The sequence below is a fragment of the bacterium Scap17 genome (genome assembly GCA_013376735.1).
Lineage (GTDB): Bacteria > Pseudomonadota > Gammaproteobacteria > Pseudomonadales > Halomonadaceae > Cobetia.
Window position 1 is genome coordinate 3,510,756 of the sequence record VINJ01000001.1, and the last position, 57,671, is coordinate 3,568,426.

The following is a 57,671-nucleotide window of genomic DNA, read 5'->3' on the forward strand; positions in this document are numbered from 1 at the left end:
GTCTTCTTGAGCAGGTCATGCGAGATGGCCGACGAGATGACCAGCAACAGACCGGCCGCCGTCGAGAGTGCTGCCGCCACCCCACCCGCCGCTACCAGTGCGATGACCCATGCCGGCAGGTTGCCGATCTCCGGGTTGGCCAGCACGATGATGTCGCGGTCGATGTAGACCTCGCTCTCGTTGTCGGTGGGCGTGTTGCTCACCAGACGCTGACCGTGCTCACCGCGTGCTGCCTGGCTGTCAGCGCTGCCTTCATAGCTCGGCTTGCCCGCGAAGGGATCACCGCCACGCATCTGGATGATGCCGTCGCCATTCTTGTCGACCCAGCCGATCAACCCTGTGTTCTCCCAGTTGTAGAACCAGCCCGGCAGCTCCTCATAGGCGGTGTCATTGACGGTCTCGACCAGGTTCACTCGCGCGAAGGCGCCCACGGCCGGCGCAGTGGTGTAGAGCAAGGCGATGAAGAACAGCGCCCAACCGGCGGAGATACGCGCATCCTTGACCGTCGGCACCGTGAAGAAGCGCACGATGACGTGGGGCAGGCCAGCGGTACCGCACATCAGCGCGGCGGTGATGAAGAAGACATCGATAGTGGATTTGGAACCCTCGGTGTACTCACGGAAGCCGAGATCGGTCACCACCTGATCAAGCTTGTGCAACAGATAGACACCAGTATCGTTGCCTTGTGCGTCCACCAGGGTGCCGCCGAAGCCGGTCTGCGGCAGCACATGGCCCGTCATCATGATCGACAGGAAGACGGCCGGTACCAGGAAAGCGAAGATCAACACGCAGTACTGCGCCACCTGGGTGTAGGTGATGCCCTTCATGCCCCCCAGAACGGCATAGAAGAAGACGATTGCCATGCCGATGACGACACCGACATTCACGTCCACCTCGAGGAAACGCGCGAAGACGATACCGGTACCGCGCATCTGGCCGGCGACATAGGTGAAGGAAATGAAGATGACGCAGATCACCGCCACGGTGCGTGCGACACTGGAGTAGTAACGGTCACCGACGAAGTCCGGCACCGTGAACTTGCCGAACTTGCGCAGATACGGCGCCAGCAGCATGGCCAGCAACACGTAGCCGCCGGTCCAGCCCATCAGGTAGACGGAGGCGTCATAGCCGACATAGGCGATGATGCCCGCCATCGAGATGAACGAGGCCGCCGACATCCAGTCAGCGGCGGTCGCTGCCCCGTTGGCGATGGGGTGAACGCCACCCCCGGCGACATAGAATTCCTTGGTGGAACCGGCTCGCGACCACACCGCGATCCCGATATAGAGCGCAAATGATGCGCCCACGAAGAGATAGGTCAGCAGTTGAACATCCATTGGCAGTGTCCTTGGCGATATCGATCATATTGTTCTTATTCACACTACGATGCGTCACGACGAGCGGCCTGTGCCCGGCGTGTCACTGACTCATTGCTCGTGAACATCGAAACGCTCATCGAGCTTGTTCATCGAACGGGCATACAGAATGATCAGCGCGAGGAAGAAGTAGATCGCTCCCTGTTGCGCAAACCAGAAGCCCAGTTTGAAACCGAAGAACTGGATGTTGTTCAGCACGTCCACCAGCAATATCCCGCATCCATAGGACACCACGAACCAGACCACGAGATAGCCCATGATCAGTTTGATATTGGCGGACCAATACGCCTTGGCATTCGCTTCCTTCATGATGGTGTTCTCGCATTGTTATTGTGATTGGCGAAGTGGAGTGATTGGTGATCCAGAGATCGATGACCACCCATCAGTGGATGATCCTTTCTCAGCGGTTGATGGGTATTTCCTGCGCTTTTCAAGCCATAACAGGAAACTTGACGACTCGAATCTGACAGTAGACAAGGCCCTGCAACGTTGCAGGCTGACTTTAGTCGAGAATGTCAGCCACCCCTGATGGAGCAAGATTGAGAACGATGCAATTCATTTCAAATCAACAAGTTGATTCATATCCTAAAGATGCAATCCCTTGGTCTATTGGCCAAATGGGCGAAGGATGAACGACGAAATCTTCCGCGCGTTGCGCGCATGACATTGGCCGATACCGAAAAAACAGGCTCGTTGTGCAGACGCCATTTACGGCTTCTTGACGCCGATCATCGAAGCGTCTGCGTATCAATGGATGACGGAGCATCTCCCTCACGACTCTCAAGACGCCGAGTCTGTCATGCACAGTGCTTGGGACTCGTGGCGGGGCTGCGTAGAATGGCGCTTCCAGAGAGGAGAGCGACATGTTCCAGGGTTGGTGGCTGATCGCAGTGGCACTCGCATATATCGCGGTGCTGTTCACGATTGCATGGCGGGGTGATCGCAACGCCAAGAAACACGGGTCGCCGAATCGGCGCCCAGCGGTCTACAGTCTGGGGCTTGCGGTCTACTGCACCAGCTGGACCTTCTACGGCAGCGTCGGACAGGCCGCGACCAGCGGCTGGAGTTATCTGAGCATCTTCATCGGGCCGATTCTGGCCTGTCTGCTGTTCTGGCCGATCCTGCTCAAGATGATTCGGGTCGCCAAGCGCCAGAACATCACCTCGATCGCCGACTTCATCGCCTCGCGCTACGGCAAGACACAGTCGCTGGCGGTGTTCGCCTCGCTGGTGGCCCTGGTCGGCACCCTGCCCTACATCGCCCTGCAGTTGAAGGCCGTCTCGAGCGCCTATCAGGTACTCACCGACACCAGCGACGTCACGCGAACCGCCTGGCTGGGCGATACCGCCTTCTATGTCGCGGCGATCATGGCGCTGTTCGCCATCCTGTTCGGCACCCGCCACACCGACGCCACCGAGCACCATGTCGGCCTGTTGCAGGCGATCGCCTTCGAATCGCTGGTCAAGCTGGTCGCCTTCCTGACCCTGGGCGTCTATGTCACCTGGGGCATGTTCAATGGCCTGGGCGATCTGTTCACCAAGGCCGACACCTATCTGGAGCTGCAACAGCAGCTGGAGACTCAGACCTTCGGCACCGGCTTCTGGGCCCAGACGCTGCTGGCGATGCTGGCGATCTTCTGCCTGCCGCGTCAGTTCCACGTCGCGGTGGTCGAGAACACCCACCACGATGACGCCCGCCGTGCGCGCTGGATGTTCCCGATCTACCTGGTCGCCATCTCCTTCTTCGTGCTGCCGATCGCCGCCGCCGGCCTGACCATGTTCCCCGATGGTTCGGTGTCACCGGACAGCTTCGTGCTGGCGCTGCCGATGGCAGCCGACCAGACCTGGCTGACCCTGCTGACCTTCATCGGCGGCTTCTCCGCCGCCACCGGCATGGTGATCGTCGCCGCCGTCGCGGTCTCGATCATGATCTCCAACGAGATCGTGATTCCGCTATTGTTCCGCCTGCGCTGGTTCGATACCGAAGCACGCGACTACAGCCATATCGTGTTGCTGGCGCGCCGCCTGACCATCGTGATGATCCTGGCGCTGGCCTACGGCTTCTATCTGCTGATCGCCGAATACAGCACCCTCTCGGCCATCGGCCTGCTGTCGTTTGCCGCCGTCGCCCAGTTCGCGCCCTCGCTGATGGGCGGCCTCTACTGGAAGCGTGGCAACCGTCTTGGTGTCATCGTCGGCCTTAATGTCGGCTTCGCGGTCTGGGCCTGGACCCTGCTCATCCCGGCACTGGCACAGGCGGGTCTAATGCCGGCCGAGATCGTCAATCAAGGCCCGTTGGGCATCGACTGGCTGTCGCCGCATGGCCTGTTCGGCTTCCGCTTCAACGACCCGTTGACCCACGGCGTGATGCTGTCACTCGGCCTGAACCTGTTCTGCTACATCTTCGTCTCGCAGATGACGCCGCAGCGCGTGGTCGAGCGCATCCAGGCCTCACTGTTCGTCGACAGCGTCGAGACCCGTCAGACCAGCGTCTCGCGCCCCTGGACCGGTTCCACCTCCGTCTCGGACCTGCGCGTCCTGTGTGAGCGCTTCCTGAGCCACGAGCAGGTCGAGCGCGCCTTCGAGGACTACGCGCGCCGCAGTGGCCAGCCGCTGGAGCTGCATGCACGCGCCTCCATCGACCTGATCCAGTTCACCGAACGCTTCCTGGCCTCGGTGCTCGGGGCCTCCTCGGCACGCATCGTCGTCAACTCGGCGCTGCAGGGTCGCGGCATCGGCATCTCGGATGTCATCTCCATCGTCGATGAAGCCTCGCAGGTGCTCGAATTCAACCGCGCCCTGCTGCAGGCAACCATCGAGAACATCCACCAGGGCATCAGCGTGGTCGACCAGCACATGCGCCTGGTGGTGTGGAATCAGCGTTACCTGGACATGTTCCGCTTCCCCGACAACCTGATCCGGGTCGGCGCGCCCATCGATCGCATCTTCCGCTACAACGCCCACAACGGCGAATACGGACCGGGCGACCCCGAAGAGCACGTCGACCAGCTACTGGATGCCATCCGCAACGGCGAGCCGCACCGCTACGTGCGCTATCGCCAGGATGACAGCGTGATGGAGATCCAGGGCAATCCGATGCCCGGTGGCGGCTTCGTCTACACCTATCAGGACATCACCCAGCAGAAGCGCACCGAAGAGGCGCTGATCCGCTCGGAAAACAACATCCGCATCTACACCGACAACGTGCCGGCGCTGATCGCCTACTTCGACAAGGAGTGCCGCTACCTCTTCACCAACCGTGCCTATGAAGCGGTGATGGGCATCGACCGTACCGCCGTGATCGGCGAGCCCGCCGAAGAGGCGATGCCGGAAGACATCTATCGCCAGCGTGCACCGTGGATGACGCGCGCGCTGTCCGGTGAGCGCGTCTCCTTCGAGATCTCGCTGGAAGCCTCGGAAGGCGGCGTGCGTTACATGCTGGTCACCTATACGCCGCACTTCAGTACCAAGGGCAACATCCTCGGCTTCTTCGCGCTCTATCAGGACATCACCGAGCGACGTCTGGCGGAGATCGCCCTCAAGGAGACCAACGAGAACCTGGAAGAGCGCGTGCGCGTGCGTACCCAGGAGCTGTCACAGGTCAACGAGGCCCTGCGCACCGAGAACCGCGTGCGCGCCGAGGCCGAGCAGGCACTGCGTCAGGCCAAGCAGCTGGCCGAGGATGCCAATGCCTCCAAGACACGCTTTCTGGCCGCGGCCAGCCACGACCTGCTGCAGCCACTGAATGCGGCGCGTCTGTTCACCTCCGCCCTCGCCCAGCAGGTCGAAGGCGAGATGAAGACCACCACCAATCACATCGACAACTCATTGCAGGCCGCCGAGGAGCTGCTCAGCACCCTGCTCGACATTTCCAAGCTGGACGCAGGCGCCCTGGCACCGCGGCGCAGCGTGTTCCGCCTCTCCGACATCCTCAAGCCGCTCAAGGCCGAGTTCGAGGTGATGGCGGAAGATCGCGGACTTGACCTGAAGGTGGTGATGACCCAGCTGGCAGTGGATTCCGATGGCCAGATGCTCAGACGCATCGTGCAGAACTTCCTCTCCAACGCGGTGCGCTATACCCGCCAGGGCCATGTGCTGCTGGGCTGCCGCCGTCTGGGCGATCGCATTCGCATCGAGGTCTGGGACACCGGCCCCGGCATTCCCGAGTCGAAGCTGACCGAGATCTTCCAGGAATTCCGGCGTCTCGATCAGACCGAGCGTCACAAGGAGAGCGAGAAGGGCCTCGGCCTGGGGCTGTCGATCGCCGAACGCATGAGCCGGGTGCTCGACCACCCGATCACGGTGCGCAGCTGGGTCGGCATCGGCACCGTCTTCGCCGTCAGCGTGCCGATCAGCAAGGAGCTGCCGGCAGCCGAGCTGCCGGATGCCGTGCCGGCTCGCAAGCGCGCCGGCAACAAGCTGACCGGTACTCGCGTCCTGTGCATCGACAACGAGAGCCTGATTCTCGAAGGCATGAAGGCGATGCTGTCCGGCTGGGGCTGCGAGGTGTTCACGGCGACCTCGATCGGCGGCGCCAAGTCGGTGATCCGCAACCTGGATGGTGATCCGGATGCCATCCTCGCCGACTACCACCTCGACAACGAGGTGACTGGCCTGATGGCACTGGATGCGCTGGATGAGCGTCTGGCGGGCTCGGTACCGGGCATCGTGATCACCGCCGACCGCACCGATGAAGTCGCCGAGGAAGTGCGCCGTGCGGGCTATCACCTGCTGCTCAAGCCGGTGCGACCCGCCGCGCTGCGTGCGCTGCTGACGCGCACCCTGCAGGCCAATCGCGCCGAGAAGCACACCAGTGGCGCGAGTGATGCCTCCGACGCCGCGACGGATGACCCAGCCCCCTGATCAGTCGGGCTGGCCTGTCGATCTTTAGACTTGGTAGAAGCAAAAAGCCCGCCCTGTCAGCGACAGGGCGGGCTTTTTGTGGCGTGAAGATGCGACTCTCGAGGAGAGCCTCAGCTCAAGCGCTGACGCGGGATCAGGAGCGGACTTTCGGCGGCTCGACTTCCAGACGCTGGGCCGCGATGACAGCCTGGGTGCGCGAATGCACGCCCAGCTTGCGCAGAATGGCGGTCACGTGAGCCTTGATGGTGGCCTCGGACACATTCAGCTCATAGGCGATCTGCTTGTTGAGCAGACCTTCCGTCAGCATGTTGAGCACGCGGAACTGCTGCGGCGTCAGTGACGCGATCGCCTCGGCGAAGCGCGATTCATCCTCGGAAGACTCGCCCATGGCCTCGGCGATATCTGCCGGCAGCCAGACCTCGCCTTCGAGGATCTCGCCGATGGCTTCGGCGATGACGTCGAGACTGGCGGACTTGGGAATGAAGCCGGAGGCCCCATAATCGATGGCGCGGCGCACCACGTAGGGCTCCTCGCTACCGGACACGACCGCCACCGGGATGTCCGGTGTCTGGCCACGCAACTGGATCAGACCGGAGAAGCCGTGGGCTCCCGGCATGTGCAGGTCCAACAGGATCAGGTCGGCATCGGGATGGCGGGCAACGACTTCGTTGGTCGCTTCCATGCTGTCAGCCTCGACGATCTCTGCCTGAGAGGCGACTTGTCTAAGCGCCTGGGTCAGTGCGGCACGAAAGAGCGGGTGATCGTCTGCAACGATGAACTTCTGGGCAAAGGCCATTGAGTCTCCTCCAAAACCCCGATGGTGATGATCACCGACCTTCCTGGCCGGTCAACAATCGCCGTTATTTTCTGGCATGTTACCCCATAAAACGCGCGTTTAACAAAGCAGCCCACCATCGGAAGATGTACTGATGTTTCGCTCGGGGAACACGAGTATCGCACGGATTGATGCCCGGCGAGCGAACAATCCGTGCGCTGATTCTGACAGCATCCTGGGGATGGTGAGTCAGACAACCCTACCCGCAACGCGACTGGCATGCCAGCCGATCAATGCGACACCGGCAATCAGCACGAAGCCGATCAGACTGGCGATATCCGGCACCTCGCCCCAGATGGCCCAGCCCGCCAGTGCCGAAAACACGATGGTCAGATAGGAATAGATCGATACTTCCCCCGCCGGTGCGAGACGATAGGCCGTGGTCATCAGAATCTGACCGCCGGCCGCAAAGACGCCGATGCCCAGCAAGGCCAGCGCCTGAGGGCCGCTCGGCATCACCGGATTCATCAACATCGGCACCAATGTCACCACACTGGAGACCAGCGAGAAATGCAGCACGATGGTCGCCGAGGCCTCGCGCCCTCTCATCGCACGGATGAGCGTATAGGCCGCCCCCGCCAGCATTGCCGAACCCAGCCCGACCATGGCGGGCAACAATGCCTCCACCCCGCCTTCGGCAAATGCCAGTTGCGGCTTGATGACCAGCGCCGCGCCAGAGAAGGCGACGAGCATGCCGACCAGCCGCCAGCCGCCGAGACGCTCGGCCAGGAAGAGGCCGGCGAACAGGCTGACGAAGAACGGCGATAGCTTATTCAGAATAGTCGCATCTGCCAGCAGAAGATGATCGATGGCGTAGAAGAAGCTCATCACGCCGCCAAGCCCGATCAGTGACCGCGCCATCAGCATCGGCTGGTGATGCCAGTGGCCCAGCAGACGCGCGCCCGCCATGCGCACCATCACCACCGCCACGCCGAGACTGACCAGGTTGCGCACGAAGACCTTCTCGAACAACGGCAGGTCGCCGCTCAGCTTGACCATCGCTCCCATCAGCGCGAACGAGATCGCCGACAAGCACATCAGGATGACGGCGCGAGGACGATTCTCGCCCTCATTGGACGACCCGGCGGCGGGAGAACTGGCGAGAGAACTGGCTGGCTGAGAGGCGGGGCAGGATGCATCCGACTTGCCTGCTGACATGGGGGCGGCCTTGATCATGAAATGAATGGGGATATGCGCAGAGGTGCCTGCATGGACTCCGCTGTCACCTGGACTGCCCCATCATTATCAAGCCAGCAACACCTGGATGGCCAACCTTTCACGTCTCGCACAGCGCAAAAGCGCGGGCCAGGAATACGAACAGACAGATGCTAGCGGACAGGCGCACAAAAAAGCGCGGGAGCGAGGCTCCCGCGCTTTTTTGTCGCTGCGTGTCTTGTCAGGCCTCGCCGGGCGTCGTCCGGTGCCCTCAGCGGTTGGCGCGCTGCTCGATAAGATCATCCACCACCGACGGGTCCGCCAGCGTCGAGGTATCGCCCAGACCATCGGTCTCGTTGGCGGCGATCTTGCGCAGGATGCGCCGCATGATCTTGCCGGAGCGCGTCTTGGGCAGCCCCGGCGCCCACTGGATGACATCCGGTGAGGCGATCGGGCCGATGTCCTTGCGTACCCACTGGGTCAGCGTCCTCTTGAGTTCATCACTAGCTTCGATGCCGTCGTTGAGCGTCACGTAGATGTAGATACCCTGGCCCTTGATGTCATGGGGATAGCCAACCACGGCGGCCTCGGCGACCGCTTCATGCGCGACCAGCGAGGACTCGATCTCGGCGGTGCCCATGCGGTGGCCAGAAACGTTGAGCACATCATCGACGCGCCCGGTGATCCAGTAGTAGCCATCCTCGTCACGACGACAGCCATCACCGGTGAAGTACATGCCCGCATAGGTGGAGAAGTAGGTCTGCACGTAGCGTTCGTGATTGCCCCAAATCGAACGTGCCTGCCCCGGCCAGCTGTCGAGAATCACCAGATTGCCTTCGGTCGCGCCCTCGAGGATGTTGCCCTCGTTGTCGACCAGCGCCGGCTGCACACCGAAGAACGGCAGCGTGGCGGAGCCCGGCTTGAGGTCGATCGCGCCCGGCAGCGGCGCGATCATGATGCCACCGGTCTCGGTCTGCCACCAGGTGTCCACCAGCGGGCAATTGCCATTGCCGATCACGCGGTGGAACCACTCCCAGGCCTCGGGGTTGATCGGCTCGCCCACCGAGCCGAGCAGCCGCAGGCTCGTGCGCGAGCTTGAGTCCATCACGCTGTCACCGTGTGCCATCAGCGCACGCACGGCAGTCGGGGCGGTATAGAGAATGTTGACCTGGTGCTTGTCGACGATCTCGCCGATGCGCCCGTGGGTCGGATAGCTGGGCACACCCTCGAACATCAGCGTGGTCGCGCCATTGGCCAGCGGTCCGTAGACGATGTAGCTGTGGCCTGTCACCCAGCCGACATCCGCCGTGCACCAGTAGATATCACCGTCGTGGTAATCGAACACGTAGCGATGGGTCATCGCGGCATAGAGTAGATAACCGCCCGTGGTATGCTTCAGGCCCTTGGGTGTGCCGGTGGAACCGGAGGTGTAGAGGATAAACAGCGGGTCTTCGGCGCCCATCGCCTCGGCCGGACAGTCACTGGACTGACGGTCCACCAGCTCATGGAACCAGGCATCGCGGCTGCCCCAGTTCACCTCACCGCCGGTACGCCGCACCACCAGCACGTGGTCGACACAGTCGGTGCCATCACGCTCCAGCGCCTCATCGACGTTCTCCTTGAGCGGCACGCGCTTGCCACCCCGCAGTGACTCATCGGCGGTGATCACGATGCGCGAGCTGGAATCGACGATACGCCCCGCCAGCGCGTCCGGCGAGAAGCCACCGAATACCACCGAGTGCACGGCACCAATACGTGTACAGGCCAGCATCGCCATCGCGGCTTCGGGAATCATCGGCATGTATAGCGTGACCACATCGCCCCGCTTGACGCCCAACTCCTTGAGGCCATTGGCAAACTGGCTGACACGCGCGTGCAGCTCGCGATAGGTGATCGACTGGGACTCGTTCGGGTCATCCCCTTCCCAGATGATGGCGACCTGATCTCCACGCTCGGCGAGGTGGCGATCGAGGCAGTTGTGCGCCACGTTGAGCTTGCCGTCCTCGAACCAGCGCACATCGACGTCACCGGGACCGAAGTTGGTATTGCGGATCATCGAGGGCGCATCGAACCAGTCCAGTGACTGGGCCTGCTCGACCCAGAATGTCTCCGGTGCCTCGACGGACTGCTGATACATGGCCTGATAGCGCTCGCGGTCTGCCCAGGCGTGGGCGGCGGCATCGGGAGTGACCGGATGAACCTTGGCATGTTCGCTCATGTGGCGTGACCTCTGACGGATTGGCTGGCGACTCGCTGTCCCACGCGGCATGCGTGAAGCGCAGGCGAGCCGAGGCAAGTCCATTTCAGCTTAAACCCAAGCATGGGGGGGCCACACACTAGACCTTGGTAGATAAATTTTTACTAATTATTTCAACTGTTTATCAACAAATTACACCAAGGTCACAGCGACGTTCGGAGGACAGAAACCGCCTGAAAAGACACCTTCTGACACGACTCGCACTTTGCAACGACATGCTGGCGAGCGAAAAGCGCCTCAATGTGCAATCGACGCATTACGCGCCGGGTCATTCAAGGGCCCGCTCAACTCCTGGCCACAGCGCCGACAGCGATAGCGATGTCCGCGCTGGGCATTGGCGTGGCGTCGCGAGCTGAAGTAGTGCGCGGTATCGCAGCCACAGCCATAGGCCCAAGGCGCCGGGCTGGCAGTCGAGACATCCATGCGATGCGTCACCTCCGGCGGGACGCCGTAGAGATTGGTCATCACCTGCTGCCACTCGGGGCCATGGGGTTTGACGCGCGTCTTGCCGGCGCGCTCGACCACCTCCATCACTACCCAGTGAGCGACCTCGTGGGGGACGGTCTGGCTGAGGAAGTGATGGCGGTTCTCGCTGAGCAGTTGCCAATTGAAGCGCAGCCGCTGGCGCGCCGAATCCGCCGTGCCCGCCGTGCGTCCCTTGAGGCGGCAAGAGACCGACGGCACCCGCAGCTCTGGGAACAGGGCACGCGCGCGTGCCAGACATGCCAGCACCTGCGCCTCCAGCGTCGCGTGCAGGGCAGGCGCCGTCAGCGCCTCGAGCGCGGCGGCATCGGCCAGCGGCAGCGGCGTGGCGGGGGCCTCCCCCAGGCAGGCCAGAGCATGATCGGGCGCAAAGCGGTGACGACTGACGACACGATGAGTGGATGATGACATGACACGAAGACCAGACAGCAGAGCGAATGAACGGATGAGCTGATGACGAGCGAGCGTACCACTCCTCGGGGCGTGAAATGATACACTAGCGCCATTCACGCCTGCCCGGTTCCCCTTGGTTCACCCTGGTAGCCAGGCGGCACTGTTCGACTTCTCCCCTTATCGCACGCGAGACTCCCCCATGGCCGAGCCTGTCCAGACCCAGCCGCTGCTGGATGATGAATCCCTCGACATCCTCGACGAATTCCTCGAGTCCGACATCGTCGGCCCGGAAGCTCTCGATATCATCAGTGCGCATGGCTTCATGCTGGCACTGGCCATCGCGCCGCGCGAAGTGCCCTCCAGCCTGTGGCTGCCGGAACTCTTCCAGGGGCAGCCAAGCTACGAAAGCCCGCAACAGGAAGCGGAAGTCGTCTCCCTGTTCGAGCAGATGCGTGCCAACGCCATCGATGCCCTCGAGCACGGCGTGCTGCCGGAACTGCTGTTCGAGCTGGAGCTGGGCGGTGCCGACCCGGTCGAGACACCGATCGGCGACTGGTGTGCCGGCTTCATGGAAGGCGTGTTCATGGACGAGGAGGCCTGGTTCGGTGCCCAGGAAGAGACTGCCGCCGAACTGCTGCTGCCGTTCATGGCCATCTCCGGCGTCTTCGAGGATGAAGACCCGGAGATCGGTGAGCTGATCGCCGACCCAATCGGTGCCCAGCGCTTCGTCAACCAGCTGCCGGAACTGCTGCTGGATCTCTACCTGCTCTACCGTGTCCCGCCGGAAAGCCCCAAGCCGTCGCCGCGTCGAAAGGGTTCCGCCGCACCGGGCGCAGCCGGCATTCCGCGCAGCAAGCATGCCGGCAACAAGGGCAGTGGCAAGGGTGGCAACAAGAGCGGTGGCAAGGGCGGCGGCAAGAAGCGCTGAGCTCGCCATGGCGCTCTGTACGCCATGTAGCCTTGAAAACGACAACGCCGGGCGACCTCATGGGTCGTCCGGCGTTTTGGTTCCACGCAGCCGCGTCTGTTCAGGCAATGCCAGTTGAAGCAATGTCTGAGAGCTGCGAGCCGCTTAGCGTAGCCTCGTCACCAGGCTATCCAGGGTGCCATAACCCCACTCGCGACAGCGCTGCATCAATGGCCGACGCTGCCAGGCGGCCTGGGTGATCTCGACGCTGTGGGCGAAATGATGCTCGAACAGCGTGGCGACCTCGGCGGCGAAGCGATGGTCCTGCACCTCCTGATTGGCCTCCAGATTCCACTGCAGGCTCCAATGATCGAAGTTGCACGATCCCAGCGTCACCCAGTCATCCGCCAGCGAGAACTTGGCGTGCAGAAAGCGGGGCTGGAATTCATGGATACGCACGCCCGCCTTGAGCAGCCCGGCGTAGAAGCGCTGCCCCGCCGAGCGCACGCCCGGGTGATCATGATGCTGGCCGGCGATCAGCAAACGGACATCGACACCCCGGCGCGCCGCGCGCTTGAGACGCCGCCGCATGCTGAAGGTCGGCACGAAGTATGGCGTGCAGACCCACAGCCGCTTGCGTGAGCTGCTGGCCTGATGCTGCAGGGAATGACGGATGGCCTGATAGCGGAAACCATGCCCCCAGACCACCCGCCCACGCATGCCCAGATAGCCCTCGACCCGGCCCGCACGCACATTGATGCTGCGTACCGCCAGTCGACTGCCATGACCACGACTGGCCGCGGAGTCCCACACGCGTGCGAACAGGCGCACCCAGTCACTGATGCACGGCCCCTCGATGCGTATCGCGACTTCCGACCAGGCCTCGGCGAAGACATCCACCGCCCCGAAGCCGCCGGTAAAGCCCACCTCTCCATCGACCACCAAAAGCTTGCGATGGTCCCGTGTCAGGTTGCGCCCCAGTCGCCACCAGGCAAGCGGGTTGTAGATCCGCAGCTGGATATCCGCCTCGATCATGCGCTGGCGGTCAGCCTCCTCGAGGCCCAGCGAGCCGAAGCCATCCAGCAGCACCAGCACCGTCACGCCGCGGCGGCGCGCGCCACACAGCGCATCGATCAGTACGCGACTGAGGTGGCCGCTCTCGGCCAGATACAGCTCCAACAGGATGGAATGGCGTGCGGTTTCCACCGCCTCCAGCATGCTGGGCAGAAACCGCGCACCTTCCGGCAGCAAGGTGAATCGATTGCCTGATCGCCACATTCCCAGCATGCCTTGCCTCCCGTCATTTCCCTGCACGGCACGATACCGATGGCGATGCCCATGACGGTGCACCACCAGATGCTGCCACTGTGCGCTTCGTCACTACGCACTCAGTCACCAAGTACCCTGCCACGGCGTCTGCAGGCAGAATGCGTATAATGTTCAATATCATGCTCGCGCTGAGCGCTACCAGCCAGACCATGAAAACGTTGCCATCAACCCTGATTCATCGACCCGATGCTTTATTCGTGAACGCCGACAGATTGTCGTTTCCGGTAGTCCGTCCTTGTCCACACCTGCGAGAGCCTCACCATGTCGCCAGTCACCTTAGTCCTGCGCCCGTTGCGCAATATCAGTCGCCGTCTGCTGGACAAGTGGGTGGAACTGCGCGCGGTGGAGCCCGACATCAATGCGTTGGACCACAGCGCCTTGAACCTCGACCCGGCGCTGCCAGTGGTCTACGTCTTCCCGTACCAGGCGCTGTCCGACGAGCTGGTGGTCGAGCAGCTGTGCGAGGCACGTGGCCTGCCCTCACCGACCCTGTCCCTGAGCATAGGAGACCTGCGCCTGAGACACTCCCGTCTTCGTCTGCTGCGCCGCTCGCGCAGCGACAGGCGCCTGCTGTCCCGTCGGCTCGAGAAGTTGATCGCCGCACTCGAGGACGCCCCGGCCGACGTCGAGGTCCAGCTGGTACCGGTCAGCGTGTTCTGGGGACGTGCACCGGGCAAGGAGTTCGGCTTCTGGAAGCTCATTTCCGCCGACAGCTGGCGCGTGACGGGCGTGCTGCGCCGCGCCATCGCGATCCTGGCGCATGGTCGCTCGGTGGATGTGCATTTCGGCCAGCCGCTCAGACTCAATGAGGCGCTCAGGGAGGGGCCGCAGGACTCGGCACTGGCGCACCGTCGCATCTCGCGCCTGTTGCGCGTGCACTTCCGCCGCGTGCGTACCCGACTGCTGGGGCCGGACCTCTCCCATCGCCACACCATGATCCGCAACCTGCAGAAGGCGCCCGCAGTGCAGGACGTGATCAGCGAGCTGGCCCGCGAGCAGGATCAGCCACCGGCACGCCTTGAGAAGCGTGCCCTGCAATATGGCCGCGAGATCGCCTCCAACATGGGCTATCCGGTGCAGCGCTTTCTGGCGCATGCCCTCAAGCGGCTGTGGCACAAGCTCTACGACGGTGTCGAGGTACGTGGCATGTCGCAGGTCAAGGCCATTGCCGGCGACTGCGAGCTGATCTACGTGCCCTGTCATCGCAGCCATATCGACTACCTGCTGCTGTCCTACGTGCTGTTCCACGAGGGCCTGATGACGCCCCACGTCGCCGCGGGCAAGAATCTCGACATGCCGATCATCGGCCCGATCCTGCGCCGTGGCGGCGCCTTCTTCCTGCGCAGAAGCTTCCGCGGCAATCGCCTGTACGCCACCGTCTTCGACGAGTACGTGCACCAGCTGATCACCCGCGGCCACCCGCTGGAGTACTTCATCGAGGGGGGCCGTTCACGCACCGGCCGCATGCTGCCCCCGCGCCCGGGCATGCTGGCGATGACCCTGCGCTCCTTCCTGCGTGATACGCGCCGCGAAGTGGCCTTCGTGCCGGTCTACATCGGCTACGAGAAGGTCTTCGAGAGCCTGAGCTATCAGCGCGAACTGTCGGGAGTCAGCAAGAAGAAGGAATCACCGCTGGACCTCATCCGCGTGCTCGGCCAGCTCAAGCAGCCCTTCGGCAAGGTCTACCTGAACATCGGCGAGCCGCTCAAGCTGGGCGAATGGCTGGATGAGACCGCGCCGGACTGGAAGGCCAGCCGCCATCAGCGCCGCCCACAATGGCTGACCCGGGCGGTGCCGCAACTCGGGCATGAAATCGCCACTCGCATCAATGCCGCCGCCGCGCTCAATCCGGTCTCGCTGACGGCGCTGGTGCTGCTGTCCACCGCCCACCACGCCATCGAGGCCAGCCTGCTGCAACGCCAGCTGGCGATGCTGGTGCGTATCGCCGACAAGCTGCCGGGCCGTCATGACCACAGCCTGCCCGAGGGCACGCCGGACGAGTGGGTCGCACACTGCGCGCATCTGGGGCTCATCACCCTGCGTCCACAGAGTCTTGGCGAGCTGGTGATCGCCACTCCGGAGCAGGCCAGTCTGCTGACCTGGTATCGCAACAACGTGCTGCACCTGCTGGCGCTGCCCGCGCTGATCGCCTTCGCCTTCCGCAATACGGCCCAGTACACCCTCGAGGCACTGGAAGATCAGATCAGTCCCGCCTGGCCGTTGCTGGTGCGCGAGCTGTTCGTCCCCGAGGCCCCTGAGCTGAAGGCGGATATCGCCGCCACGCTGGCTCTGATGAGCGAGGAAGGCCTGCTGGAGCATCAAGCGGCGACTGGCGACACTCCGGAGCGCTGGTCACGTCCGATGGCCAGCCAAAAGCCTTCCGAGCAGCTACATCTGCTGGCTCAGCCGGTACAACCGACGCTGGAACGCGGCTATCTGTTGATCGCCGCCCTGTTGCAGCACGGCAGCGGCACGCTGGACCGCGAGTCCCTCGAGAGCCATTCCGGCGCCCTGGCCGAACGCCTGACCCTGCTGTCGGGCCTCAATGCACCGGAGTTCTTCGACAAGCGTCTGTTCAGCGGCCTGCTTGATACCCTGCTGGAACTGGATTTCATCTGGCTGGAGAGCGGCCAGCTATGCTTCGGCGAAGCGCTGGAAGACCTGCAGGTACATGGCCGCGATCTGTTCGACCCCGCCCTGCGCCACCGCCTGCAGCATGTACGCCTGCGCGACAGCGAGGCCGCTGACGGAGCCGTGCCAGCAGGCCACAAGCCGTCCGACGCCTCTTCTCAGCGCGAATGAGATGATGGGCCGAGGCCCCTGGCGCAAAAGCCCCCGCCGCGATCAGATCGCGAGCGGGGGCTTTTGCGTTTGGCGGAGACTGATAGTGCTGACGCCATCGTCAGGCGTCAGCGCAGCGCCTGCTTCACATAGACGTCGTAGCGGCTGGTCTTCTCCTCCACCACATGACTCGGCGCGAGCCCGCCGATCGGTTCAGCCTTGCGTGGCCGCTTGACCACCACACGATGCGTCGCGACCTCCAGCGCCGCCTCGAGCAGCGCCGGGGCATCCGCATCATCACCGGCCAGGGCGCGGAAGACGCGCATCTCCTTCTTGACCAGGGCCGACTTGTCACGGTGCGGGTACATCGGGTCGAGATGCACCACCTGAGGCGGCTGGTCCCACTGCGTCACCAGATCCCCGAGCTCCCGCGTGGCATCACCGTGCAGCGCCTGCATGCGCAGCGCGATCGCGCGAATCTCGTCATCCGCACAGCCCTGTGCCCGGGTCAGCCCATCGACCAGGATCGCCGCCGTGGCCGCCACGCGTTCGATCATCAATACCGGTGCCCCGAGACTCGCCAACACGAAGGCATCACGCCCGAGCCCTGCGGTGGCATCGACGATGCTCGGCAGTGCGCCTCGATTCAGACCACAGGCCCGTGCGATCAGCTGATTGCGCCCCCCGCCGAAGCGTCGACGATGATCGGCACGACCGGCGACGAAATCGACGCACAGCGGCTTGCCGTATTCGCGCTCATCTCCGGCGATCACCAGCCGCGGCGCGCCCTGCTCGTCCAGCGCCACCTCAAGCTTGAGCGCCGGCATCTCGTCATCTTCCCGCAGTGCGATACCGAAATGTGCCGCCAGCATGGCGAGTTCCGGGCGCGTCTGCAGCCGTGAACGGGCAATGGCGATCACGGGAGCGGCATCGGCGGCTGCATCATGGGCAGCAAGGGAGTCTTCGGGTGGCAGCATGGATGGGCTCTATGAGAAACGGTGAAGCGAAACAGTGAACGCAGGAAAAGGGAAACTCGCATGGCATGCGATCAGGCTGACAAACGCCGACGGCGCCGCAGGAGCGACGCCGCCAGAGGACAAGCTTACGTCATCGCGCGCATGGCTTACAGCAATGGCAGGGCTTACAGGAACGCCAGCATGCCGAACAGCATCATACCCAGCAGCAGACGGTAGATGACGAAGGGCAGCATGCCGATGCTGTCGATGGCCTTGAGGAACAGCTTGATGCACACCAGGGCGGAGACGAAGGACAGCACCGCGCCGAGAGCGACATCGAACAACTGCGCCTCACTGCCGGTCTCGATCAGCTCCATACCCTTGAGCAGGCCGGCCGCGACGATCAGCGGAATCGACAGCAGGAAGGAGAAGCGCGCGGCGCTCTGACGCTCGAAGCCCAGCAGCAGCGCGGCGGTGATGGTGATGCCCGAACGCGAGGTACCGGGAATCAGGGCCAGTGCCTGGAACAGGCCGATGATCAGCGCCCCCTTGAGCGTCAGCGTCGCCAGGTCACGCGTGCGTGCGCCCTTGACGTCCGCCCACCACAGCAGCAGACCGAAGACGATGGTGGTGGTACCGATCACCGCGATCGAGCGCCCGGCCGTTTCCACCACATCGCCCAGCAGGCCGCCGAAGACCACGGCCGGCAGCGTCGCCAGCAGCACTGCCCAGCCCAGACGGCTGTCTTCGGTCTGGCGCGCCGCCAGCGTGCCGCCGCCACTGAACTGGCCAAACCAGCCAGCGAGAATATTGGCGACATCCTTGCGAAAGGCCATCACCACGGCCAACAAGGTACCGACGTGTACCGCGACATCAAACGCCAGCCCCTGGTCCGGCCAGCCGAACACCTGGGAGGGCAGAATCAGGTGGGCGGAGGAGGAAATCGGCAGAAATTCCGTCAGACCTTGAATGACGGCCAACGCCACCACATGCATGAGTTCCATGAAACATCCTTTTAAGAGAGACGGGCCTCAGTGGCCCACACGGACGACAGACATCGTCTGTGGCACTGCACGTGCCGTAGTGACATAACAACGCTTTGCGTCAAGCCGCGCCGCGAGTGTCGGGCGCAACATGATGATGCGCGAACCTTATGTCAGCCTTGGCTGAACCCAACGATGACGCAACGAGATGGCAATCCCTGGCGCCATCAGCGCCATGCCACCTCGTTGCGCAGATAGACCGGCTGGGCCTCGACCGCCGACACCGCTTCACCGCGCGCATACGCCTGGGCGGCCAGCATCACCATGGCCTCGGCATCCGGTTGCGGCTCGGGCAGTTGCAATGCCAGGCTGGCACGCACGCTCTGGGGCAGCTCGTCGTGCATCACCAGCCCCGAACCGACTGCAAGCCAGTCATGCTCACGCAGCGCCGCAGGCAGCTCCAGCAGGCCCGGCGCGCAGACCTGCTCGGGTAGCACCTGCTCGACCGCGATCTCGCCGTCAGCGCGCGTCACGACGCGATAGGCGCCGGTGTAGAGCTCGCCCATGCGTGCATCCAGCATCGGCAGCACGAAACGCGCGTGATGCAGGCGGTGGGCCTGCAGTGACAGGGCCGCCAGCGTCGAGACGCCGATCACCGGCACATCGAGACCGAAGGCTAGCCCCTGGATGGTGCCGGCGGCGATGCGCAATCCGGTGAACGAACCCGGTCCGTGGCCATAGGCCAGGGCATCAAGGTCATTGAGGGTCAGATCGGCGGCACTCAGCAGCGTCTCGATCATCGGCATCATGCGCTTGGTGTGCTGACGGGGAGCCTCACAGCGCTCGGCAGTAACAACGCCGTCTTGCCACAGGGCAACGGAACAGGCGGAAGAGGATGCATCGATGGCCAGAAGCGTGGTCATGGGCGGTTCGTCGTCAGAAAAATGTGACGCGATTCTACCCGTCCCCCGCGGGCAGCAAAAGACGCAGGCTGCCCACGGCTGGTGTCGGCCGCGGGCGTCACTCCTGCTGCAACCCCCGCTCCAACGCCGTCGAGCGGCCTGCCGCAACGCCTCATTCCTGATTCGCGCCAGTATGCGAAGAACAAAAAACGCCCGCAGACAATGTCTACGGGCGTTTCTCGTCAGGCGGCCGGCTTCACCAGCGCGATCCGAGCTGTTCCAGCTGAGCCACCTGAGGCGTGCCGGGCAATCAGTGCTCCAGCGCGCTGACCAGCTGGGCACGAATGTCGTCGACGGAGCCGACGCCTTCGATGCGGTGGTAGGCCGGTGCCTGGGCATCGCCAGTGGCAGACCAGCTGGAGTAGTACTCGACCAGCGGTTCCGTCTGCTCGTGATAGACGGACAGACGATTGCGCACGGTGGCTTCGCGGTCGTCTTCACGCTGGATCAGGGCTTCGCCGGTGACGTCGTCCTTACCTTCTTCGCGCGGCGGGTTGTACTCGATGTGGTAGACACGACCGGAGTCCGGGTGCACACGACGACCGGACAGACGCTTGACGATCTCTTCGTCAGCGACGGCGATCTCGACCACGTGGTCCAGCTTCACGCCCGCTTCCTTCATGGCGTCAGCCTGCGGAATGGTGCGAGGGAAGCCGTCGAACAGGAAGCCATTCTCGCAATCGGGCTGGCTGATGCGCTCCTTGACCAGGGCGATGATGATCTCGTCGGACACCAGTCCGCCGGTATTCATGATCTCCTTGACCTTGAGTCCCAGCTCGCTGCCGGCCTTGACCGCGGCGCGCAGCATATCTCCGGTAGAGATCTGCGGGATGTTGAAACGCTCGCAGATGAACTGGGCCTGGGTGCCCTTGCCGGCGCCGGGGGCGCCCAACAGGATCAAACGCATCGGTACTGCTCCTTGAGTGTGCAAATGAAAAGCATCAAACGGGTGTAAAGGGTCATCTGGCGCTGGTGCACCTTGCCCTCGGCGGCAGATAGCCATCCAAGGCGCTCTGGTCGTCGACATGATCGAGGTGAAGCGGCGAAACTCGCGGCGTCGAGACGCTCGACTACCTCATGAGGGCCGAACGCATCGAGCGTATCGATGACCAGGATGAATATGGGCAGCGGATCAATATATGCTGCGCGAAACGACGGCGCGCACGGATGATCTCATTATGTCATCGCCATGCAATGTAGAGCTGACGATACCGTTCACACGACGCCGGCACAAGCACACCAAAGGCGCGTATGCCGCCCTTTGGCACTGTCTTGGCGCGCAGGAGGGCCTGTCGCCCTCCTCGCCGGTTGCCGACCTGCCATACACGGCTGTCATGACACGAAAACGCCCCCTGCGGCACGCGGTCGCAGAGGGCGTCTTTCCACTCACGCCGGGCTACCTTGCTCGGTTGCCATGGCGTGATCAGGCTGAGTCATGTCAGTCGTTGGCGTGCCAATGTCTCACTCGGTCACGTCTTCCGCCTGGCTGCTGCGACGCAGGCGCACGGCCTTGGCGCGCTTGCTGCGCAGACGGATGTTGAGCATTTCCACCGCCAGCGAGAAGGCCATCGCCACGTAGATGTAGCCCTTGGGCACGTGAACACCGAAGCCTTCGACCATCAGCATCATGCCGACCATGATCAGGAAGGACAGCGCCAGCATCTTGATGGTCGGGTGACGATCAACGAAATCGCCGATGGGCTTGGCAGCCACCATCATGATGCCCACCGAGATGACGATGGCGATGACCATCACCATCAGGTGATCGACCATGCCCACCGCCGTGATCACCGAATCCAGCGAGAAGACGATATCGATCAAGGCGATCTGGACCATGATCGCCATGAAGCTGGCGCTGCCCTTCTTCGCGCCCTCTTCGGCGGGGTCTTCGCCTTCCAGGTTGGCGTGGATCTCGTGGGTGCTCTTGCCGAGCAGGAACAGGCCCCCGAAGATCAGAATCAGATCACGTCCCGAGAAGCTGAAGTCGGCCACGCTGAACAGGGGCGCGGTCAGCGACATCAGCCACGACAGCGACATCAACAGCACGATGCGCATGCCCATCGCCAGGCCCAGGCCGATCATGCGCCCGCGCTGACGCTGGGACTCGGGCAACCGCGCGACCAGAATCGACAGGAAGATGATGTTGTCGATGCCCAGCACGATCTCAAGCGCGGTCAGGGTCGCCAGAGCCACCCATGCCGAAGGGTCCATCAACCATTCCATTGTCTTGCTCCTTGTGTGTTGCGAGAACCGGCCTTCCCGGGTCGTGCCAGCACGATGCGGCAGATCGCGGCAGGTTGGCGTGAAGCATCGCATGTTGTGCAGGGCAGCAACAGCGATCGCCGCCCTGCCACGCCAACGGACATGCACAAAAAACGGCCTCCCGAAGGAGGCCGTTATTTCAGCCAGACCTGTCAGCCAGGCCTGTCAGCGACGGATGCCGAAACCTTCCAGGAAGGTCACGGCACCCGCGCTTCATGCCACAGGCATCATCAGAGCAGCATGCGACGCACGTCGGTCAGCACCTGAGCCAGATACGCCGTGAAGCGTGCTGCATCCGCCCCGTTCACCGCACGGTGATCGTAGGACAGTGACAGCGGCATCATCAGACGCGGCTGGAAGGCTGCGCCGTCCCACACCGGCTTCATCTGCGCCTTGGAGACGCCCAGGATGGCGACTTCCGGCGTGTTGACGATCGGGGTGAAGGCAGTACCGCCAATGGAGCCAAGGCTCGAGATGGTGAAGCAACCACCGGTCATCTCTTCGCGCTTGAGCTTCTTGGTCTGCGCCTTCTTGGCCAGTTCCACGGACTCCTTGGCCAGCTCCAGCAGGCTCTTCTGATCCGCATTGCGGATCACCGGCACCATCAGGCCGTCCGGCGTGTCCACCGCGATACCGATGTGCACGTACTTCTTGTGCACCAGGGTCTCGCCGTCGGCCTTGAGGCTGACGTTGAACTGCGGATACTTGGCCAGCGCGTGAGCCGCCGCCTTGATCATGAACGGCAGCGGCGTGAGCTTGGCACCTGCCGCTTCCGCCTCGGCCTTCATGGACTTGCGGAAGGCCTCGAGCTCGGTGATATCGGCTTCATCGAACTGGGTCACGTGCGGGACGTTGAGCCAGCTGCGATGCAGATTGGTGGCACCGGCCTTCATCAGGCGGCCCATCTTCTTCTCTTCGATCTCACCGAACTGGCTGAAGTCCTGATCCGGCACCTGCGGGATACCGGCACCGCCGGAGGCCTGCGCGGCAGGGGCTGCCGGTGCGGACTTGGCCTTCTGCATCATCTGCTTGACGTAGGCCTGGACATCTTCCTTCACCACACGGCCCTTCGGACCGCTGCCGGAGACATCCGCCAGGTCGACACCGAACTCACGTGCCAGCAGGCGAACCGCCGGCCCTGCGTGGACCTTGGCACCCTTGCTCGGCTTGTGAGCGGCCATCTGGGCTTCCGGACTCGGCGCACCAGCCGGTGTCGGAGCCGGCTTCTGCTCGCTCTTTTCCGCCTTGGGCGCAGCCGGCGCTTCGGACTTGGCAGCCTTCGGCGCAGGCGCGGCACCCGCGACCTCGATGTAACCGATCAGATCACCCTCGGAGACGGTGTCACCTTCCTTGACGGAAAGCTCCACCACCTTGCCCTTGTAGGGGCTCGGGATGTCCATGGTCGCCTTGTCGGACTCGAGCGTGATCAGCGCGTCTTCCTCGTTGACCTCGTCACCGACGGCCACGGCCATCTCGATGATCGGCACGCTGTCGCTGCCGGACAGATCCGGGACACGCACTTCCTTGCGCTCCGGCTCACCGGAGGCCGGCGCTTCTTCAGCAGCCGGTGCCTCGGAAGACGCATCCTCAGAGGCGGACTCGGAAGAAGAGGCCTGCTCGGCCGGCGCAGAATCAGACGCGCTGTCACCGCCTTCACCGGCGATTTCCATCTGACCGATGACATCACCGGAGGAGACACTGTCGCCCTCCTTGACGGTCAGCTTGACGATCTTGCCCTTGTGCGGGCTCGGGACGTCCATGCTGGCCTTGTCGGATTCCAGCGTGATCAGCGCATCTTCGGCGTCGACTTCGTCGCCTTCGGAGACGGCCATCTCGATGATCGGCACGGCTTCGGAGTCGCCCAGGTCCGGCACGACGATGTCGACGGTCTGGGTGCCACCGGAAGCGGCCTTCGGTGCAGAAGCGTCTTCCTTCGGCGCTTGCTCAGAGGCTTCCTGCTTGGGCGCCTCTTCCTTCGGCGCTTGCTGCTCGTCAGAAGCGTCAGAGGAGGTGTCACCACCGCCTTCGGCTTCCAGCTCCAGGATATCGTCGCCTTCGGAGACGGTGTCGCCTTCCTTGACGAGAATCTTCACCACCTTGCCGCCCTTCGGTGCCGGCACATCCATGCTGGCCTTGTCGGACTCAAGAGTGATCATGGTGTCTTCGGCGGAGATGACATCTCCCACCGCCACCGCTATCTCGATGATCTCGACATCGGAACTACCGCCAATGTCGGGAACCTTGATGATTTCGCTGCTCAAGATCGTGCTCCTTCCAAAACGTGCACGGGGAGCGACACCCGAATCACCTGCGCATCATCATGATGTCGAGGAGGGAGTGCCGCTCGCCTGTTCCGCGATCTCCGCTCAGACGTTCAGCGGATTCGGCTTGTTGGGGTCGATGCCGTAGGTCTTGATCGCTTCCGCGACCACCTTGCGGTCGATCTCACCACGATCCGCCAGCGCCTTCAGGGCCTGGACGGTGACGAAGTTGCGGTCGACTTCGAAGAAGTGACGCAGCTTCTCGCGGGTATCGGAACGACCGAAACCGTCGGTACCGAGCACGTGATAGTCAGTCGGGACCCAGGCGCGAACCTGGTCAGCGAACAGCTTCATGTAGTCGGTGGCAGCCACGACCGGGCCGTCACGTCCTTCCAGACACTGGGTGACGTGCGGCTTGGCCGAAGTCTCTTCCGGCTTGAGGAAGGCCTGGCGATCCAGTTCCAGCGCTTCACGACGCAGCTCGTTGAAGCTGGTGACGCTCCAGATGTCGGCATCGACACCGTAGTCCTGCTTGAGCATCTCGGCGGCTGCCTCGACTTCACGCAGGATGGTGCCGGAACCCAGCAGCTGAACGCGTGCCTTGCCGTCCTTGCCACCTTCCTTGAGCAGGTACATCCCCTTGATGATGTCCTCTGCGGGCACCGTCTCGAGTTCCGGCTGCTCGTAGTTCTCGTTCATCACCGCCAGGTAGTAGAAGACCGGCTCGTGCTGCTCGAACATGCGTTTCATGCCGTCCTGCACGATCACCGCCACTTCGTGAGCGTAGGTCGGGTCATAGGTACGGCAGTTCGGGATGGTCGAGGCCAGGATATGGCTGTGGCCATCCTGGTGCTGCAGACCTTCACCGTTCAGGGTGGTACGACCGGCAGTACCGCCGACCAGGAAGCCACGTGCCTGCAGGTCACCTGCGGCCCACGCCAGATCACCGATGCGCTGGAAGCCGAACATCGAGTAGTAGACGTAGAACGGCATCAGCGGCAGGTTGTGGTTGGCATAGGACGTTGCCGCCGCCACCCACGCAGACATGGCGCCTGCCTCGGAGATGCCTTCCTCGAGGACCTGACCCTTCTGGTCCTCGCGGTAATACATGATCTGGCCCTTGTCGACCGGCTCGTACTTCTGGCCTGCCGCGGTATAGATACCCAGCTGACGGAACATGCCTTCCATGCCGAAGGTACGCGCTTCGTCAGGAATGATCGGCACGACACGCTCGCCGAGGGTCTTGTGCTTGACCAGACCGTTGAGCACGCGCACGAAGGCCATGGTGGTGGACACTTCGCGGCCGTTGGAGCCCTTGAGCTGGGACGCGAAGATCTTGTCGTCCAGCGGCGGGATTTCCAGCGTTTCATACTCGGTGCGACGCTGCGGCAGGTAGCCGTTCAGACGTTCGCGCATGAGGTGCATGTACTTCATTTCCGGGCTGTCATCCGCCGGCTTGTAGTACGGCACTTCCTCGAGCTGCTCGTCGGTCAGCGGGATGCCGAAGCGGTCGCGGAATTTCTTCAGCGCTTCGTGCTCCATGGTCTTGACCTGGTGGGCTTCGTTGGCGGCTTCGCCATCGCCCATGCCCATGCCGTAACCCTTGACGGTGTGCGCCAGGATGACGGTCGGACGACCATTGGCGTTGTTGACCGCCTCGTGGTACGCCGCATAGACCTTGTACGGATCGTGGCCACCGCGGTTCAGACGCCAGATGTCGTCATCTGACATGTCCTTGACCAGTTCGGCCGTCTCCGGATACTTGCCGAAGAAGTGCTCACGGGTGTAAGCGCCGCCATTGGCCTTGTAGTTCTGGTAGTCGCCGTCGACCGCCTCGTCCATGCGCTTCTGCAGGATGCCTTTCTTGTCCTGCTCGAAGAGCGGATCCCAGAAGCGACCCCAGGTGACCTTGAGCACGTTCCAGTCGGCACCACGGAAGACGCCTTCCAGCTCGTCCATGATGCGGCCGTTGCCGCGCACCGGACCGTCAAGACGCTGCAGGTTGCAGTTGATGACGAAGATCAGGTTGTCGAGGTTCTCGCGACCCGCCAGCGAGATGGCACCCAGGGATTCCGGCTCGTCACACTCGCCGTCACCCATGAAGCACCACACCTTGCGGTCGTACATGGACTTCAACTCACGCGAGTTGAGGTACTTCATGACGTGCGCCTGGTAGATCGCCTGGATCGGGCCCAGACCCATGGAGACGGTCGGGAACTGCCAGTAGTCCGGCATCAGCCACGGGTGCGGATAGGAAGACAGGCCATTGCCGTCGACTTCCTGACGGAAGCTGTCCATCTGCTCCTGGCTGAGGCGACCTTCCAGGAAGGAACGGGCGTAGATGCCCGGCGCCACGTGACCCTGGATGTAGAGCAGATCACCTTCGAAGTCACCTTCCGGAGCACGGAAGAAGTGGTTGAAACCTACGTCGTAAAGCGTCGCACTGGACATGAAGCTCGAGATGTGACCGCCCAGGCCCTTGTGGGCACGGTTGTTGCGGATCACCTGAGCGATGGCGTTGTAACGGATAAGCGAACGGATACGACGCTCCATGAACAGATCGCCCGGCATGCGCGCTTCGCGGTGCACGGGGATACTGTTGCGATGGGGCGTGGTCACCGAGAAGGGTACCTGATGGCCATCACGACGCAGACGATCTGCCAGACGTGACATCAGGTACTGGGCGCGATCCTCACCCTCACGATCCAGGACCGATTCCAGGGAGTCCAACCATTCCGTGGTTTCGATCGGATCGAGATCTTCTCTTGCCTCCAGACTCATAGACGTCTCTCCGAGTGAAGAAATTTTTTGTCAGACGTTTCGACGAACAGCGATATCGAAACCAGTGGCGCTCTTCAGTGTGGGCACGACCTTCTGAGTGGGTCGCATCTCCGATAGACCTGTCATGACCGGGTCTTGCCGGCCGTCAATCTCGACGCGCATCCTGCGCCAAAGCAGGGCACAAGATGCGGTCATTTGGCGTGAAAGATACCGCAAACACCCCCGCGTGCCAATTCAGGGCAGCCAGACTCACCGGGCAGGTGCAACGCTTGGCTGCCCCGCGGCAGCACTGGCCTCATGCGCCTTGCGGTCGGGACTCATGCGCCAGACTGAGCCGACCTCGACAGCCATGATGTAGTAAAACTACCAACGCGGCCCGCCACTGGGCGTTTCCTGCTCGGCGACGCCGCATGATGCTGCAACGCACCATCGCGAGGCGCCTGCGACCTTAGTCCTGAATGCCGCTCAGCAGGCGATCGAAGTAAGCCCAATCGAAGGCTGGACCTGGATCCGTCTTGCGCAACGGCGCAATCCGCGCATGCGAGGTGATGCGCTCGCGTGTCAGCGCGGGATAGCTCGCCATCAGGCCGGCCACGGTGCGTGCCAGGGTGCGGTACTGGACATCGCGATAGGGATGCACCTCATCGCCTTCGAGCTCGATGCCGATGGTGAAGTCATTGAGCTCGACACGTTCACGCTGACCGTCATGCCAGCGCGAGCGACCGGCGTGCCAAGCCCGACGATCAAAGGGTACGAACTGCACCAGTCGACCGTCGCGCTGGATCAGCACATGGGCCGAGACGCGCAGCTGATGGATATCGGCAAAATAGGGATGGGCACCGGGATCGAGTTGATTGGTGAACAGCTGCTCGATGGCCGGCCCGCCAAAGCGGCCGGGCGGCAAGCTGATGGAGTGCAGCACCAGCGCCGAGATTTCTCCTTCGGGACGCGCATTGTGATTGGGAGACGGTACCTGACGGGCGCTCTCCAGCCAGTGCTCAGGGGTGACCGCCAGACGCGTCAGGTGACCCGAGCGCGGGGAAGAGGACAAGGGGGGCATCGAAGACTCCAGACGGGAAGGTCATCGCACGCGGGGACTGACCGCTCGCGTGGCTTTTCCTATAATGGCGCACATTATGGCATGCTCGGCAGCCACGGGTCTGTGCCACTGCCCCGGCACACGCACAGCCCCCGGCTCCGGCAGCACTCTTCGTACAAGGATCAGACGCGCATGAACTTCCACGACGCCCTCGCCGAGGATATCCGTACCAGCGCCGCCCGCCTGCTCGCCGAGGATGTCGGCGGTGGCGATATCACCGCCGAATTGATTCCGGAGCGCCAGTGGGCCAAGGCACGCGTGATCAGCCGCGAGCCGGCCATCCTGTGCGGTGTGGCCTGGGTCGACGAGCTGTTTCGTCGTCTCGACCCGCGCGTCAGCCTCAAGTGGCTGGCCAGCGATGGCGATCGCCTCGAGGCCGACGCGCCCTTCCTGGAGCTGGAAGGCCCAGCCCGCTCGCTGCTGACCGGCGAGCGTGCAGCGCTCAACCTGCTGCAGACGCTCTCCGGCACCGCGACCCGCGCCAACCACTACACCTCGCTGGTCGAGGGCACTGGCGTGCGCCTGCTCGATACCCGCAAGACCCTGCCGGGCATGCGGGTCGCCCAGAAGTACGCCGTCAGCTGCGGCGGTGGCCACAATCATCGCATCGGCCTCTATGACGCCTTCCTGATCAAGGAAAACCATATCGCTGCCTGTGGCGGCATCGCGGCGGCAGTGCGTGAGGCACGCGACATCGCCTCCGACGTCACCTGTGAAGTGGAAGTCGAGAACTTCGAGGAGCTGGCCCAGGCACTGGATGCCGGCGCCGACGTCATCATGCTCGACAACTTCGACAACGATCAGCTCATCGAGGCCGTGGCGCGCAACAAGGCGCATGCCAAGCCAGCCGTGCTGGAAGCCTCGGGCAACGTCAGTGAGGTCACCTTGCCGGGCATCGCGGCCACCGGAGTGGATTGCATCTCGATCGGCGCGCTGACCAAGGACGTGACCTCCATCGACCTGTCGATGCGCATCTACACTGTCGAGACCCGCTAGCCAACGACAGGTGAATGCCTTCCTGCTGGCCAGCTCCTGTCCTGCAGAGGTCGCCGCTGACGCCGGCCCCTCTGTCACGACACATTGCCATGCCGCCAGGGAGGCGCCCCATGTCCCCGCCATCTCCTCATCAGCATCCGCCTGAAGTCCCCAGGGCATCAGGCGGCGGCTGGCAGACGCGCCGCTGGAGTCTCTACGCGCCGATCTATGACCGTGTGGCCGCCCGTATCCTGCGCTCCGCGCGGCGCGAGGCCATCGCGACTCTCGATATCCAGGCGGGCACCCGCGTGCTGCTGCTCGGCGGCGGCACCGGGCTCGACCTGCCCTTCCTGCCCCGTGACATCGAACTCGAGGTGATCGACGCCTCCCCCGCCATGCTGCGCCGCTGTCGCGAGCGTGCCGAGACGCTGGGCTTCGATGCCAACGTCAAGCCGGGCGACGCCATGGCGCTCGAATTCCCCGATGGCTATTTCGATGTCGTCATCGCCCACCTGATCATCGCCGTGGTGCCCGAGCCCCAGCGCGCCTTCGATGAAGCGCTGCGCGTGCTGGCCAGTGATGGCGAGCTGTCACTGCTCGACAAGGGTCTGCGCGGCAATCGCTCGGCCGGGCGGCTGCGGCGCCTGCTCAATCCACTGGCCCGGCTGGTGGCGACCAATCTCAATGTGCCGCTGGACAACCTGCTGGAGGGCCATGCGGTGCAACGACTCGAGGACCGCGACCTCGGCCCCGGCGGGGCGTTGCGCCACATGCATCTGCGCAAGCGCTGAGGCATCGACCGGCCATGCGCCCCCCCCCACCAAGACAAATGCCCCCGCCGGAGCCCCGGCGGGGGCATGTCTGAAGTCCACCTCCATAAGAGGCGACGCTCACTGATCGAGACGCTTCTCGAAGCGCTCACGCTTGAGGCATACGTCATCGCGCTTGACGTGTTCAAGTCCCAGACTGTGCCAGCCACGGCGGGCCAGGCCCGGTGACAGCGTCAGACTGGCCTCCAGGCTCATCACGCGCACCTTGCGCTCGCGCAGGTCGCGCTCGGCCGCCGCCAGCAGCTGGCTGCCGATGCCCTGCCCCATCAGACTCGGGTAGACGTAAAGCATCTCGATGCGTGCCAGCGGCCATTCGGGGGCGTACTCGCAGAAGCCGATACAGCGAGCATCACGCTCCGCCACCAGCACCTCGAAGCGATGCTGACGCGCGGCCCAGCGTTCGGCGTCGCGCGGGACACGCGCGGCCCACTGCTGGCGCTGCGCCAGATCATAATGACCGGCAGCGCCCTGCATGACGGCCTGATAGAACACCTCGGCCTGATCCGCGGCATGCTCCGGCTGCGCCGCCACGATATGAACACGCTCCCTGGCCACTTCACGGCTATCGGTCTGGCTGTGCAATCGTTCGTCCTCCTTGTGTCCTCGAACGAGGACGCTGTATTCATGGAAAACCTGACAGGCTTCACGGCTGACAACTGCCACTGAAGCGTCCTGCTCAGCCGCTGAAGGACACCTCATCGAAGCGGCTGGCCTGGGGATGATCTCCGGTGACCATGTCCGGCTCCCGCACCAGCTGCCAGGTATGGAAACCGGCGGCTGCGGCGGCGTCCAGCTCGGCGACGACATCCGACAGGAACAGGATCTCCGCGCCCGGAATGCCCAGCTGACCGGCGATACGGCGATAGCTCTCGGCTTCCTGCTTGGGGCCCGTGGTGGTGTCGAAGTAGCCGGCAAACAGCGGAGTCAGATCGCCGACATCGGAATGCCCGAACAGCAGCTTCTGGGCCTGGATGGAGCCTGAAGAGTAGACATACAAGGACAGTCCGCGCTCCTTCCAGTCACGCAATCCCTTCACGGCATCAGGATAGACATGGCCGGTAAAGTCACCGTCCGCGTAGCCCTGCGCCCAGACCATGCCCTGCAGCGCCTTGAGCGGCGTGGCCTTGCGGTCGGCGTCGATCCAGCCTTCCAGAATGGCGATCACGGCCTCGAGATCGGCCTTCGGTGCCTCGGCCAGCTCGCGGGTAGCAGCCAGCTGCTCGGCGACGTCCTCACGCTCGGCATTGGCGCGCACGAAATCGCCCAGATTGGCACGCGCATAGGGAAACAGCACCTGATGCACGAAGCGAATCGAGCCGGTCGTGCCCTCGATGTCGGTGACGATGGCGCGAATCATGCGGACTCCTGGGAATGCGGGGCGGCGGTCTGGGTAAAGTGCTCGGCCAGCGCTTCATGACGCGGGAAGCGGGCGGCGATGTCATTGTCGGTGAAGTTGGCGATCCAGCCTTCCGGATTGGTGAACAGACGGATGGCGGTGAAGTCCGGCGTCGGCCCCATGTCGAACCAGTGCGGCGTGCCGGCGGGCACGGCGATCAGGTCATCCTTCTCGCAGCCGACCGCCAGCACGCGCTCGCCCAGATGCAGATAGAAGATGCCGCTGCCGCGCACGAAGAAGCGCACCTCATGCTCCGCGTGGCGGTGCTCATCGAGGAACTTGCCGCGCAGGGCATCGCGGTCAGGGTGATCCGGCGTCAGGCCGATCACGTCGGCGGTGACGAAACCGCTCTCGGACTTGAGACGTGCGACGTCGTCGGCGTAGGCCGCCAGCACCTGGGCCTGGTCGGTGGGATCACGCATCTCGCAGCCCGCCGTCCAGCGCTCGAAGCGGATGCCTTCAGCCTCGAGTTCGCTGGCGATCTGCGCGCCATCATTGGTGATCAACTGCGGACGCGAGGCGTCCTGCTCGGCGTAGATGGCCAGAAAGCTCATCGCTGTCTCCTCAGTTCCAGTTCACAACCCATCAGGAAGTCGAGCGCTTCGACGTGGCGGCGGCAGGCCGCCATGCTGCTGGCCCAGGTATAGAGGCCATGGCCGCGGATCAGGTAGCCGTGCAGACCGGCATCGGCGGCCAGTCGGGCACGCACATCCAGCGCCAGCGCCTCGATATCCTGAGTATTGTCGAAGACGGCCAGACGTACCGCCGTCTCATGACTCTTGACGCCTTCCAGCGCCTTGTTGAGTTCGAAACCCTCCAGGCTCAGGGTGTCGCCCTCATGGCACAGCGACAGCACGGTGGCGGCCCAGGAGTGGGTATGCAGAATCGCCTGCGCGTGGGGCAGGTCTTCGTAGAGCTGGCCATGCAGGCGCGCCTCGTCAGAGGCCTTGCGGGAAGTGCCCTGCAGCCTGACGGCAAAATCGCTGACCAGAATGTGGCCGCTGGTCAGGCGGCCCTTGTGGCAGCCCGAGGCGGTGACCGCCATCAGACGATCACTGAGACGACAGGAGAAGTTGCCGCCGGTGGCCGGCACCTGTCCGGCAGCGTCCAGCGCCTGACCGGCCTCGATCAACTGTTGGCTCGCCAGTGCAAGGCGGTCGAGGTCCAGTGTCGACGGCAGGCCGTCGGCAGTGGCAATGGCGATGGGGTCTGACATGATCAAAGTTGCCCTCAAGAGTCGCGCGGGGCCTTCACGCCCCGTCGCCAGCATCACGATTCAGCGCCATGCAGCGCTGCTCTCGCGGCAGACTACACAAGCCGACCCAGTGAGACCAGTCATGCCGTGCGACGACGAGCATGGCATCATGGCGGCCTGGAATGTCACACGACATTCTGCGCCATCATCACTTCAGCCTCTGCCACGGTCCTGCCATGTCCTCTTCCGATCAGCCCGCCAGCCCCCACCCGACCGCCGACACGGCCGAGCGCCCGATGAGCGACGCCGCACTGGCCAGGCGCCTGCCGCTGCTGCCCCCTCATCTGCGTGAGCAGGCCGCGGCGCTGGGGCAACAGGCCATGCAGCCGGTGGGCATCATCGAAAGCTGCTACCCGGACAAGTTCGGCATTCCCCGCCAGCCGGGACTGGCGCGTCATGCGAGTGCCATCCTGCACCTGCTGCCACCCTTCGATGACCCGGACTGCGTGCGCGACATCGAGGGTTTCAGCCATCTGTGGATCCATTTCCTGTTCCACGCCAGCCCCACACGCTGGACGCCCTTGATCCGCCCGCCGCGCCTGGGGGGCAATGCGCGCACTGGGGTCTTCGCCTCGCGCAGCACCCACCGCCCCAACCGACTGGGGCAGTCGGTGGTCGAACTGGCAGGCGTCGAGACGGCGGCCAATGCCACGCCGGATGACGGGCAGTCGAGCAAGCGCAACGGCGTGCGCCTGCTGCTGCGCGGCCACGACCTGCTCGATGGCACGCCGGTAATGGACATCAAGCCGTATCTGCCGTGGGTCGATGCGGTGCCCGAGGCGCGTGCCGGCTATGCGCCTGCGCCACCGTCGCGCCACGCCGTCGCCTTCAGCGCACCGGCCGAGCAGACACTGGCGACGCGGGCCGACAGCGCCACGCTGCGCGCCCTGATCGAGGAAGTGCTCGCCCAGGACCCGCGCCCCGCCTATCACGCCACCAGGCCCGCCGATGGCAAACGCCAGTATGGCGTACGGCTGGTGGACGTGGATGTGCGCTTCACAGCCCGCACGCAACCCGATGGCTCCTTGACGATGGAGGTCGCGGCTATCGTGGCCGTCTGATCAAGCCCCTGCGCGAGCCAGAGCAACGCCTTGTCCAGTGGGGGGGCCACGCCTTGCATGAAGCGGATCGAAGGATTGCGCGCGCCAGATCAAGACAATGCCAGATTGGATTGGCGAACCGTCACGAGACCCGACCATACTGGGCGTGCGTTCCTTCATCTCCACTCGTTTCACCGGGAGTCCGCCGCATGAGTATCCGTCTGCTTGCCTTTGCCGCCAGTACCCGCAAGGCCTCCGTCAATCGACGCCTGATCGAGCGCCTGGCGCACCACGCCCGGCAGGAAGGTGCCGAGGTCAGCCTGCTCGATCTCAACGACTTCCCGATGCCGCTCTACGATGGCGACAACGAAGAGGCCAATGGCCGTCCCGCCAGCGCCGACCGCCTGCAGGAGATGCTGGCCAGCCATCAGGGGCTTCTGCTGGCGACCCCGGAATACAACGGCTTCTTCAGCCCGCTGCTCAAGAACACCTTCGACTGGCTGTCACGCCCGGCGGCGGATGGCCAGAGCGGCATGGATGCCCTGCGCGGCATGCCGGTCGGCATCGTCTCAGCCTCACCCGGTGCCATGGGCGGCATGCGCGCACTGCCCTTCGTGCGCCTGTACCTGAACAATCTCGGCATGCTGGTCGCGCCCCAGCAGATCGCGGTCTCGCGTGCCGCCAGCGCCTTCCACGCGGATGGCAGCCTGGATGACGAAGGCCAGGACCACGCCCTCGCGGCTGTCGCCCGTCAGGTGATCGACCTGGCCAGCCTGCGCGCGTCCTGAGCGCCACGCCTCTTTCCTCACAGCTACGCTCCCGGCCAGACAATTGACGCCTACCAAACACGAACGGCCCCCTGCCACTGGCAGGGGGCCGTTCCTTGATGCACTGTCTGCGTGACGTCGGGACATCAGGGCCCCTGTCTGTCACCCAGGCTCAGGCTCAGGCCGAGAAATCGATACCGATACGGCGACCGACTTCCTCGTAGGCTTCGATCACGCCGCCCAGACCCTGGCGGAAACGGTCCTTGTCGAGCTTCTCGCGCGTCTCGGCATCCCACAGACGGCAGCCGTCCGGCGAGAATTCGTCACCCAGCACGACCTCACCCTTGAAGACGCCGAACTCGAGCTTGTAGTCGACCAGCAGGATGCCGCCGTCGAGGAACAGCTGCTTGAGGATGTCGTTGACCTGGAAGGTCAGTTCCTTGGCACGCGCCAGGTGCTTGGGCTCTGCCCAGCCGAAGGTCTCGACCAGCGACTCGTTGATCATCGGGTCGCCCTTCTCGTCGTTCTTGAGGAACAGCTCGAAGGTCGGCGGATTGAGCTCGAGGCCTTCCTCGACCCCCAGACGACGCACCAGCGAACCGGCGGAGATGTTACGCACCACGCACTCCACCGCCATCATGTCGAGACGCTTGACCAGGCACTCGTTGTCGCTGACCAGACGCTCGAAGTGGGTCGGGATACCGGCCGCCTTGAGTTTCTCCATGATGAAGGCATTGAACTTGTTGTTGACCATGCCCTTGCGGTCGAGCTGCTCGATACGCTTGCCGTCGAAGGCGCTGGTATCGTCGCGGAATTCCAGCAGCAGAAGATCCGGGTCGTCAGTGACGAAGACGGATTTGGCCTTGCCAGCGTAGAGCTCTTCACGCTTTTCCATGAGATTCCCCCTGATGACGCTAGACGCGTCGAGTGTTGAGGCGGTCGACGATGAATCGATCACGCTTGAGTCTGTCACGCCCAGCCGAGAGGGACTGTGGCGTTGGTGTATAACGTGATTCGAGAGCTGTCCATCTGGTCAGCTCGTCCAGAATCACGAACGCCCGATCGCGAAGCGACCGGGCGTCATGAAAATCAGGCGATGGCCTGCCAGCCAAAGCCGCTGTCCTGCGCGGCGATGATCAGGCGACTATCGTCATCCGCAAGCCAGGGGGCCAGTGCTTCCCGGGCCAATGTCGGATGGTTGTTGCTCTCCGACAGGTGCGAGGCCACCAGCCGCTGCAGGCGCGCCAGCCCCAGATAGGGCAAGGCGGCGCACGCCTGGGCATTGGCCAGGTGACCGAGCCGCCCTCCGACCCGCCGCTTGAGGCTGGGCGGATACGGCCCGCTGGCCAGCATCTGCGGATCGTGATTGAACTCCATCACCAGCGCATCGCAATCGGCAAAGCACTGCAGCACATGCTCGCTGACATGGCCGAGATCGGTCAGCACGCCGAGGCGACGCGCGGCCGTCTCACCGCGTCGGTTGAACACGAACTGCACCGGCTCGCGCGCATCGTGGGGCACCGTGACCGGCAGAATCTCGAGATCCTTGATCGCGAATTCCTGCTGCGGCGTGATCAGATGCCGGCTCGGCAACGTGCCCAGCTTCTTCGCGCGCCCGGCAAGCCAGGTGCCGGTAGTCAGGTGCACCGGCACAGCGTGGCGACGCGCCAACGGCCCCACGCCGCTCAGATGATCACCATGCTCATGGGTGACCAGCACGGCGTCCAGCTGCGAGGGATGCACACCAAGGCGCGCCAGACGGGCCTCGGTCTCCTTGAGGGTGAAGCCGCAATCGACCAGCACCAATGCCTCGCGGGTGCGGATCAGCGTGCCGTTGCCCTTGCTGCCGCTGCCCAGCGAAGCCATCGCCAGCACGCCCTGAGCGTCGTCACTCGGCCCACGGGCGGCCGTCAGGCCATCCGCCAGCGCCCCAGTGCCTGCCACCGGGAGGGGGATCTGAAACGACGCAGCCGCCTCACCCGACGAGTCGTCAGATGAGGCGGCGCAAGGCGTGTCGAGCCACATGCTCAGCGCAGTGTCGACGCCACGGCGTCGAGCAGCTCACGCGCCAGTGCCGGCGTGGTCTCTTCACCATCGGCACGGGTCGCCGTGACCAGGGTGTGGTCATTCTCGGCGCGCAGCTTGAGTATCATCGGCACCGGATCACCATCGCCCCCGATACCCAACCAGCCGCCATCACGCTCTTCACGCGGGATGTAATCGACCATGAACTCGCCACGCGAGCGGTCCTGATCGGTCAGCGTCTGGTAGTCGGTGTTGAAGTTCTTCTGCAGCTGATAGAGCAGCTCGGCCCAGCTGCGCTCGATGTCCAGCGCCAGATCGACCTGCCAGGTGCCATCGCGGCCTTCCAGGCGCACGCGGTCATCACGACTGAGCGACTGGGCTGCCAGCGAGACACCGCTATCGGCGGAAGACGCGGCCAGATAGCCGCTCAGCGCGTTCAGGCAGCTGCCGGCGACATCGTCGCCCTGCTGACAACGCACTTCGGAGGCATCGGCACGCAGCCCCTGGCTGACGCTGATGATGCCCTGGGCCGTGGTGATCTCGCCCTTGCCGGCATCGATGCTCTGCACATCGAGGCCCTGGTCGCGCACGAAGGACTGCAGACGTGTCCACACCGCTGCCGGCGCGGCGTTCACGGCCAGCCAGCGGGCATCGCCGCTCTGACGCATGGCGACGAACTCTCGCCCGCCCTGCTCGCTGGTCGCCAGTGGCTGGGGACGCGGCGCCTCGAAGTCGTCGCTGGCCAGGAAGTCACTGCTGGCCTGCGGTACCGGCATGGAATCCTGGTAATCACCACGATTGATCGTGTCCGGCAGCTCCAGCGGCGGTGCGATGCTGGCATCGGCATACTCGCTGTTGCGATCGTAGTAGTAGCCATCACTGGAACAGCCTGCGACCGCGAGCGCCGTCAGCAGGGCCAGTGGCACGAAACGCTGACTCATCAGTTGAGCACCTCGGCCAGTTGCAGTGCTTCCTCGACCGTGGAGTGGTACTGCTCGGACAGCCAGGTCAGCGGCAGACGCACGCCGGATTCCGGCGACAGGCCCATGCGGTGCATGGCGAACTTGACCGGGATCGGGTTGGACTCGACACCCATCGCGGAGTGCAGCGGCATCAGGCGCGTGTTGATCTGGTGAGCGCGCTCGGCATCGCCGGCCACGGCGGCTTCACACATCTCGTGCATCAGGCGCGGCGCGACGTTGGCCGTCACGGAGATATCGCCGTGGCCGCCCATCAGGATGAAGTCACAGGCCGTGGGGTCATCGCCGGAGTAGAGCGCGAAGTCGGTGCCCTTGAGACGGTCGATCAGTTCCTGACCACGCTCCAGGTTGCCGGTGGCATCCTTCAAGCCGACGATGTTGTCGAGCTCGGCGAGGCGGAAGACCGTCTCGTTGTAGATATCGGAGCAGGTACGACCCGGCACGTTGTAGAGAATGACCGGAATACCGGCCTGCTCGGCGACGGCCTTGAAGTGCTGGTAGAGCCCTTCCTGGGTCGGCTTGTTGTAGTACGGCGCCACGGAGAGGCAGTAATCCGCACCGACTTCCTTGGCGTAGCGAGCCAGTTCGACCGCTTCGGAGGTGGCGTTGGCGCCCGTGCCGGCGATGACCGGAATCTTGCCGGCGACCGTCTCTACCACACAGCGGATGACATCGAAGTGCTCCGCGAAGGACATGGTGGTCGGCTCGCCGGTAGTGCCGGCGGCGACGATGGCATCGGTGCCATTTTCGAGGTGGAAGGCGACCAGCTGGCGCAGGGCGTCCCAGTCGATCTCGCCGGTGGCCTTCATCGGGGTCGCCAGTGCGACAATGCTACCTGTGATCATCCCTCGAATTCTCCTCTGGTGCCTGATGCGCCAGGCGTGTCCCTGCGCTGTTGAAACAACGGATCCTGGGGACAGACATCTGACATAAATTGGTTGACGCAGGACTCTGATTGCGTGGGCACGCCGACACGCGAGTCGCGTCAAGGGTGATGATGTTACAAAGACCATCGAAGCCTGTACAGACGCCATCTGCACCCGTTGTGCAAAGCGGTGGATTCCCTCGCCTGTCCGCGGGGCAGATGCACGGTGGATGGCCACGATGGCGTTGGTCGCCAAGACGGTGAAACACAAGAGTTCTGCCCCGTCTTTGACAAGTCAGGACGCCCTGCGTGTAATGCAGGACACACCGCAGAAGCGGGCAAGCGCGATGCCCATCACTGCCGGTTTCTTTCATCATTCAGCACTGTCAGCCGCCACATGGCCGTCAGTCATCGCCAGGAGAGCACGATGAGCGTCAGCCTCGGTCAGCCAATTCCCGACTTTACCGCCCAGGCCACCAGTGACACCGAAGTCACTCCGGCCAGCCTCAAGGGCAAGCAAGCCGTCATCTATTTCTACCCGAAGGACCACACGCCGGGCTGCACCACCGAAGGCGGTGACTTCCGCGACAACCTCGAGGCATTCGAAGCGGCCAACACCGTGATTCTCGGCGTTTCCCGCGACAGCCTGCGCACCCACGAGAACTTCCGGGCTAAGCAGGGCTACCCGTTCGAGCTGATCAGCGACCCGGACGAGACCCTGTGCAAGATTTTTGACGTCATTCACATGAAGAAATTCATGGGCAAGGAAAGTCTCGGCGTGGTGCGCTCCACCTTTCTGATCGACGCCGACGGCAATCTGGCGCGCGAATGGCGTGGCGTAAAGGTCAAGGGCCATGTCGAGGAAGTGCTGGAAGCCGCCCGCGAACTCAACGCTGACCGCTGACCGCCAGACTCGAATGGCAGCAGCTCGAGTGACAGCAGCTCGTCTGGGAGCAGTTGGGTAGAGAGCGCCTGTGTGCCAGCCGCCTCAGCCATGAAAAAAGCCCCGCCGATTGGCGGGGCTTTTTCGATCAGGCGCTCTTGTCCGCGACCCGATTCTCCTCGGCGCGCGCCCGGCGCGGCCAGGCGTAGAGCAGCGACTTCATCAGGGTCGCCAGCGGGATGGCGAAGAATACCCCCCAGAAACCCCAGATACCGCCGAAGAACAGCACCGCGAGGATGATCGCCACCGGATGCAGATTGACCGCCTCCGAGAACAGCAGCGGCACCAGCACGTTGCCATCCAGCGCCTGGATGATGCCGTAGGCGATCATCACGTACATGAAGGTATCGCCCAGCCCGTAATGAAAACCGGCGACGGCGGCGACCGGCAAGGTCGCCCCTGCCGCGCCGATGTAGGGGATCAGCACCGAGAAGCCGACCACGATCGCCAGCAGCGCCGAATACGGCAACCCGAAGGCGACGAAGGTGACGTAGCTGACGCCACCGACGATGACGATCTCGATCACCTTGCCACGCACGAAATTGGCGATCTGATCATCCATCTCGTTCCAGACCCGGTTCATCAGTAGACGCTTGCGTGGCAGCAGCGCCAGCGTGAAGTCCACCAGCCGCTCGCGGTCCTTGAGCATGAAGAACACCAGGATCGGCACCAGCACCAGGTAGATCACCACCCCCATCAGGTTGCCCAGCGACGCCAGCGACAGCGATACCGCGCGCTGCCCGAACTGGGTCAGCTCTCGCCCGGCGGCGCCGACCCACTGCTGGACCTGCTCCGGCGTGATCAGGCCGGGGAAGCGCTCCTGCAGCTCGCCCAACCAGCGCTGCCCTGAAGCGAACATGCCGGGAATCTCCTGGATCAGATTGGCCAGCTGATGCCAGACCAGCGGCAGCAGAATCAGCGCACTGGCCAGCATGATACCCATGAACACCAGCGTCATCAGGCTGACCGCTGCCAGACGTGGCAGACCACGGCGCTCCATCCAGCTCACGCCGCTCTGCAGCAGGAAGGCGACGATCAGGGCGGTGAAGAATGGTGCCAGCATGCTGCCCAGCCAGATGACGGCGGCGAACACCAGCACCAGCACCAGAAACAGCACCACCGCTTCTTCATCGGAGAAATAGCGCTCGATCCAGCCACGCAACAACGTCTTCATGGTCATGACGGATCTTCCTCGCACAGCGCCTTGATCACGAAGCGATAATCGCCCTGTGGCGTCTCTTCGCGCGAGACCAGCGCGTGATCGCTCAGCGCCAGATAGGCAGGGATGTCGCCCCAGGCGCCGGCATCGCTGGCGAGGACCTCGAGTTGCTCGCCGGCACTCATGCCAGCCAGTGTGAGCTTGGTGCGCAGCAGCGGCAACGGACAGTGCAGGCCGCGCGCATCCAGCGTCTTCAGGTGGGTATCGGCCGTGGAGTCAGCTATCGGATTCGCAGTCTCAGCGCCAGGTCGTTCGAATGCCATCTGCCCTTCCGTTCTCGTTATGATGTTCTGCCGCACACCGTGGAGAGTGCAGCTTGAAAACGCCCCGATTTAAGGGCACCTTGCCTGACAAAGCAACTTTCCGCCCTGCGCGGCTGCGTCTTTCCCGGACTCACGCAGGGTCGTCAACGCCAGTGCGGCGCCCGGCAATCCTGCGAGCCGACCGCACCTTGCGCCATATCGAAGAGGATTGCCTGCATGTCGTTGCTGCCCCCCTTGAGCGGACGCGTTCGCATCGGACGCCGCGGGCTTGCCACCCTGTCGAGCGCCCTGCTCGGCCTGTTGCTGATGGGCGCGCCGGTCGCCAGTGCGCCAGCCGCATCCCAGAACGACTATGGACTGCCGGACCTGGGCAGCGCGAGTGGCGGCATCTCCAGCAACGATGAATATCGTATCGGTCGCGCCTGGCTACGTCAGTTCCGCGCCCATGTGCGTGAATGGGATGATCCCATCACTCTGGACTGGATCGGTAGCATCGTGCGTCAACTGGCGCCGTGGAGCGAGCTGGATGACCGCGATTTCATCATCACGCTGGTCGCCAGCAGCCAGCTGAATGCCTTCGCCGTGCCCGGCGGCGTGGTCGGCGTCAATACAGGGCTGTTCGCCTTCGCGCCGGACCGCGACGCCTTCGCCTCGGTGATCGCCCACGAGCTGGGCCACCTCTCCCAGCATCACTTCGCGCGCAACATGGAGCGGCAGGCCGAGACACGCCTGCCGACACTGGCCGGCTTCCTCGCCGGCATGGTGATCGCGGCGGGCGGTGGCGGCTCAGCGGGCATCGCGACCATGGCCGGCACCCAGGCCGCTGCCATTTCCGACCAGCTGGCCTATTCACGGCGCTTCGAGCAGGAGGCTGACCGCGTCGGTATCGATGCACTGTCACGCGCCGGCTTTGACCCCGAGGCCATGCCGCGCATGTTCCGCGCCATGCAACGCATGGCCAGCCTGCAGGGCGGCAACGCACCGGAATTTCTGCTCACGCACCCGGTGACCGAGGCGCGTATCGGCGACACCCAGGCGCGTGCCGACGCCATGCAGAAGGTGACACCCGACCCGCTTGCGCAGCTCGCCTACGCGATGATCCGTGCCCGCGCCCTGCTGGCGCTCAATCTGCGCCAGCCCGAGCAGGGACTGACGACACTGCGCGAAGACAACCCCGACCCTGACGCGATTGCCTACTATCAGGCGCTGGCCGCGGCGGAGCACAACCAGGTCGACAAGGCGCTGGCCGCACTGGACCGCCTGCACGACAAGCATCCTGACCTGACCCTGATCAGCGCCAGTGCGGTCGAGGTCGCGCGGGATGCCCGGCGTTATGAGGAGGCGACCCGGCGCGCCAGACGCCTGCTGCGCCTGCAACCCGACTACCTGCCGACGCGACTGGCCATGGCGGAGGTCGCGCTGCAACAGGACCCCACCGCTGCGCGCCAGCAGCTGGAGGACATGCGCCGCGATCATCCCGATGACCCCAAGGTCTGGAGTCTGGCCTCCGAGGCCAGTGGGCGCAGCGGCCACACCGCCGAGGCCTTCCTGTATCGCGCCGAATTCGACCAGCTGGAGGGCCGCATGGACAAGGCCTTCGCTCAGCTCAAGCTGGCCGACGAGGCCGCACGCAAGAACGGCGACTTCAGCATGGCCAACCGTATCAGTTCACGCCGGGAGGACTTCAAGCGCTATCGCAACGCCATCGAGGAGTTCTGAGGCACGCTCCCTCTCGCAGCACCTGGCAAACAAAAACCGCCGCCCCGGGGAATCGGGAGCGGCGGTCCTGGTTCATGCAGGCAGCAATCGGTGGCGATCAGCGTCAGCGCTCAGCCGCGATTGAATTCCAACATCCGCGTCAACGGCTTCAGGGCGCGCTCACGCAGGTCATCATCGACGAAGATTTCCTCGGCATTGGCTTCCGCCGGATCGCGACGCAGCACGGCGGCCAGATTCTCCAGGCCGTTCATCGCCATCCACGGGCAGTGCGCACAGCTCTTGCAGGTCGCGCCATTGCCGGCGGTCGGCGCCTCGTACAGCTGCTTGTGCGGCGCGGCCTGCTGCATCTTGAAGAAGATGCCACGATCGGTCGCGACGATCAGCTGCTGATTGTCGAGCTCGACGGCAGCCTTGATCAGCTGCGAGGTGGAACCGACCACATCGGCCAGCTCGACCACCGACTGCGGTGATTCCGGGTGCACCAGCACCGCGGCGTCCGGATAGACCTTGAGCAGGTCGCTGATGCCTTGGGCACGGAACTCGTCGTGGACGATGCAGGCACCGTCCCACAGCAGCATGTCGGCACCGGTCTGCTTCTGCACATAGGCGCCCAGATGCTTGTCCGGCGCCCAGATCAGCTTCTCGCCCCGGGCATGCAGATGCTCGATGACATCGACGGCGATCGAGGAGGTCACCACCCAGTCGGCGCGCGCCTTCACGGCTGCCGAGGTATTGGCATACACCACCACGGTGCGGTCGGGATGCGCATCACAGAAGGCCGCGAACTCGTCTTCCGGGCAGCCCAGGTCCAGCGAGCAGGTCGCCTCCAGCGTCGGCATCAGCACGCGCTTCTCCGGCGACAGGATCTTGGAGGTCTCGCCCATGAAGCGGACCCCGGCAACGATCAGCGTCGAGGAGTCATGGCGGGCGCCGAAGCGTGCCATCTCGAGCGAGTCGGCGACGCAGCCGCCGGTTTCCTCGGCCAGCTGCTGGATGGCGTCGTCACAATAGTAATGCGCGACCAGCGCGGCATCACGCTCGATGAGCAGCTGCTTGATCTCGTCGATCAGCGCGGCATCTTCGGCGGCAGGGCGTGTCGGGCAGTAAGCGCGGGCCAGATGCTCGCGCACCTGCTCACGGACGGCATTGTGGGCCTCACGACCCGGCATGGCATTAGTCAGGCTGTTCATGTGTCTCTCACCTAGCCCACAGGGGCTCCCCCTGTGCTGAGTGGGTCAGGACTCGGCCCGGACACGAACGGCCCGTGGCGGCCCTGCCAGCGCTGCAGCTGGGCTCCCCAGACTGCGGCGTGTGCCTTGGGCGTCTATCGCCCGCAGCGTCGTCCGCACTGAGCGGACATGAGCCTTGGCTCGCCCACAAGGATACGCCTGGCGCGATCGCGGCTCCAGTCGACTTGGGGGGCAACGGACTCTTTCCTTTCGCGTAACAAAAATTGCCCCGCGCCAATGAAGGCACGAGGCAAGATCTGGTGGGTCGTGAGGGATTCGAACCTTCGACCAATTGGTTAAAAGCCAACTGCTCTACCACTGAGCTAACGACCCAAAACTGGGTGGCGGATGGTGGGTCGTGAGGGATTCGAACCTTCGACCAATTGGTTAAAAGCCAACTGCTCTACCACTGAGCTAACGACCCGCCGCCGGGTGCTTTGCAAGAGACCATTCCAGAGAATGGTGGGTCGTGAGGGATTCGAACCTTCGACCAATTGGTTAAAAGCCAACTGCTCTACCACTGAGCTAACGACCCTTGCGAAGCGGGACGTAAGATACCGCCGATCCCGTTTCGACGCAAGCCTTTTGCAAAAAAACTTCAAGTAAATGACCAGCTTGTCCGCCGGCACCTCACGCAACGCCCGCGCCAGCGCATGGACCAGCCCCTGTGACAAAGACGCGCAAGCCCGCGATGGGCGCGGGCTTGCGGGCTACCACTTAGGTCGCACGAGCTTGTGGCATGTCCACGAGCTCATGCCATGTCAGTGAATGACGGCGCATCGCCGCCCTCACCGACTGCGCCATCAGCGCGGCTTGCGTGTACGCTGCGGCGGCTTCTTCATGGCACGCACCGGACGACGCTTCTGCTTGTCGCGGCTCCAGCGATTCTGCTCGTCCGGCGTCAGGGCCGGCGCCTTGCGATGCTCGAGACCTGCCAGCGTGGACAGTTCATCGATCTCGCTCTGTTCCATCTCCACCCACTCACCGGCGCGAGCGCGCTTGTCGAGGAAGATGTTGCCGTAGCGCACGCGCTTCAGGCGGCTGACGGTCAGCCCCTGAGAGTCCCACAGACGACGCACCTCACGGTTACGGCCTTCCATGATCACCACGTGGAACCAGCTGTTGATACCTTCACCACCGAATTCCTGCACATCGGTGAAACGCGCCGGGCCATCTTCGAGCATCACGCCATTGACCATGTTGACGACGTGCTCGCGCTTGACCTCACCCATGACACGTACGGCGTATTCACGCTCGATCTGGGTCGAGGGGTGCATCAGACGGTTGGCCAGCTCACCATCGGTGGTGAACAGCAACAGACCGCTGGTGTTGATGTCGAGACGACCGATCGCGATCCAGCGCTCGCCTTTCAGACGCGGCAGGCGCTCGAAGACGGTGCGGCGGCCTTCCGGGTCCTTGCGCGTGCACAGCTCACCTTCCGGCTTGTTGTACATGATGACGCGACGCGCCGTCTCTTCCGCGCCTTTCAGGCTCTGCGGGCGATCATCGAGGCTGACCTGGTCACGCGGGCCGACGCGGTCACCCAGCTGGGCGACCTTGCCGTTGACCTTGACGCGGCCGGCGCTGATGGCGACTTCCATCTCACGGCGGGAGCCGAAACCGGAGCGCGCCAGCACCTTCTGCAGCTTCTCGTCCTCGACCAGCTTGTCGCCCTTGGCCTGCGGCGGCAGCGGACGCAGTTCCGGCGCATCACCGGCAGCCGGCTTCTTGCCGACATTGGCCTTGCTGCCGCGCGTGGACTTGCCGGTCGCGGCCTTGCCACCGGCATGCTGGCTGCTGCCGGGGCGAGAGGTCTTGCGCTTATCAGAGTCTGTCTTGCTCATGACATGAACCATTTCATCTATAGGAGTTTCGCCTACGCAGGGTCGTCATCATCGACGGTCCCGGCAGCGGAGGAGTCGTGCGGCTGCGCATCGGCAGCGTCGTCATCCTCGTCTGCACCGCGCAAACGTTGGCTGAGGCGCGCTTCAAGTGTGGCGAAGTCGAACCCCGAGCCGGTGGACGCCATCCCGGCGTGGTCATCTTCCGCCTGTGAGGCGGAGGGTGCTGCTGTGTTCGGTGTGTCAGCCGAGGCGCCGGCGGTATCGAGTGCGCGCGTCTTCAGCGCCTCTTCCAGCTGCTCGGCGGTGACGTCCGGCGGTTGCCAGTCGTCGGGCACCGGGGTGCCGGTGTCGGTCTCAAGATCTGACTCAAGACCTGATTCAAGACCTGTCTCAGCGCCTGATTCAGTCTTTTCCCCAGTCTCTGCGTCAGGTGCTGACTCAGCCGCTGTCTCATGCTCTGGATCAGCTCCTGCATCAGCGCCGTCTGCCGGTGCCTCCTCCGTCTCGCCGTCCGGGTCGTCCGGCAGCGGCAAGGTCTGAGAGGGCGGCACATCATACAGGTCTGCCTCGAGCTGTTCGAGTCCTTCGAAGCCTTTCAGTTCATGCACCGGCGGCAGCTCTTCCAGCGTCTTGAGACCGAAGTCATCGAGGAACTGACGCGTGGTGGCGAAGACCGCCGGACGCCCCGGCACATCACGGTGGCCGACCACTCTCACCCAGCCGCGCTCGACCAGGGTGCGCATGATCGAGGAGCTGACCGTCACGCCACGCACCTGCTCGATATCGCCGCGGGTCACCGGTTGACGATAGGCCACCAGCGCCAGGGTCTCCAGCAAGGCGCGTGAATAACGTTGCGGACGCTCTTCCCACAGCCGCGATACCCAGGGGGAGTACTGCTGGCGAACGCGCAGCCGCCAGCCACTGGCGGTCTCGATCAGCTCCAGCGCGCTCTTGTCGGCCGGGTGACGCGCTTCCAGCTTGCCCAACGCCTCGCGCAGCGCGGGCCTGGTCGGGCTTGAATACTCATCGAACAGACCGACCAGGCGCTCTAGCGTCAGCGGCTCGCCGGCGGCCAGCAGGGCCGCTTCGATGATCTGGTCCAGCGGGACATCGCGCAAACTCATGACGCCGCGTTCTCCTGCTCGTCGGATGGGGGTAAGGAAGGTGACGTCTGCGCATCATCGGACGCTGCGTCATCGTACGCTGCGTCATCGAACGCCCCCTGATCAGCCGCCACCTCGTCTTCATCGGCGAATTCCAGCGCCAGCCAGTCCTCGTCATCCTCGGGGTCCGGTTCCGGCGTGCGGGCGCGCACGTGAATCGGTGACAGCGGCGCGTTCTGGACGATCTCGATCATCGATTCCTTGGCCAGCTCCAGAATCGCCATGAAACTGACCACCACACCGGCACGCCCTTCCTCGAGCGTGAACAGCTTCTCGAAGGGCGTGAAGTGCTCATGGGTCAACAGATTCATGATCGCCAGCATGCGCTCGCGGGTCGACATCACCTCACGCGAGATGGTGTGCGCCTGGACGAGGTCCGCCTGACGCAAGAGGCCGGACAGCGCGCCGAGCAATTCCGACAGGTCGACATCAGGGTGCACCACGCGCGTCTCGAGTTCAGGGAGGTCTGCCGTGGCCACGAACCAGTCGCGGCCCTGGCGCGGCATCTCATCCAGCCCTTCGGCAGCCAGCTTGGTCTGCTCGTATTCCTGCAGACGACGAATCAGCTCGGCGCGCGGATCCTCTTCCTCGTCGTCATCACTCTCCTTCGGCTGACGCGGCAGCAGACTGCGCGACTTGATCTCCGCCAGCATCGCGGCCATCAGCAGGTATTCCCCTGCCAGATCGATCTGCATGGCATGCATCAGCTCGACATACTCGATGTACTGATGGGTGATGGCCGCGACATTGATGGCGAGGATATCGAGGTTCTGGCGACGGATGAGGTAGAGCAGCAGATCCAGCGGGCCCTCGAAGGTCTCGAGAAAGACACGCAGCGCCTCCGGCGGGATGTACAGGTCCTGCGGCATCTCGGTGAGCGCGGTGTCATTGACGCGCGCCAGCACCGTCGACGCCACTGTCGGGGGCGTGACGAGAGGTGCGGGCTTAAGCCCATCAGTGAGGGCAAAACTGGCGCCATCGAGCAGGTCGCTCATGACATCTCCTGCAGGAGGCGGGTGAGGGTGGGTCTGGGGGACGAGCATTCTAGCGGCTCGCGCCCCATCCCCCAAGTCTTTGCGCCGCCGGTAAGACGCCGGAGCCGCGCTCGACGCCGCCCGCGTCTAGCGATAGGTCAGGCCGATCACGCGCCGCAGCTCATCCAGGGTGTCACGCACGGTGTCGCGGGCCCGCTCGGCGCCTTCTGTCATCATGGTGCGCACCTTGCCATGCTCCCCTTCCAACGCCTCGGCACGCTCACGAATCGGCGTCAGCGCCGCGTCGACATGCTCGATCAGACAGCCCTTGCAGTCCAGGCAGCCGATGCTGGCATCACGGCAGCCCTCCTCCGCCCACTGGCGGTCCGAGGCGGGCGTGAAGCTTTCATGCAGTGTCCACAGCGGGCAGCGCTGCGGGTCGCCGGGGTCCTTGCGGCGCACGCGCGCAGGATCGGTGGGCATCTCGCGCACGCAGGCCGCGATATCGTCGCGCCCGCTGCGCAGGAAGATGGCATCTTCACGCGCGGCCTTGTGCGTCTTGAGCTCCATGCCCAGCAGCGGCTCGACCTCCCCCTGCCAGTGTTCCGGCTCGCCGAGGATGCGCCGCCCGCCACCTTCCAGATAGCCGAGCAGCCGCTCCTGCTGGTTGCGGTTGAGCTTGCTGGTCTCGGCCAGCAGGCCACGCGCGCGCTCGAAGGCCTCGAGATCCCCCTCTTCCTGATAGTCCTCGCGCCATTCGCGGTACAGGCGACCACTCTTCTTGCCCAGGCGGGCGATGGCGCGCTCGGCCTGCTCTTCAAAGCCGGCATCGCGCCCATAGCGATGATTGAAACGCCGGGCGACCTCGCGGGTGAACTCGACGTGCGCCCGCTGCTCGGGCCCGGCGGGGACGACCTCGCCGCGCAGCGCCAGGATATCGGCCGCCTGCATCAGCGGCGCGCCCAGCATCGCGAAGCTGGCCCCCTGCTGCTCGCCAAGCCCGGCCACCAGCTCACGGTAACTGGGCAGACGCTCCAGCCAGGCCTTGGGCGTGACGCTGGCCAGGATCATGTGCACATCGGTCAGCTCCGGCACCCAGGACTGGATGAACAGGGTGGCGACCTTGGGATTGACCCCACAGGCGAGACAGTCGATCACCATCGCCCAGCTGTACTGCTCGATCTCGTGGGGCGCGTGACCACTGACGGCCAGCGCGTTCCAGTCGGCGACCAGAAAATAGGCATCGTGATGGTATTGCAGCTCGGTCCAGCGCCGGATCACGGATTGATAATGTCCGAGTTGCAGGTGTCCAGTGGGGCGTAAGCCGGACACCAGCCTGGCCGAGGTATCGGTGGCACTCACCTTGTGAGTTCTCCCTGAAGCGTATGAAGCTGCCAGTCTAGCAACCCGAGCCCCCGCTCAGCATCCCCGCGACGTCGTGTCCCTGACCACCCGCGCCACGCATGCCGGCTCGCCAACGCTGACGGCGCCACTCTGACGGCGCCACTCAGCCTGCGGCGATTCCGGTGCGATAGCGCCCGGCATAGTCGAACAGCTTGTCGCGGATCTGCCAGTAGCGCCCGCTCTTGCGGCCGATGACGAAGTCCGGCGCCTTGAGGCGCTCCTCGCCCGCCAGCACCTCGGCGATGTCCTTGGGTGCCCAGTCACTGCCCGGTGCGCGCAGATGCCGCGCCAGAAAACTCAGGCGGAAGGCGTGGCGCTGGGCGGGGGTCTCGAGCGCGAACCATTCGGACAGATCGGTACCGTCCTCGTCGTAATAGGTCACCTTGAGACGCGGCAGACCGCGCCCGTTGCGCGCCTCCTCGAGCTGCCAGCCACTGACGCGCAGCACCCGCGCATCGCGCAGCTTGAGGGCATCGCGCAGCTTGTCATCCGGGTCGACCAGCCGTGCCTCACAGGCGTGACAATGGCGTGCGGCGATGTCATTGGCCTCACCACACTGCGGGCAGGCCTTGGCGCGATAGCGGAAGTCACACTGCACCAGCGGCCTGCCCTCGCCCTCCGGCGACTCGACCAGCCCCTGACAGCGACGCCCAAAGTGCTCGACCACCAGCTCGCCATCCTTGCGTCCCCAGAACAGATTGGCATTGCCGCACACCGGGCACTCGACCTGGACGATCTCGGTGTCGCCGGCCGGCTTCGGCGTCGCTACCTCCGGCGCGTAGAGGTCCCAAGGATTGCCGGCATAGTCGAGAATCAGACAGTCCGTCTTGCCGGGACTCAGACGCAGGCCGCGCCCGACGATCTGCTGGTAGAGACTGACGGATTCCGTGGGCCGCAGGATGGCGATCAGGTCGACATGCGGCGCATCGAAGCCGGTGGTGAGCACCGCGACATTGACCAGATACTTGAGCTGCTGGGCCATGAAGGCATTGATCAGCCGCTCGCGCTCCTCGCCGGGGGTCTCGCCAGTGATCAACGCGGCCTCACCCTCGGGCAGCAGCCCCGTGACTTCCTCGGCATGCTCGACGGTGGAGCAGAACACCATCACCCCACGCCGCTCGCGTGCCTGGGCGACGATATCCAGCACGATGCCCGGCGTCGCGCGCGAGCCCTGCACCACCTCGTTGAGCTCCGCCTCCTGGAAACCGCCGCCGATGCCGGGTGCCAGCTGCGAGAAGTCATAGCGCGCCACCGCGACATCGACGCGCCGCGGCTCACTCAGAAAGCCCTGCCGCACCATCAGGCGCAGCGGCTGCTCGAAGACGCAATCACGGAAGAAGCAGTCATCATCCCCTCGCACCATGCCGTGATAGTGTCGGTGGAAGATGAAGCCCTGACCGAGACGATACGGCGTCGCCGTCAGCCCCAGCACCTTGAGGCGCGGATTGTGCTCGCGCAGATGATTGATGACTTTGCGATAGCTGGCGTCCTTCTCCAGCGAGACCCGGTGGCACTCATCGATCACCAGCAGCGTGAAGGGCGCCGCCTGAGCATCAGTCGCCTGCTCAGCCGGCGTGAAGGCATCGAGGTTGCGCACCACTGACTGCACCGAGCCGAACACCACCTGACGCGAGGCCTGCTTGCGCTTGAGGCCGGCACTGAAGATGTCGGCGTCCTTGCCATAGGATTCGTACTTGGCGTGGTTCTGCTCGACCAGCTCGCGCACATGCGCCAGCACCAGCACACGCCCACGCGCGATACGCGCAAGCTCAGCGATCACCAGTGACTTGCCGCTGCCGGTGGGCAGCACGATCACCGCCGCCTCATCACTGCGGCGAAAGTGCTCGACGGTACGCCGCACGGCCTCCTGCTGGTACGGGCGCAGCTCAAACATTCAGCGCCGCCCAGCGAGACACGCGAGTGGGCGCGCTGCCGGCAGGCAGGCCCAGGGAAGAGATGGCTGACAGGGGCGTGAGGGCTGACAGGAACATTGACATCAAGGGGCCGCCGAATCGCAGGGGTGGACAATGTCCCCATTATCCGCATCAGCGACCGCAGCGGCAAAGTGGGTGTGGATAACCTGAGCCCGCCAACCTTCGCCCGTCAAGCCAAGACCATCACTCCCGGTCCGTCAGGATCAGAAGCGCGGCGCACGCCCCTCAAGCTTGGCCTTGATACATTCGGTCTGCTCCGCGCGTCCCAGCAGCGAGGACTGCAGCTCTGCCTCAAGCGCCAGTGCCTCGGCTTCCGGCGCATCAAGGGCCTCGTCGTAGAGACGCGTGATCGCGCGGACGGCGCTGGGAGAGCGCCCGGCAATCTGGCGCGCCAGGGCCAACGCTTCCTCCTGCGGGCTGGAGATGATGCGCGTGACCAGACCGGCGCTCTGCGCCTCGTTGGCCTCGACCTTGCGCCCGCTCCACGTCAGCTCGTGCAGCCAGTCCGGTCGCACGCCACGCGCGGTGACGCTGATGCCCATGTCCGGAATGATGCCCCAGTCGATCTCGAGCACCGCCAGGCGCGCATCAGGGTCACACAGGCGAATGTCCGCGCCCAGCGCGATCTGCAGGCCACCGCCGAAGACATTGCCATGCAACGCGGCGATGACCGGCACCCCGACATCTCGCCAGCCCAGCGCCAGCTGCTGCACGGTATTGCGCTGTGGCGCACAGCCATTGGCCCCCGCGACCAGCAACTGCGGTACGCGGGCGGCGTCGCCCATGATGGCGGCGATATCCAGCCCCGCACAGAAACTGGGCCCCTCGCCCGATAGCACGATGGCGCGCAGGCCTGACTCCCGGGCGCGGGCATGCAGCTCCTGCTGAACCGCCAGCAGGGCATCGATCATCTTCCAGTCGATGCCGTTGTGCTTGTCAGGGCGATTGAGGCGCACGTCGGCGACATGCTCACTGATCGAGAGAGTCACATAACGTTCAGGCGTGAGGTGGGTAGCGTCAGACATGGCGGTCTCCCTGGGACGGATAACGAGCAAGCACGCGCTCGAACGATTTCACGACAGTGCCGAGCGATGGCACTCATCCAGTGATAAACCCAAAAGGCGCAGGCAACCACACTGCGTTCGTCGAGCTGCCCGCGGGCATGACTCGTTACGTTTCAGTGTGACTGCCTGCGCCCGGTTGTTGAACGGTCGTTTGGTCGCAGAGGTGACGATTGTCTACTCGCGCTTGGCCCCCGACACCTCTGACAGCGATCGCGACTGGAAGCTCTCGGCCTGAGCCATGGCCCAGACACGACGATAGAAGGGGTAGTCGTCCCCTTGCGTCAGCAGCGCGCCCTTGGTCAGGAAGGGATGCAGGTGCGAGAACAGCTTGACCTCATTCTCGGAGACACGATGCACCAGGTGGTCCGGGGTGATCTGCCAGGGCGTGTGCAGGCCCGCCGCCGACAGGATCTCGGCCAGCGCATGCAGGGTGTTGTGGTGGAAGTGACGCACCTGATCGGCCTTGTCTTCCACGACCAGCGATTTCTGGCGCAGATCATCCTGGGTGGCGATCCCCGTCGGGCACTTGTTGGTGTGACAGCTCAGTGACTGGATGCAGCCCAGCGCGAACATGTAACCGCGGGCGGCATTGACCCAGTCCGCCCCCAGCGCCATCACGCAGGCGATATCGAAGGCACTGATGATCTTGCCGCTGACCCCGATGCGCACCTCATCACGCAGCCCTGCGCCCACCAGCGAGTTGTGGACGAACTGCAGCCCTTCACGCAGCGGGGTGCCGAGGTGATCGGTGAATTCGGTCGGTGCGGCACCGGTGCCGCCCTCACTGCCATCGACGACGATGAAATCGGGCACGATCCCGGTCTCGAGCATCGCCTTGACGATGGCCATGAACTCCCACGGCTGACCGAGGCATAGCTTGAAGCCCACCGGCTTGCCACCCGACAGCTCGCGCAGGCGCTGGATGAAGCTCAACAGCTCAAGCGGTGTGGAGAACTCACCGTGGTTGGAGGGCGAGATGCAATCCTTGCCCATCGGAATCCCGCGCGTCTCGGCGATCTCCTCGCTGATCTTGCTGGCCGGCAACACGCCCCCGTGACCGGGCTTGGCGCCCTGACTGAGCTTGATCTCGATCATCTTGACCTGCTCGCTGGCCGCCTGACGGGCGAACTTCTCGCCATCGAAGCGCCCTTCCTCGTCGCGACAGCCGAAGTAGCCACTGCCCAGCTCCCAGATCAGATCGCCCCCGAATTCGCGGTGGTAGGGACTGATACTGCCTTCGCCGGTGTCATGGGCAAAGTTGCCCAGCCTGGCCCCCTTGTTCAGGGCACGGATGGCGTTGGCGCTCAAGGAGCCGAAGCTCATCGCCGAGATATTGAACAGCGAGGCATTGTAGGGATGCGAGCACTGGGAGTTGCCGACGTTGAGACGAAAGCCCTTGGGGTCCGGCACGCTCGAGGTCTGCATGGAGTGACCGATGAACTCATAGCTGTCGGAATAGACATCGAGCAAGGTGCCGAACGGCTGGGAGGAATTGTGCTGACGGCCACGCGCATAGACCAGCTCGCGCTGCTTGTGGGAAAACGGCAGCTGATCGGTGTCCGACTCGAACAGGTACTGACGCATTTCCGGACGCAGCGCCTTGAACAGATAGCGCATGTTGCCGATCACCGGATAGTTGCGACGCACGGCGTAATCCGCTTGCCGCAAGTCATTGAGACCAACCGCGACCAGCAGCACAAAGATGCTGGCCAACGGCCACAGCCAGGCATTCTGCATCGCCAGGGGAAGGCAGATGAGCGCTCCGATGATACAGAGCAGGAAGACGGAATAACGCGGCAACAGCGACCATTTCAGCTTCATCACGACATCCTTGTAATGTGTCAGGCAGACATTCACGACCTCAGGCATGAGGCCTGGCCTCCACCTTAAGCTACCCGGCGTCCGTCACCCAGCTCCCACCATGGAACGCCACGTTGAGCAAGCCAGACGCGACTCCCGTACCACTCGCCTTGAATCGGCCCCAACGCAAGACGCCCCCATGGCCTTTGCCATGGGGGCGTCTCTCATGCTGTCATCCCGTGATGACCGACCGAGGGATCAATCGACCCAGCGACGGGCATTGCGGAACATGCGCAACCAGGCGCCATCCTGCTGCCAGTCGTCCGGACGCCAGGAGTTGGTGACGGCACGCGCCACGCGCTCCGGGTGCGGCATCATGATGGTCACGCGACCATCATCGGTGGTCAGACCGGTGATACCGGACGGCGAGCCATTCGGGTTGGCCGGATAACGCGTAGTGGTCTGGCCGTAGTTGTCGACGTAACGCAGTGCGACCTGGCCGCTGCTCTGCATCTTGCGCAGGTGAGCGCTGTCGCGGAACTCGGCACGCCCTTCGCCATGCGCGATGGCGATCGGCAGGCGCGAGCCTTCCATGCCATCGAGGAACAGCGAGGCGCTCTTCTCGACTTCGACCATCGCGACACGGGCCTCGAACTGCTCGGACTCGTTGCGCACGAAGCGCGGCCAGGCCTCGGCACCCGGAATCAGCTCCTTGAGCTGGGAGAGCATCTGGCAACCGTTGCAGACGCCCAGCGCGAAGCTGTCGTCACGGTTGAAGAAGCGCTCGAACTGCTCACGCGCACGCGCATTGAACAGCACTGACTTGGCCCAGCCACCGCCGGCGCCCAGCACGTCACCGTAGGAGAAGCCGCCACAGGCGACCAGCCCCCGCATGGTATCCAGATCGACACGCCCTTCGAGGATATCGCTCATGTGGACATCGACGGCCTCGAAACCGGCGCGGTCGAAGCTTGCCGCCATCTCGAGCTGACCATTGACGCCCTGCTCGCGCAGGATCGCCATGCGCGGACGTGCGCCGGTGTTCAGGTACGGCGCCGCGATGTCCTCGTTGACGTCGAAGGTGGCCTGGACGGAGAGGCCCGGGTCACGCACATCGTTGATGGACTCGAATTCGCTCTTGGCGCAATCGGCGTTGTCACGCGCGGCCTGCATGCGATAGCTGGTCTCGGCCCACAGGCGCTCGGCGCTGGCGCGGGTGGTGGAGAGCAGGTTCTGGCCCAGCAGCGTGATGTTGATCTGCTCATCGGCACGCGGCGTGGCGATCACGCCACTGTGCTCGAGTCCCACGGCCTTGAGCTCGGCGAGGATGGACTCGGTATGCTCGCGACGTACCTGCACCACGGCGCCCAGCTCTTCGGCAAACAGTGCGCCAGTCGCCTGGCCCGGCTCGGCGGCGGTCCAGTCGAGGGAGATGTCGAGACCGACGCGTCCGGCGAAGGACATTTCCATCAGGGTGGTCAACAGACCACCGTCGCTGCGGTCGTGGTAGGCCAGCAGCTTGCCTTCGGCATTGAAGCGCTGGATGGCCTCGAAGAAGTGCTTCAGATCTTCCGGCCTGGCGAGATCCGGCGCTTCATTGCCGACCTGACCATAGACCTGCGCCAGCGCGGAGCCGCCGAGGCGGTGAGCACCGTGACCGAGATCGATCAGGATCAGGTCCGTCTCCACGGCCTCGCCATTCAGCGTGCGACGCAGCTGCGGCGTGAGGGTACGCATGGCATCGGTGACCGGCGCGAAGCCTGTCATCACCAGTGACAGCGGTGCGGTGATCGACTTGTCTTCGCCGTTCTCGTCCTGCCAGGCGGTGCGCATGGACATGGAGTCCTTGCCGACCGGAATGGTCAGGTCCAGCGCCGGGCACAGTTCCATGCCGACGGCGTGGACGGCATCGAACAGCGCCTGATTCTCGCCGGTATGATCGGCCGCGCTCATCCAGTTGGCGGACAGCTTGATGTCAGACAGCTTGGCGATCGGCGCGGCGGCCAGGTTGGTGATCACCTCGGCCACGGCCAGGCGCGCGGAGGCGGCCGGCGAGATCAGTGCGACCGGCGTACGCTCGCCCATCGCCATCGCTTCACCGACATGGCTGTCGAGGGAGCTGGTGGTGACGGCGCAATCGGCCACCGGCACCTGCCACGGACCGACCATCTGGTCACGTGCGACCATGCCGGTGATCGAGCGGTCGCCGATGGTGATCAGGAATTTCTTGGAAGCGACGGTGGGCAGCTGCAGCACACGGGTCATCGCTTCGCGCGGGTCGAGATTGTCGAGACCCAGTGCCGGCAGCTCCAGCGTCTGGCGCTCGAAGCTGCGTGACATCCTGGGCGGCTTGCCGAACAGCACGTCCATCGGCAGATCGACTGGACGTGTATCGAAGTGACCATCCTTGACGATCAGCTCGTGCTCCTCGAGGGCTTCACCGACCACGGCGTACAGGCAACGCTCGCGCTTGCACAGGGCTTCGAAGGTGGCCAGATTCTCCGGCGCCACCGCCAGCACGTAACGCTCCTGGGATTCGTTGCACCAGATTTCCAGCGGGCTCATGCCGGACTCGGCGCTTGGTACGGCGCGCAGATCGAACAGGCCGCCGCGGCCACCATCCTTGACCAGCTCCGGCAGTGCATTGGACAGACCGCCCGCGCCGACGTCGTGGATGAAGCAGATCGGGTTCTTGTCATCCAGCGCCCAGCAGCGATCGATGACTTCCTGCACGCGACGCTCCATCTCGGCGTTGTCACGCTGCACGGACGCGAAATCGAGGTCTTCGCTGGAGCTACCCGAGGCCATGGAAGAGGCAGCACCACCGCCCAGACCGATCAGCATCGCCGGGCCGCCCATCACGATCAGCTTGGCACCGACCGGAATGTCGCCCTTCTCGACGTGCTGACTGCGGATGTTGCCGTAACCGCCGGCGAGCATGATCGGCTTGTGATAGCCGCGACGCTCGATGCCGCCGGCACCGAAGGCATCCTGCTCATAGGTGCGGAAGTAGCCATTGAGGTTGGGACGGCCGAATTCGTTGTTGAACGCAGCGCCACCGATCGGGCCTTCCAGCATGATGTCGTAGGCGGTCTTGATGCGCTCCGGCTTGCCGTAGTCGTGCTCCCACGGCTGTTCGAAGCCCGGGATACGCAGATTGGAGACGCTGAAGCCGGTCAGGCCGGCTTTCGGCTTGGAGCCGACACCTGTCGCGCCTTCATCACGGATCTCGCCGCCAGCGCCGGTCGCCGCACCCGGATAGGGAGCGATGGCCGTCGGATGATTGTGGGTCTCGACCTTCATCAGGATGTTGATCGGTTCCTGATGGTAGGCATAGATGTGGCCTTCGCCTGTCGGGAAGTAGCGCCCGGCGGTCGGACCTTCCATGACGGCGGCGTTGTCACTGTAGGCAGAGAGCACACCGTCGGAATGATTCTGGTAGGTGTTCTTGATCATCTTGAACAGCGAGTGCGTCTGCGCCTCGCCATCGATGGTCCAGTCCGCATTGAAGATCTTGTGGCGGCAATGCTCGGAGTTCGCCTGGGCGAACATCATCAGCTCGATATCGGCAGGGTTGCGGCCCAGAGTCTTGAAGGACTCGACCAGATAATCGATCTCGTCGTCAGCCAGTGCCAGGCCCAGGGTGCCGTTGGCCGTGACCAGGGCGTCGCGACCGCCGCCGAGGATATCGACATGGGCAAGCCTGGCGGGTGACTGATGCTGGAAGAGACGTGCGGCGTCCTGGGTTCGGGTCAGCACTGTCTCGGTCATGCGGTCGTGCAGTCGGGAGGACAGCGTGGCGAAGAGCTCTTCGCTCAGGGGAGCATCCAGCTTGATGCGGTAGGCGATGCCACGCTCGAGGCGGCGGACTTGCGGCAGGCCGCAGTTGGCGGCGATATCAGTGGCCTTGGAAGACCAGGGAGACAAGGTACCGAGGCGAGGGACGACGAGGAAAAGATGTCCCTCAGCAGGGCTCTCGTCACGACTGGGGCCGTAGTCCAGCAGGCGCTCCAGTGTTGTCCGGTCAGTACTGCTCAGTTCACCATCGACCTCGGCCAGATGCAGGTACTCGGCATGAAGAGATTCCACCTCCGGCACCAGCTCGCGTAACGAAGCCAGTAGACGGGTGTGACGGAAGGCGGAAAGGGCAGGCGCGCCTCGCAGTTCGAGCATGGTCAGGGAAAGCCTCTGAAGCAGCGTGAACGGACAACCGCCAAACGGCGGCAGCAAGCGCATATCATACGTGAAAGGCGAGCCTTAACGAAGCCCGCAGGCGACATGCGTTGGATGACAGTGTGTT

43 protein-coding genes and 3 tRNA genes (1 of these 46 only partly in view) are annotated in these 57,671 nt (G+C 64.0%); 9 read left to right on the top strand and 37 right to left on the bottom strand.

Annotation, left to right across the window (positions count from 1 at the left end):
* Together FLM52_14945 and FLM52_14950 are read right to left on the bottom strand one after the other, a co-directional pair.
* Window positions 1–1,337, bottom strand: partial view of a cation acetate symporter gene (locus tag FLM52_14945; protein NVN57040.1) — the 5' portion only. 466 nt of this gene lie to the left of the window's left edge; 1,337 of the gene's 1,803 nt are visible here — the first part of the coding sequence; its start codon is at window positions 1,335–1,337; the stop codon falls past the left edge of the window.
* 90 nt (window positions 1,338–1,427) lie between these two features.
* Entirely contained in the window at window positions 1,428–1,685 is a 258-nt protein-coding gene (locus FLM52_14950; protein NVN57041.1) for a DUF4212 domain-containing protein, read from the bottom strand.
* A 554-nt stretch (window positions 1,686–2,239) separates the two neighbouring features.
* On the opposite strand from FLM52_14950, the gene FLM52_14955 reads away from it, so the two are divergent.
* Window positions 2,240–6,238 (top strand): PAS domain S-box protein, encoded by a 3,999-nt coding sequence (locus FLM52_14955; GenBank protein NVN57042.1) that lies wholly within the window; start codon window positions 2,240–2,242, stop codon window positions 6,236–6,238.
* Between the two features lie 133 nt (window positions 6,239–6,371).
* On the opposite strand, the gene FLM52_14960 is transcribed toward FLM52_14955, so the two are convergent.
* From FLM52_14960 to FLM52_14975, 4 genes are all read right to left on the bottom strand, one after another.
* Complete coding sequence (locus FLM52_14960; protein ID NVN57043.1) at window positions 6,372–7,034, bottom strand: response regulator transcription factor; 663 nt, start codon at window positions 7,032–7,034, stop codon at window positions 6,372–6,374.
* A 228-nt stretch (window positions 7,035–7,262) separates the two neighbouring features.
* Window positions 7,263–8,111, bottom strand: a complete 849-nt coding sequence (locus FLM52_14965) for a DMT family transporter (protein NVN57044.1) — start codon at window positions 8,109–8,111, stop codon at window positions 7,263–7,265.
* A 388-nt stretch (window positions 8,112–8,499) separates the two neighbouring features.
* Window positions 8,500–10,446, bottom strand: coding sequence for an acetate--CoA ligase (gene acs / locus FLM52_14970; GenBank protein ID NVN57045.1), 1,947 nt, complete (start codon window positions 10,444–10,446; stop codon window positions 8,500–8,502).
* 276 nt (window positions 10,447–10,722) lie between these two features.
* Window positions 10,723–11,379, bottom strand: coding sequence for a metallopeptidase (locus tag FLM52_14975; protein ID NVN57046.1), 657 nt, complete (start codon window positions 11,377–11,379; stop codon window positions 10,723–10,725).
* 181 nt (window positions 11,380–11,560) lie between these two features.
* On the opposite strand from FLM52_14975, the gene FLM52_14980 reads away from it, so the two are divergent.
* The gene (locus tag FLM52_14980; GenBank protein ID NVN57047.1) at window positions 11,561–12,289 is read left to right on the top strand and encodes a YecA family protein; all 729 of its coding nucleotides are present in this window, start codon (window positions 11,561–11,563) and stop codon (window positions 12,287–12,289) included.
* Window positions 12,290–12,433: 144 nt separating this feature from the next.
* Here FLM52_14980 and FLM52_14985 read toward each other — a convergent pair whose 3' ends face one another.
* Window positions 12,434–13,555 carry a phosphatidylserine/phosphatidylglycerophosphate/cardiolipin synthase family protein gene (locus tag FLM52_14985; GenBank protein NVN57048.1) on the bottom strand — a complete coding sequence of 374 codons (1,122 nt, stop codon included), beginning with the start codon at window positions 13,553–13,555 and terminating at the stop codon, window positions 12,434–12,436.
* 303 nt (window positions 13,556–13,858) lie between these two features.
* On the opposite strand from FLM52_14985, the gene plsB reads away from it, so the two are divergent.
* Complete coding sequence (plsB, locus tag FLM52_14990) at window positions 13,859–16,399, top strand: glycerol-3-phosphate 1-O-acyltransferase PlsB (GenBank protein NVN57049.1); 2,541 nt, start codon at window positions 13,859–13,861, stop codon at window positions 16,397–16,399.
* Between the two features lie 107 nt (window positions 16,400–16,506).
* Here the strand turns inward: plsB and FLM52_14995 are convergent, their stop codons facing one another.
* The 8 genes from FLM52_14995 to ampD form a co-directional block, all read right to left on the bottom strand.
* Window positions 16,507–17,250, bottom strand: coding sequence for an rRNA methyltransferase (locus FLM52_14995; protein ID NVN57050.1), 744 nt, complete (start codon window positions 17,248–17,250; stop codon window positions 16,507–16,509).
* A gap of 269 nt (window positions 17,251–17,519) precedes the next feature.
* Window positions 17,520–18,338, bottom strand: a complete 819-nt coding sequence (locus FLM52_15000; GenBank protein ID NVN57051.1) for an undecaprenyl-diphosphate phosphatase — start codon at window positions 18,336–18,338, stop codon at window positions 17,520–17,522.
* Window positions 18,339–18,544: 206 nt separating this feature from the next.
* On the bottom strand, window positions 18,545–19,240 hold the full coding sequence (gene tsaB / locus FLM52_15005; protein ID NVN57052.1) for a tRNA (adenosine(37)-N6)-threonylcarbamoyltransferase complex dimerization subunit type 1 TsaB: 696 nt from the start codon (window positions 19,238–19,240) through the stop codon (window positions 18,545–18,547).
* Between the two features lie 289 nt (window positions 19,241–19,529).
* Window positions 19,530–20,186, bottom strand: coding sequence for an adenylate kinase (locus tag FLM52_15010; protein NVN57053.1), 657 nt, complete (start codon window positions 20,184–20,186; stop codon window positions 19,530–19,532).
* A gap of 554 nt (window positions 20,187–20,740) precedes the next feature.
* Window positions 20,741–21,502 (bottom strand): TerC family protein, encoded by a 762-nt coding sequence (locus FLM52_15015; protein NVN57054.1) that lies wholly within the window; start codon window positions 21,500–21,502, stop codon window positions 20,741–20,743.
* A gap of 269 nt (window positions 21,503–21,771) precedes the next feature.
* The gene (aceF, locus tag FLM52_15020) at window positions 21,772–23,802 is read right to left on the bottom strand and encodes a pyruvate dehydrogenase complex dihydrolipoyllysine-residue acetyltransferase (protein NVN57055.1); all 2,031 of its coding nucleotides are present in this window, start codon (window positions 23,800–23,802) and stop codon (window positions 21,772–21,774) included.
* A 105-nt stretch (window positions 23,803–23,907) separates the two neighbouring features.
* Window positions 23,908–26,583, bottom strand: a complete 2,676-nt coding sequence (gene aceE / locus FLM52_15025) for a pyruvate dehydrogenase (acetyl-transferring), homodimeric type (protein NVN57056.1) — start codon at window positions 26,581–26,583, stop codon at window positions 23,908–23,910.
* 448 nt (window positions 26,584–27,031) lie between these two features.
* The gene (ampD, locus tag FLM52_15030; GenBank protein NVN57057.1) at window positions 27,032–27,643 is read right to left on the bottom strand and encodes a 1,6-anhydro-N-acetylmuramyl-L-alanine amidase AmpD; all 612 of its coding nucleotides are present in this window, start codon (window positions 27,641–27,643) and stop codon (window positions 27,032–27,034) included.
* Between the two features lie 171 nt (window positions 27,644–27,814).
* On the opposite strand from ampD, the gene FLM52_15035 reads away from it, so the two are divergent.
* Both FLM52_15035 and FLM52_15040 read left to right on the top strand, forming a co-directional pair.
* Window positions 27,815–28,678 (top strand): carboxylating nicotinate-nucleotide diphosphorylase, encoded by an 864-nt coding sequence (locus FLM52_15035; protein NVN57058.1) that lies wholly within the window; start codon window positions 27,815–27,817, stop codon window positions 28,676–28,678.
* Window positions 28,679–28,692: 14 nt separating this feature from the next.
* Window positions 28,693–29,448 carry a class I SAM-dependent methyltransferase gene (locus FLM52_15040; GenBank protein ID NVN57059.1) on the top strand — a complete coding sequence of 252 codons (756 nt, stop codon included), beginning with the start codon at window positions 28,693–28,695 and terminating at the stop codon, window positions 29,446–29,448.
* 99 nt (window positions 29,449–29,547) lie between these two features.
* Here FLM52_15040 and FLM52_15045 read toward each other — a convergent pair whose 3' ends face one another.
* Genes FLM52_15045 through FLM52_15060 form a run of 4 tightly spaced genes read right to left on the bottom strand, consistent with a single transcriptional unit; the run spans window position 29,548 to window position 32,099 of the window.
* The gene (locus tag FLM52_15045; protein NVN57060.1) at window positions 29,548–30,186 is read right to left on the bottom strand and encodes a GNAT family N-acetyltransferase; all 639 of its coding nucleotides are present in this window, start codon (window positions 30,184–30,186) and stop codon (window positions 29,548–29,550) included.
* Entirely contained in the window at window positions 30,164–30,844 is a 681-nt protein-coding gene (gene mtnC / locus FLM52_15050) for an acireductone synthase (protein ID NVN57061.1), read from the bottom strand. The genes FLM52_15045 and mtnC overlap by 23 nt, the downstream gene beginning before the upstream one ends.
* Window positions 30,841–31,437 (bottom strand): cupin, encoded by a 597-nt coding sequence (locus tag FLM52_15055; GenBank protein ID NVN57062.1) that lies wholly within the window; start codon window positions 31,435–31,437, stop codon window positions 30,841–30,843. The genes mtnC and FLM52_15055 overlap by 4 nt, the downstream gene beginning before the upstream one ends.
* On the bottom strand, window positions 31,434–32,099 hold the full coding sequence (locus FLM52_15060) for a methylthioribulose 1-phosphate dehydratase (GenBank protein ID NVN57063.1): 666 nt from the start codon (window positions 32,097–32,099) through the stop codon (window positions 31,434–31,436). Before FLM52_15060 ends, FLM52_15055 begins: the two co-directional genes overlap by 4 nt.
* A 359-nt stretch (window positions 32,100–32,458) precedes the next feature.
* Between FLM52_15060 and tsaA the strand changes: the two genes are divergently transcribed.
* Both tsaA and FLM52_15070 read left to right on the top strand, forming a co-directional pair.
* Complete coding sequence (gene tsaA, locus FLM52_15065) at window positions 32,459–33,199, top strand: tRNA (N6-threonylcarbamoyladenosine(37)-N6)-methyltransferase TrmO (GenBank protein ID NVN57064.1); 741 nt, start codon at window positions 32,459–32,461, stop codon at window positions 33,197–33,199.
* 188 nt (window positions 33,200–33,387) lie between these two features.
* Window positions 33,388–33,966, top strand: coding sequence for an NAD(P)H-dependent oxidoreductase (locus FLM52_15070; protein NVN57065.1), 579 nt, complete (start codon window positions 33,388–33,390; stop codon window positions 33,964–33,966).
* 157 nt (window positions 33,967–34,123) lie between these two features.
* Here FLM52_15070 and purC read toward each other — a convergent pair whose 3' ends face one another.
* The 4 genes from purC to FLM52_15090 form a co-directional block, all read right to left on the bottom strand.
* Window positions 34,124–34,840: a phosphoribosylaminoimidazolesuccinocarboxamide synthase gene (gene purC / locus FLM52_15075; GenBank protein NVN57066.1), complete on the bottom strand. Its 717-nt coding sequence runs from the start codon at window positions 34,838–34,840 to the stop codon at window positions 34,124–34,126.
* A gap of 194 nt (window positions 34,841–35,034) precedes the next feature.
* The gene (locus FLM52_15080) at window positions 35,035–35,811 is read right to left on the bottom strand and encodes an MBL fold metallo-hydrolase (protein ID NVN57067.1); all 777 of its coding nucleotides are present in this window, start codon (window positions 35,809–35,811) and stop codon (window positions 35,035–35,037) included.
* 161 nt (window positions 35,812–35,972) lie between these two features.
* Window positions 35,973–36,911, bottom strand: a complete 939-nt coding sequence (locus tag FLM52_15085; protein ID NVN57068.1) for a hypothetical protein — start codon at window positions 36,909–36,911, stop codon at window positions 35,973–35,975.
* Entirely contained in the window at window positions 36,911–37,795 is an 885-nt protein-coding gene (locus FLM52_15090) for a 4-hydroxy-tetrahydrodipicolinate synthase (protein NVN57069.1), read from the bottom strand. The genes FLM52_15085 and FLM52_15090 overlap by 1 nt, the downstream gene beginning before the upstream one ends.
* A gap of 447 nt (window positions 37,796–38,242) precedes the next feature.
* Between FLM52_15090 and FLM52_15095 the strand changes: the two genes are divergently transcribed.
* Window positions 38,243–38,719: a peroxiredoxin gene (locus FLM52_15095; protein ID NVN57070.1), complete on the top strand. Its 477-nt coding sequence runs from the start codon at window positions 38,243–38,245 to the stop codon at window positions 38,717–38,719.
* A gap of 127 nt (window positions 38,720–38,846) precedes the next feature.
* Here the strand turns inward: FLM52_15095 and FLM52_15100 are convergent, their stop codons facing one another.
* A complete protein-coding gene (locus tag FLM52_15100) occupies window positions 38,847–39,938 on the bottom strand; it encodes an AI-2E family transporter (protein ID NVN57071.1) in 1,092 nt (363 codons plus the stop codon).
* On the bottom strand, window positions 39,935–40,240 hold the full coding sequence (locus tag FLM52_15105) for a sulfurtransferase TusA family protein (protein ID NVN57072.1): 306 nt from the start codon (window positions 40,238–40,240) through the stop codon (window positions 39,935–39,937). The genes FLM52_15100 and FLM52_15105 overlap by 4 nt, the downstream gene beginning before the upstream one ends.
* Before the next feature lie 216 nt (window positions 40,241–40,456).
* On the opposite strand from FLM52_15105, the gene FLM52_15110 reads away from it, so the two are divergent.
* Window positions 40,457–41,959, top strand: coding sequence for a M48 family metalloprotease (locus FLM52_15110; protein NVN57073.1), 1,503 nt, complete (start codon window positions 40,457–40,459; stop codon window positions 41,957–41,959).
* Window positions 41,960–42,069: 110 nt separating this feature from the next.
* Here the strand turns inward: FLM52_15110 and nadA are convergent, their stop codons facing one another.
* The 12 genes from nadA to purL form a co-directional block, all read right to left on the bottom strand.
* Window positions 42,070–43,128 (bottom strand): quinolinate synthase NadA, encoded by a 1,059-nt coding sequence (gene nadA, locus FLM52_15115; GenBank protein NVN57074.1) that lies wholly within the window; start codon window positions 43,126–43,128, stop codon window positions 42,070–42,072.
* 318 nt (window positions 43,129–43,446) lie between these two features.
* Window positions 43,447–43,521: transfer RNA gene (locus tag FLM52_15120), tRNA-Lys, on the bottom strand.
* A 16-nt stretch (window positions 43,522–43,537) separates the two neighbouring features.
* A tRNA-Lys gene (locus tag FLM52_15125) sits at window positions 43,538–43,612 on the bottom strand.
* Window positions 43,613–43,648: 36 nt separating this feature from the next.
* Window positions 43,649–43,723, bottom strand: a tRNA-Lys gene (locus FLM52_15130).
* Between the two features lie 268 nt (window positions 43,724–43,991).
* On the bottom strand, window positions 43,992–44,852 hold the full coding sequence (rluB, locus tag FLM52_15135) for a 23S rRNA pseudouridine(2605) synthase RluB (protein NVN57075.1): 861 nt from the start codon (window positions 44,850–44,852) through the stop codon (window positions 43,992–43,994).
* 212 nt (window positions 44,853–45,064) lie between these two features.
* On the bottom strand, window positions 45,065–46,156 hold the full coding sequence (scpB, locus tag FLM52_15140) for an SMC-Scp complex subunit ScpB (protein NVN57076.1): 1,092 nt from the start codon (window positions 46,154–46,156) through the stop codon (window positions 45,065–45,067).
* Complete coding sequence (locus FLM52_15145) at window positions 46,153–47,190, bottom strand: segregation/condensation protein A (GenBank protein NVN57077.1); 1,038 nt, start codon at window positions 47,188–47,190, stop codon at window positions 46,153–46,155. The genes scpB and FLM52_15145 overlap by 4 nt, the downstream gene beginning before the upstream one ends.
* Before the next feature lie 126 nt (window positions 47,191–47,316).
* Entirely contained in the window at window positions 47,317–48,567 is a 1,251-nt protein-coding gene (locus tag FLM52_15150; protein ID NVN57078.1) for a tryptophan--tRNA ligase, read from the bottom strand.
* Between the two features lie 109 nt (window positions 48,568–48,676).
* Complete coding sequence (locus tag FLM52_15155) at window positions 48,677–50,467, bottom strand: DEAD/DEAH box helicase (protein ID NVN57079.1); 1,791 nt, start codon at window positions 50,465–50,467, stop codon at window positions 48,677–48,679.
* A 243-nt stretch (window positions 50,468–50,710) separates the two neighbouring features.
* A complete protein-coding gene (locus FLM52_15160; protein ID NVN57080.1) occupies window positions 50,711–51,532 on the bottom strand; it encodes a crotonase/enoyl-CoA hydratase family protein in 822 nt (273 codons plus the stop codon).
* A 213-nt stretch (window positions 51,533–51,745) separates the two neighbouring features.
* Window positions 51,746–53,386: an FMN-binding glutamate synthase family protein gene (locus FLM52_15165; protein NVN57081.1), complete on the bottom strand. Its 1,641-nt coding sequence runs from the start codon at window positions 53,384–53,386 to the stop codon at window positions 51,746–51,748.
* A 243-nt stretch (window positions 53,387–53,629) separates the two neighbouring features.
* Entirely contained in the window at window positions 53,630–57,544 is a 3,915-nt protein-coding gene (gene purL / locus FLM52_15170; protein NVN57082.1) for a phosphoribosylformylglycinamidine synthase, read from the bottom strand.
* Window positions 57,545–57,671: the final 127 nt, after the last annotated feature.

Coding starts and splice junctions, on each gene's coding strand:
- FLM52_14950 (NVN57041.1), bottom strand. CDS start 1,685: ATGAAGGAAGCGAATGCCAAGGCGTATTGGTCCGCCAATATCAAACTG.
- FLM52_14955 (NVN57042.1), top strand. CDS start 2,240: ATGTTCCAGGGTTGGTGGCTGATCGCAGTGGCACTCGCATATATCGCG.
- FLM52_14960 (NVN57043.1), bottom strand. CDS start 7,034: ATGGCCTTTGCCCAGAAGTTCATCGTTGCAGACGATCACCCGCTCTTT.
- FLM52_14965 (NVN57044.1), bottom strand. CDS start 8,111: ATGTGCTTGTCGGCGATCTCGTTCGCGCTGATGGGAGCGATGGTCAAG.
- acs (NVN57045.1), bottom strand. CDS start 10,446: ATGAGCGAACATGCCAAGGTTCATCCGGTCACTCCCGATGCCGCCGCC.
- FLM52_14975 (NVN57046.1), bottom strand. CDS start 11,379: ATGTCATCATCCACTCATCGTGTCGTCAGTCGTCACCGCTTTGCGCCC.
- FLM52_14980 (NVN57047.1), top strand. CDS start 11,561: ATGGCCGAGCCTGTCCAGACCCAGCCGCTGCTGGATGATGAATCCCTC.
- FLM52_14985 (NVN57048.1), bottom strand. CDS start 13,555: ATGCTGGGAATGTGGCGATCAGGCAATCGATTCACCTTGCTGCCGGAA.
- plsB (NVN57049.1), top strand. CDS start 13,859: ATGTCGCCAGTCACCTTAGTCCTGCGCCCGTTGCGCAATATCAGTCGC.
- FLM52_14995 (NVN57050.1), bottom strand. CDS start 17,250: ATGCTGGCGGCACATTTCGGTATCGCACTGCGGGAAGATGACGAGATG.
- FLM52_15000 (NVN57051.1), bottom strand. CDS start 18,338: ATGGAACTCATGCATGTGGTGGCGTTGGCCGTCATTCAAGGTCTGACG.
- tsaB (NVN57052.1), bottom strand. CDS start 19,240: ATGACCACGCTTCTGGCCATCGATGCATCCTCTTCCGCCTGTTCCGTT.
- FLM52_15010 (NVN57053.1), bottom strand. CDS start 20,186: ATGCGTTTGATCCTGTTGGGCGCCCCCGGCGCCGGCAAGGGCACCCAG.
- FLM52_15015 (NVN57054.1), bottom strand. CDS start 21,502: ATGGAATGGTTGATGGACCCTTCGGCATGGGTGGCTCTGGCGACCCTG.
- aceE (NVN57056.1), bottom strand. CDS start 26,583: ATGAGTCTGGAGGCAAGAGAAGATCTCGATCCGATCGAAACCACGGAA.
- ampD (NVN57057.1), bottom strand. CDS start 27,643: ATGCCCCCCTTGTCCTCTTCCCCGCGCTCGGGTCACCTGACGCGTCTG.
- FLM52_15035 (NVN57058.1), top strand. CDS start 27,815: ATGAACTTCCACGACGCCCTCGCCGAGGATATCCGTACCAGCGCCGCC.
- FLM52_15040 (NVN57059.1), top strand. CDS start 28,693: ATGCCTTCCTGCTGGCCAGCTCCTGTCCTGCAGAGGTCGCCGCTGACG.
- FLM52_15045 (NVN57060.1), bottom strand. CDS start 30,186: ATGAGGTGTCCTTCAGCGGCTGAGCAGGACGCTTCAGTGGCAGTTGTC.
- mtnC (NVN57061.1), bottom strand. CDS start 30,844: ATGATTCGCGCCATCGTCACCGACATCGAGGGCACGACCGGCTCGATT.
- FLM52_15055 (NVN57062.1), bottom strand. CDS start 31,437: ATGAGCTTTCTGGCCATCTACGCCGAGCAGGACGCCTCGCGTCCGCAG.
- FLM52_15060 (NVN57063.1), bottom strand. CDS start 32,099: ATGTCAGACCCCATCGCCATTGCCACTGCCGACGGCCTGCCGTCGACA.
- tsaA (NVN57064.1), top strand. CDS start 32,459: ATGCAGCCGGTGGGCATCATCGAAAGCTGCTACCCGGACAAGTTCGGC.
- FLM52_15070 (NVN57065.1), top strand. CDS start 33,388: ATGAGTATCCGTCTGCTTGCCTTTGCCGCCAGTACCCGCAAGGCCTCC.
- purC (NVN57066.1), bottom strand. CDS start 34,840: ATGGAAAAGCGTGAAGAGCTCTACGCTGGCAAGGCCAAATCCGTCTTC.
- FLM52_15080 (NVN57067.1), bottom strand. CDS start 35,811: ATGGCTTCGCTGGGCAGCGGCAGCAAGGGCAACGGCACGCTGATCCGC.
- FLM52_15085 (NVN57068.1), bottom strand. CDS start 36,911: ATGAGTCAGCGTTTCGTGCCACTGGCCCTGCTGACGGCGCTCGCGGTC.
- FLM52_15090 (NVN57069.1), bottom strand. CDS start 37,795: ATGATCACAGGTAGCATTGTCGCACTGGCGACCCCGATGAAGGCCACC.
- FLM52_15095 (NVN57070.1), top strand. CDS start 38,243: ATGAGCGTCAGCCTCGGTCAGCCAATTCCCGACTTTACCGCCCAGGCC.
- FLM52_15100 (NVN57071.1), bottom strand. CDS start 39,938: ATGACCATGAAGACGTTGTTGCGTGGCTGGATCGAGCGCTATTTCTCC.
- FLM52_15105 (NVN57072.1), bottom strand. CDS start 40,240: ATGGCATTCGAACGACCTGGCGCTGAGACTGCGAATCCGATAGCTGAC.
- FLM52_15110 (NVN57073.1), top strand. CDS start 40,457: ATGTCGTTGCTGCCCCCCTTGAGCGGACGCGTTCGCATCGGACGCCGC.
- nadA (NVN57074.1), bottom strand. CDS start 43,128: ATGCCGGGTCGTGAGGCCCACAATGCCGTCCGTGAGCAGGTGCGCGAG.
- scpB (NVN57076.1), bottom strand. CDS start 46,156: ATGAGTTTGCGCGATGTCCCGCTGGACCAGATCATCGAAGCGGCCCTG.
- FLM52_15145 (NVN57077.1), bottom strand. CDS start 47,190: ATGAGCGACCTGCTCGATGGCGCCAGTTTTGCCCTCACTGATGGGCTT.
- FLM52_15155 (NVN57079.1), bottom strand. CDS start 50,467: ATGTTTGAGCTGCGCCCGTACCAGCAGGAGGCCGTGCGGCGTACCGTC.
- FLM52_15160 (NVN57080.1), bottom strand. CDS start 51,532: ATGTCTGACGCTACCCACCTCACGCCTGAACGTTATGTGACTCTCTCG.
- purL (NVN57082.1), bottom strand. CDS start 57,544: ATGCTCGAACTGCGAGGCGCGCCTGCCCTTTCCGCCTTCCGTCACACC.